Annotated in this window: 55 protein-coding genes and 2 pseudogenes (1 of these 57 only partly in view); 26 read left to right on the top strand and 31 right to left on the bottom strand. The window is 62.0% G+C overall.

Annotated features, from left to right (window positions below):
* Together ACX80E_RS03195 and ACX80E_RS03190 are read left to right on the top strand one after the other, a co-directional pair.
* Positions 1-1,085, top strand: partial view of an aminotransferase class III-fold pyridoxal phosphate-dependent enzyme gene (locus tag ACX80E_RS03195; RefSeq protein ID WP_459300462.1) — the 3' portion only. It extends 286 nt beyond the left edge of the window; 1,085 of the gene's 1,371 nt are visible here — the last part of the coding sequence; the start codon falls outside the window, past its left edge; the stop codon is at positions 1,083-1,085.
* 401 nt (positions 1,086-1,486) lie between these two features.
* Positions 1,487-2,632 carry an NADH:flavin oxidoreductase gene (locus ACX80E_RS03190; RefSeq protein WP_459300461.1) on the top strand — a complete coding sequence of 382 codons (1,146 nt, stop codon included), beginning with the start codon at positions 1,487-1,489 and terminating at the stop codon, positions 2,630-2,632.
* A gap of 274 nt (positions 2,633-2,906) precedes the next feature.
* Here ACX80E_RS03190 and ACX80E_RS03185 read toward each other — a convergent pair whose 3' ends face one another.
* A complete protein-coding gene (locus tag ACX80E_RS03185) occupies positions 2,907-3,416 on the bottom strand; it encodes a hypothetical protein (protein ID WP_459300460.1) in 510 nt (169 codons plus the stop codon).
* A gap of 79 nt (positions 3,417-3,495) precedes the next feature.
* Between ACX80E_RS03185 and ACX80E_RS03180 the strand changes: the two genes are divergently transcribed.
* The 7 genes from ACX80E_RS03180 (at position 3,496) to ACX80E_RS03150 (ending at position 12,070) form a co-directional block, all read left to right on the top strand.
* Positions 3,496-4,596 (top strand): LacI family DNA-binding transcriptional regulator, encoded by a 1,101-nt coding sequence (locus ACX80E_RS03180; RefSeq protein WP_459300459.1) that lies wholly within the window; start codon positions 3,496-3,498, stop codon positions 4,594-4,596.
* 150 nt (positions 4,597-4,746) lie between these two features.
* Entirely contained in the window at positions 4,747-6,408 is a 1,662-nt protein-coding gene (locus tag ACX80E_RS03175) for an ABC transporter substrate-binding protein (protein WP_459300458.1), read from the top strand.
* 3 nt (positions 6,409-6,411) lie between these two features.
* Positions 6,412-7,392 carry an ABC transporter permease gene (locus tag ACX80E_RS03170; RefSeq protein ID WP_459300457.1) on the top strand — a complete coding sequence of 327 codons (981 nt, stop codon included), beginning with the start codon at positions 6,412-6,414 and terminating at the stop codon, positions 7,390-7,392.
* Entirely contained in the window at positions 7,389-8,306 is a 918-nt protein-coding gene (locus ACX80E_RS03165; RefSeq protein WP_459300456.1) for an ABC transporter permease, read from the top strand. The genes ACX80E_RS03170 and ACX80E_RS03165 overlap by 4 nt, the downstream gene beginning before the upstream one ends.
* The gene (locus ACX80E_RS03160) at positions 8,303-9,985 is read left to right on the top strand and encodes an ABC transporter ATP-binding protein (protein ID WP_459300455.1); all 1,683 of its coding nucleotides are present in this window, start codon (positions 8,303-8,305) and stop codon (positions 9,983-9,985) included. Before ACX80E_RS03165 ends, ACX80E_RS03160 begins: the two co-directional genes overlap by 4 nt.
* A complete protein-coding gene (locus tag ACX80E_RS03155; protein ID WP_459300454.1) occupies positions 9,982-10,887 on the top strand; it encodes an alpha/beta fold hydrolase in 906 nt (301 codons plus the stop codon). The genes ACX80E_RS03160 and ACX80E_RS03155 overlap by 4 nt, the downstream gene beginning before the upstream one ends.
* A gap of 1 nt (position 10,888) precedes the next feature.
* The gene (locus ACX80E_RS03150) at positions 10,889-12,070 is read left to right on the top strand and encodes a glycoside hydrolase family 1 protein (RefSeq protein WP_459300453.1); all 1,182 of its coding nucleotides are present in this window, start codon (positions 10,889-10,891) and stop codon (positions 12,068-12,070) included.
* Positions 12,071-12,094: 24 nt separating this feature from the next.
* Here the strand turns inward: ACX80E_RS03150 and ACX80E_RS03145 are convergent, their stop codons facing one another.
* Together ACX80E_RS03145 and ACX80E_RS03140 are read right to left on the bottom strand one after the other, a co-directional pair.
* On the bottom strand, positions 12,095-12,817 hold the full coding sequence (locus ACX80E_RS03145; protein WP_459300452.1) for a VIT1/CCC1 transporter family protein: 723 nt from the start codon (positions 12,815-12,817) through the stop codon (positions 12,095-12,097).
* A 32-nt stretch (positions 12,818-12,849) separates the two neighbouring features.
* Positions 12,850-13,005 (bottom strand): recombinase family protein, encoded by a 156-nt coding sequence (locus ACX80E_RS03140; protein WP_459300520.1) that lies wholly within the window; start codon positions 13,003-13,005, stop codon positions 12,850-12,852.
* A 398-nt stretch (positions 13,006-13,403) separates the two neighbouring features.
* Between ACX80E_RS03140 and ACX80E_RS03135 the strand changes: the two genes are divergently transcribed.
* Together ACX80E_RS03135 and ACX80E_RS03130 are read left to right on the top strand one after the other, a co-directional pair.
* Positions 13,404-13,736, top strand: coding sequence for a hypothetical protein (locus ACX80E_RS03135; RefSeq protein ID WP_459300451.1), 333 nt, complete (start codon positions 13,404-13,406; stop codon positions 13,734-13,736).
* 307 nt (positions 13,737-14,043) lie between these two features.
* Entirely contained in the window at positions 14,044-14,235 is a 192-nt protein-coding gene (locus ACX80E_RS03130) for an antitoxin VbhA family protein (protein WP_459300450.1), read from the top strand.
* A gap of 157 nt (positions 14,236-14,392) precedes the next feature.
* Here the strand turns inward: ACX80E_RS03130 and ACX80E_RS03125 are convergent, their stop codons facing one another.
* From ACX80E_RS03125 to ACX80E_RS03115, 3 genes are all read right to left on the bottom strand, one after another.
* Complete coding sequence (locus ACX80E_RS03125; protein ID WP_459300449.1) at positions 14,393-14,815, bottom strand: hypothetical protein; 423 nt, start codon at positions 14,813-14,815, stop codon at positions 14,393-14,395.
* Positions 14,816-15,280: 465 nt separating this feature from the next.
* Entirely contained in the window at positions 15,281-15,487 is a 207-nt protein-coding gene (locus ACX80E_RS03120; protein ID WP_459300448.1) for a hypothetical protein, read from the bottom strand.
* A gap of 236 nt (positions 15,488-15,723) precedes the next feature.
* Positions 15,724-16,350 (bottom strand): MarR family winged helix-turn-helix transcriptional regulator, encoded by a 627-nt coding sequence (locus ACX80E_RS03115; protein WP_459300447.1) that lies wholly within the window; start codon positions 16,348-16,350, stop codon positions 15,724-15,726.
* A 282-nt stretch (positions 16,351-16,632) separates the two neighbouring features.
* On the opposite strand from ACX80E_RS03115, the gene ACX80E_RS03110 reads away from it, so the two are divergent.
* The 3 genes from ACX80E_RS03110 (at position 16,633) to ACX80E_RS03100 (ending at position 19,164) form a co-directional block, all read left to right on the top strand.
* A complete protein-coding gene (locus tag ACX80E_RS03110; protein ID WP_459300446.1) occupies positions 16,633-17,292 on the top strand; it encodes a hypothetical protein in 660 nt (219 codons plus the stop codon).
* Positions 17,293-17,365: 73 nt separating this feature from the next.
* Positions 17,366-18,286 carry a signal peptidase I gene (locus ACX80E_RS03105; protein WP_459300445.1) on the top strand — a complete coding sequence of 307 codons (921 nt, stop codon included), beginning with the start codon at positions 17,366-17,368 and terminating at the stop codon, positions 18,284-18,286.
* Positions 18,283-19,164 (top strand): LamG domain-containing protein, encoded by an 882-nt coding sequence (locus ACX80E_RS03100; RefSeq protein ID WP_459300444.1) that lies wholly within the window; start codon positions 18,283-18,285, stop codon positions 19,162-19,164. Before ACX80E_RS03105 ends, ACX80E_RS03100 begins: the two co-directional genes overlap by 4 nt.
* A gap of 154 nt (positions 19,165-19,318) precedes the next feature.
* Here ACX80E_RS03100 and ACX80E_RS03095 read toward each other — a convergent pair.
* The 3 genes and pseudogenes from ACX80E_RS03095 to ACX80E_RS03085 all read right to left on the bottom strand — a co-directional run.
* Positions 19,319-19,727 (bottom strand): annotated as a pseudogene (locus tag ACX80E_RS03095) (Tn3 family transposase); the annotation flags it as partial.
* Positions 19,728-19,877: 150 nt separating this feature from the next.
* Positions 19,878-20,318, bottom strand: coding sequence for a universal stress protein (locus ACX80E_RS03090; protein ID WP_459300443.1), 441 nt, complete (start codon positions 20,316-20,318; stop codon positions 19,878-19,880).
* A gap of 9 nt (positions 20,319-20,327) precedes the next feature.
* Positions 20,328-22,826, bottom strand: coding sequence for a phosphoketolase family protein (locus ACX80E_RS03085; RefSeq protein WP_459300442.1), 2,499 nt, complete (start codon positions 22,824-22,826; stop codon positions 20,328-20,330).
* 206 nt (positions 22,827-23,032) lie between these two features.
* Here ACX80E_RS03085 and ACX80E_RS03080 point away from each other — a divergent pair, with 206 nt between their 5' ends.
* The 3 genes from ACX80E_RS03080 to ACX80E_RS03070 all read left to right on the top strand — a co-directional run bounded on the left by ACX80E_RS03080 (position 23,033) and on the right by ACX80E_RS03070 (position 25,181).
* Positions 23,033-23,485, top strand: coding sequence for a universal stress protein (locus ACX80E_RS03080; protein ID WP_459300441.1), 453 nt, complete (start codon positions 23,033-23,035; stop codon positions 23,483-23,485).
* A gap of 76 nt (positions 23,486-23,561) precedes the next feature.
* Positions 23,562-24,494, top strand: coding sequence for a universal stress protein (locus ACX80E_RS03075; RefSeq protein ID WP_459300440.1), 933 nt, complete (start codon positions 23,562-23,564; stop codon positions 24,492-24,494).
* Between the two features lie 3 nt (positions 24,495-24,497).
* Positions 24,498-25,181 carry an amino acid kinase family protein gene (locus ACX80E_RS03070; RefSeq protein ID WP_459300439.1) on the top strand — a complete coding sequence of 228 codons (684 nt, stop codon included), beginning with the start codon at positions 24,498-24,500 and terminating at the stop codon, positions 25,179-25,181.
* 30 nt (positions 25,182-25,211) lie between these two features.
* Here ACX80E_RS03070 and ACX80E_RS03065 read toward each other — a convergent pair whose 3' ends face one another.
* Positions 25,212-25,703, bottom strand: a complete 492-nt coding sequence (locus ACX80E_RS03065; RefSeq protein ID WP_459300438.1) for a pyridoxamine 5'-phosphate oxidase family protein — start codon at positions 25,701-25,703, stop codon at positions 25,212-25,214.
* Positions 25,704-25,859: 156 nt separating this feature from the next.
* Between ACX80E_RS03065 and ACX80E_RS03060 the strand changes: the two genes are divergently transcribed.
* On the top strand, positions 25,860-27,611 hold the full coding sequence (locus ACX80E_RS03060; RefSeq protein ID WP_459300437.1) for a GAF domain-containing sensor histidine kinase: 1,752 nt from the start codon (positions 25,860-25,862) through the stop codon (positions 27,609-27,611).
* On the opposite strand, the gene ACX80E_RS03055 is transcribed toward ACX80E_RS03060, so the two are convergent.
* The 6 genes from ACX80E_RS03055 to ACX80E_RS03030 form a co-directional block, all read right to left on the bottom strand.
* Complete coding sequence (locus ACX80E_RS03055) at positions 27,605-28,303, bottom strand: response regulator (RefSeq protein ID WP_459300436.1); 699 nt, start codon at positions 28,301-28,303, stop codon at positions 27,605-27,607. The two genes, ACX80E_RS03060 and ACX80E_RS03055, sit on opposite strands and share 7 nt — an antisense overlap.
* Positions 28,304-28,582: 279 nt before the next feature.
* Complete coding sequence (locus ACX80E_RS03050; protein ID WP_459300435.1) at positions 28,583-30,028, bottom strand: heavy metal translocating P-type ATPase; 1,446 nt, start codon at positions 30,026-30,028, stop codon at positions 28,583-28,585.
* A complete protein-coding gene (locus tag ACX80E_RS03045) occupies positions 30,025-30,273 on the bottom strand; it encodes a hypothetical protein (RefSeq protein ID WP_459300434.1) in 249 nt (82 codons plus the stop codon). The genes ACX80E_RS03050 and ACX80E_RS03045 overlap by 4 nt, the downstream gene beginning before the upstream one ends.
* Before the next feature lie 219 nt (positions 30,274-30,492).
* A complete protein-coding gene (locus ACX80E_RS03040; RefSeq protein ID WP_459300433.1) occupies positions 30,493-30,963 on the bottom strand; it encodes a pyridoxamine 5'-phosphate oxidase family protein in 471 nt (156 codons plus the stop codon).
* 256 nt (positions 30,964-31,219) lie between these two features.
* Complete coding sequence (locus tag ACX80E_RS03035; RefSeq protein WP_459300432.1) at positions 31,220-32,725, bottom strand: DUF4389 domain-containing protein; 1,506 nt, start codon at positions 32,723-32,725, stop codon at positions 31,220-31,222.
* Between the two features lie 4 nt (positions 32,726-32,729).
* Positions 32,730-32,930, bottom strand: a complete 201-nt coding sequence (locus tag ACX80E_RS03030; protein WP_459300431.1) for a hypothetical protein — start codon at positions 32,928-32,930, stop codon at positions 32,730-32,732.
* 237 nt (positions 32,931-33,167) lie between these two features.
* On the opposite strand from ACX80E_RS03030, the gene ACX80E_RS03025 reads away from it, so the two are divergent.
* Positions 33,168-34,226, top strand: coding sequence for an FUSC family protein (locus ACX80E_RS03025; RefSeq protein ID WP_459300430.1), 1,059 nt, complete (start codon positions 33,168-33,170; stop codon positions 34,224-34,226).
* 213 nt (positions 34,227-34,439) lie between these two features.
* Here the strand turns inward: ACX80E_RS03025 and ACX80E_RS03020 are convergent, their stop codons facing one another.
* The 12 genes from ACX80E_RS03020 to ACX80E_RS02965 form a co-directional block, all read right to left on the bottom strand.
* The gene (locus ACX80E_RS03020; protein WP_459300428.1) at positions 34,440-34,571 is read right to left on the bottom strand and encodes a hypothetical protein; all 132 of its coding nucleotides are present in this window, start codon (positions 34,569-34,571) and stop codon (positions 34,440-34,442) included.
* Between the two features lie 677 nt (positions 34,572-35,248).
* Entirely contained in the window at positions 35,249-37,717 is a 2,469-nt protein-coding gene (locus ACX80E_RS03015) for an excinuclease ABC subunit UvrA (protein WP_459300426.1), read from the bottom strand.
* A 52-nt stretch (positions 37,718-37,769) separates the two neighbouring features.
* Entirely contained in the window at positions 37,770-37,922 is a 153-nt protein-coding gene (locus ACX80E_RS03010; protein ID WP_459300424.1) for a hypothetical protein, read from the bottom strand.
* A 129-nt stretch (positions 37,923-38,051) separates the two neighbouring features.
* Entirely contained in the window at positions 38,052-38,390 is a 339-nt protein-coding gene (locus tag ACX80E_RS03005) for an FAD-dependent oxidoreductase (protein ID WP_459300422.1), read from the bottom strand.
* Positions 38,387-38,644, bottom strand: a complete 258-nt coding sequence (locus ACX80E_RS03000; protein WP_459300420.1) for an FAD-dependent oxidoreductase — start codon at positions 38,642-38,644, stop codon at positions 38,387-38,389. The genes ACX80E_RS03005 and ACX80E_RS03000 overlap by 4 nt, the downstream gene beginning before the upstream one ends.
* A gap of 126 nt (positions 38,645-38,770) precedes the next feature.
* Positions 38,771-39,430, bottom strand: coding sequence for a hypothetical protein (locus tag ACX80E_RS02995; RefSeq protein ID WP_459300418.1), 660 nt, complete (start codon positions 39,428-39,430; stop codon positions 38,771-38,773).
* A gap of 79 nt (positions 39,431-39,509) precedes the next feature.
* The gene (locus ACX80E_RS02990; protein WP_459300416.1) at positions 39,510-41,177 is read right to left on the bottom strand and encodes a dipeptide ABC transporter ATP-binding protein; all 1,668 of its coding nucleotides are present in this window, start codon (positions 41,175-41,177) and stop codon (positions 39,510-39,512) included.
* Complete coding sequence (locus ACX80E_RS02985; RefSeq protein WP_459300414.1) at positions 41,174-42,067, bottom strand: ABC transporter permease; 894 nt, start codon at positions 42,065-42,067, stop codon at positions 41,174-41,176. Before ACX80E_RS02985 ends, ACX80E_RS02990 begins: the two co-directional genes overlap by 4 nt.
* Positions 42,064-43,035 carry an ABC transporter permease gene (locus ACX80E_RS02980; RefSeq protein ID WP_459300412.1) on the bottom strand — a complete coding sequence of 324 codons (972 nt, stop codon included), beginning with the start codon at positions 43,033-43,035 and terminating at the stop codon, positions 42,064-42,066. The genes ACX80E_RS02985 and ACX80E_RS02980 overlap by 4 nt, the downstream gene beginning before the upstream one ends.
* A gap of 25 nt (positions 43,036-43,060) precedes the next feature.
* Positions 43,061-44,713 carry an ABC transporter substrate-binding protein gene (locus ACX80E_RS02975; RefSeq protein WP_459300410.1) on the bottom strand — a complete coding sequence of 551 codons (1,653 nt, stop codon included), beginning with the start codon at positions 44,711-44,713 and terminating at the stop codon, positions 43,061-43,063.
* A 243-nt stretch (positions 44,714-44,956) separates the two neighbouring features.
* The gene (locus tag ACX80E_RS02970; RefSeq protein ID WP_459300408.1) at positions 44,957-45,892 is read right to left on the bottom strand and encodes a diacylglycerol/lipid kinase family protein; all 936 of its coding nucleotides are present in this window, start codon (positions 45,890-45,892) and stop codon (positions 44,957-44,959) included.
* Between the two features lie 48 nt (positions 45,893-45,940).
* Complete coding sequence (locus ACX80E_RS02965) at positions 45,941-47,017, bottom strand: App1 family protein (RefSeq protein ID WP_459300405.1); 1,077 nt, start codon at positions 47,015-47,017, stop codon at positions 45,941-45,943.
* Between the two features lie 308 nt (positions 47,018-47,325).
* Between ACX80E_RS02965 and ACX80E_RS02960 the strand changes: the two genes are divergently transcribed.
* From ACX80E_RS02960 to ACX80E_RS02950, 3 genes are read left to right on the top strand one after another with little or no spacing between them, the layout of a single operon-like run.
* Complete coding sequence (locus ACX80E_RS02960; protein WP_459300403.1) at positions 47,326-48,288, top strand: pyridoxal-phosphate dependent enzyme; 963 nt, start codon at positions 47,326-47,328, stop codon at positions 48,286-48,288.
* Positions 48,285-49,940 (top strand): FAD/NAD(P)-binding protein, encoded by a 1,656-nt coding sequence (locus ACX80E_RS02955; RefSeq protein WP_459300401.1) that lies wholly within the window; start codon positions 48,285-48,287, stop codon positions 49,938-49,940. The genes ACX80E_RS02960 and ACX80E_RS02955 overlap by 4 nt, the downstream gene beginning before the upstream one ends.
* Positions 49,933-51,339, top strand: a complete 1,407-nt coding sequence (locus ACX80E_RS02950) for an alanine racemase (protein ID WP_459300399.1) — start codon at positions 49,933-49,935, stop codon at positions 51,337-51,339. The genes ACX80E_RS02955 and ACX80E_RS02950 overlap by 8 nt, the downstream gene beginning before the upstream one ends.
* Positions 51,340-51,392: 53 nt before the next feature.
* On the opposite strand, the gene ACX80E_RS02945 is transcribed toward ACX80E_RS02950, so the two are convergent.
* Entirely contained in the window at positions 51,393-51,869 is a 477-nt protein-coding gene (locus ACX80E_RS02945) for a hypothetical protein (protein ID WP_459300397.1), read from the bottom strand.
* A 321-nt stretch (positions 51,870-52,190) separates the two neighbouring features.
* Between ACX80E_RS02945 and ACX80E_RS02940 the strand changes: the two genes are divergently transcribed.
* Complete coding sequence (locus tag ACX80E_RS02940) at positions 52,191-53,339, top strand: carboxylate-amine ligase (protein WP_459300395.1); 1,149 nt, start codon at positions 52,191-52,193, stop codon at positions 53,337-53,339.
* Here the strand turns inward: ACX80E_RS02940 and ACX80E_RS02935 are convergent.
* Complete coding sequence (locus tag ACX80E_RS02935) at positions 53,310-53,846, bottom strand: DUF6328 family protein (RefSeq protein ID WP_459300393.1); 537 nt, start codon at positions 53,844-53,846, stop codon at positions 53,310-53,312. The genes ACX80E_RS02940 and ACX80E_RS02935 overlap by 30 nt on opposite strands.
* 39 nt (positions 53,847-53,885) lie before the next feature.
* Positions 53,886-54,152, bottom strand: coding sequence for an SAP domain-containing protein (locus ACX80E_RS02930; protein WP_459300388.1), 267 nt, complete (start codon positions 54,150-54,152; stop codon positions 53,886-53,888).
* Between the two features lie 232 nt (positions 54,153-54,384).
* Between ACX80E_RS02930 and ACX80E_RS02925 the strand changes: the two genes are divergently transcribed.
* The 3 genes and pseudogenes from ACX80E_RS02925 to ACX80E_RS02915 form a co-directional block, all read left to right on the top strand.
* Positions 54,385-54,846 carry a hypothetical protein gene (locus ACX80E_RS02925; RefSeq protein WP_459300386.1) on the top strand — a complete coding sequence of 154 codons (462 nt, stop codon included), beginning with the start codon at positions 54,385-54,387 and terminating at the stop codon, positions 54,844-54,846.
* 188 nt (positions 54,847-55,034) lie between these two features.
* Complete coding sequence (locus ACX80E_RS02920) at positions 55,035-55,664, top strand: dihydrofolate reductase family protein (protein WP_459300384.1); 630 nt, start codon at positions 55,035-55,037, stop codon at positions 55,662-55,664.
* Between the two features lie 132 nt (positions 55,665-55,796).
* A pseudogene (locus ACX80E_RS02915) lies at positions 55,797-56,009 on the top strand (DUF4158 domain-containing protein); the annotation flags it as partial.
* Positions 56,010-56,148 lie beyond the last annotated feature (139 nt).

The following is a 56,148-nucleotide window of genomic DNA, read 5'->3' as shown; positions in this document are numbered from 1 at the left end:
GCTATGCCAATGCGGCCCGCTCCGAAGCGGCCCGGATGATAGCCGAGCGCACCCCGGGGGAGCTAGACCGAATCTTCTTCACCAACGGCGGTGCCGATGCCAACGAGCACGCAGTCCGGATGGCCCGGCTGCACACCGGCCGGCACAAGGTCCTTTCGGCCTACCGCTCCTACCACGGCGGCACGCAACTGGCCATCAACATGACCGGGGATCCGCGCCGCTGGCCCAGTGACACTGCCAGCGCCGGCACTGTCCATTTCTTTCCCCCGTACCTCTACCGCACGGCATTCCATGCCGCTACTGAGCAGGAGGAATGCCAGCGTGCGCTAGAACACCTGGAACAGCTGATCGCCTATGAGGGGCCGGCCACCATTGCCGCGCTGATCCTGGAGAGCATTCCTGGCACGGCGGGCATCCAAGTTCCACCCGCGGGCTATCTGAAAGGGGTCCGGGAACTGTGCACCAGACACGGGATCATCTTCATCGCCGATGAAGTGATGGCCGGGTTTGGCCGCACCGGCAAATGGTTCGCCGTGGAGCATTTCAATGTGGTTCCTGACCTGTTGACGTTCGCCAAGGGCGTCAACTCCGGTTACGTCCCGCTGGGCGGGGTGGCGATCAGCCCGGCCATCGCAGCAACCTTCGGCAAGCGGGCCTACCCCGGCGGGCTGACCTATTCCGGTCACCCGCTGGCAACCGCAGCCGCCGTGGCCACCATCGCCGCGATGGAGGACGAGGGCATGGTGGATCATGCGGCGCGGCTAGGAGAAACCGTCATCGGCCCAGCTCTGGCCGGTTTCGCTGCGCGCCACCGCTCCGTGGGCGAGGTGCGCGGCACGGGTGTCTTCTGGGCCATAGAACTGGTGCGCGACAGGGAGACGCGTGAGCCCTTGGCGCCGTACGGTGCCTCCAGCCCGGAGATGAACCAGCTGGTGGCGGCCTGCAAGGACCGCGGCTTGATTCCCTTCGCGAACTTCAACCGGATCCATGTGGTTCCCCCGTGCAACATCAGTGAGACGGACGCCGCTGCAGGCTTGGCGATCCTCGATGAAGTGCTGGACATCGCCGATTCAGTTGTTGCATAAAGACGACTACGTCAGTGGGACCCGGCTGGCCGTCTTTTAGTGATGCGCTGGGCGGGCGTCGAGCCGGTTCTCGTCCAGCCTTGAGAACGCTAAACCCCCTGCTCGCAGGGGTTTAGCGTTCCCAAGGTGTTGACCGGCTGTTCCCCTGAAAGGGGTCTTTTTAGCCAGCGCACTGAGTCTCCGGCGCGCTACCGCAGCTGTTTCCTGCTTGCAGTCTTCGTGAATCTGCTGGCTACTGATCCGGCGAGCGCGTCTGGAAGCTCGACTACTGGTTGCGTACAGGTTGTCCGCGCCTTGCCGCGGATTTATGGCGGGGTGAGGGCCACACGCGCCCACTGTGACAAGGTTCATATCACGGTCAAGTCAGGAATAGGGGGTATCCGGGGAAGGTTCCATTTCACATGACGGAATATGCACTAAAGAACCCAGACCTTGAGGTATCCGGACTCTTCACACCGATTGAGGTGAAGTCCCTAAAACTACGCAATCGTTTCGCTATGGCGCCGATGACGCGTGCGTTTTCCCCTGGTGGAGTTCCCCAAGATGATGTTGCCGAGTACTACCGCAAGCGCGCGGCAGGAGGTACTTCACTGATCATCACCGAAGGTACCTTGATTCCCCATCCTGCAGCAGGTCCGGACACACGCGTTCCCCGAATCTATGGCGAGGAGAGCCTGGCGGGTTGGAAGAGCGTTGTTGACGCGGTCCATGCAGAAGGAAGCTCCATCATTCCCCAGCTGTGGCACTTGGGCGTACAACGGGGGAATGAGCCCAGTCTTAACCCCGATATTGTCACTGTCAGCCCGTCGGGGCGAGGTCTTGACGGTTCACCGCTTGGTCGCGCATTAACCGGCTCTGACCTTGATGAACTCAAGCAATTCTGGGTCGACGCTGCGGTGAATGCCCAGATGACCGGTTTCGACGGCGTCGAACTCCATGGTGCCCACGGTTATCTCCTCGATGAGTTCCTGTGGGCACAGACCAACGTCCGGGAGGACGGGTACGGCGGTTCGCTCGAGGCGCGAATCAAATTCCCAGCGGAGGTCGTCGCCGCGATTCGTGCTGCCGTGGGGCCTGACTTCGCGATCGTCTACCGGTTCTCGCAGTGGAAAGAAGGCCACTACAACGCACGCATCGCCCAGACACCGCAGCAGCTTGAGAACATCCTTGCGCCGCTCGTCAACGCCGGCGTCGATGTGCTGCATCCGTCGACACGCCGGCACTGGGAGCCAGCTTTTCCGGAGCTGCAAGGCTTCGAAGGGGAGCGTGGACTTGCCGGGTGGGTGAAGGCGATCACCGCCCTGCCGACCATCACTGTTGGCTCGGTTGGATTGGACGCGGTCTTCACCGACGCATGGAACAAGGATGCCACGGCCGCCAACACCGATCTAAACCCGCTGCTGGCACAATTTGAGCGCGAAGAATTCGACATTGTGGCAGTTGGCCGTGCGCTCCTCTCCGATCCCGAATGGGTGAACAAGGTGTCCAAGGGCCGACTCGGAGAACGGATCCCGTACTCCCGCAAGCACCTCACTTCGTTGAACTGAGGGCACTAGGCTGACCTGGCACGTGAGAAGTCTCGAGTCAAGACTCTCGCGTCACGCGGGGCAAAATTGAATCGCCCTGGTCTGCGGACCGGGGCGTTTCAATGTGTCATCAGGAACCTTGGACGACGCCGTCAGCTGTCAATCCTGACCTGCGGCACTGACGCCGGATTCGCCCTGCAACCCCAGACAGATTGCCAAGCCTCTAGTCAGGGGCAGCGTCTCCACCTGTTAGCCCGGCCGGGTCTAGTTCGCTGTCCGAACATTTGCAGTCACCCTAGGTCAGACCAACCTTCCGAGCGATGATTGTGTAGGTGCAAGGAATCAACTCGCGCTCAGATTCTGGCCATGCGAAGCCCTCCGAGACTTCCACCATCCGCGGCGCGAACTTCCACGGGATAGTCTTGCCCTCCTCGACACGAAGAATCTGCAGCCCGGCACCGATGAGGGAGTTGATGCTGCTGGAGAGGGGATGGGCCCACTCATAAGTCCGGGAGTGAGCCACCGTGCCGTCTCCAACATAAGTGGATTCTTCATCCCATTGCTGCGCATGGCCGTCGTCAAAGTCCGGGTAGCAGAGCTGCAGGGCTTCGGCATTTTCATCAACGGAGTAGAGGGTAGGGTGCCCGTCGCGGATGTAGAAAGTTCCGCCGGAGCGCAGGAGACCTGCAACCTGGTTCTCCCAGCGGTCCAGATGATTGTGGCAATGCGCGGGGCGCCCCTCCGGAGCCCAGCGATCACCCAGGGGGGGCAACGCCCACCCACACACCGCACCGGAATCACTCATCTAGTATTGAAGCTGGCGCTCTCCGCATCCGTGGCGCACGGATCGGAAGGGGGGCCAGGACCAATCGAGGGGAGTACCAGTGACTAAGGCCCCAACGGTCTACGACGTCGCCGCTGACGCCGGGGTTTCGATAGCGACGGTTTCGCGGGTGCTCAGACGCCCGACGGACGTCCGTGCATCGACTCGCGAACGAGTCATGGACTCGGTCCGGGAACTCGGCTACGTCCCCAGCGGCTCGGCCAGAGGTCTCGCGGCACGTCGCACCGGCGCCCTCGGGCTCTACTTTCCCGGCTTTGACGCCATGGACGACCTGGGCGAACTCAACGACCTCCTCATCGACGCGTCGCCAAGCTACTCACTGGTCGACGACGTGGGCAACGCCCCCGAGTCGCACCAGTTCAATCTCTATTTCGATGAGGTGCTGCGCGGCGCGGAACTTGAGGCGTGGCGCCGCGGATTCGCGCTCACGGTCGCCGTCGGACGAGGTGGCCTGGCAGCCGATGCGGTTCGTGACATGGCTGGCCGCGTCGATGGTCTGCTGGTGCTTGCCCAAAGCGTCCCTGACGCCGCGCTTGAGCAACTCGCCCGGCGCATCCCCATCGTGGTGCTCGCAAGTAAGGCGCACGGCGCGCCCTTCGACACCGTGACGGTGAGTAACCATGAAGGCATGCACGCTCTCACCGCGCACGTGATCGATGACCTGGGCATCCGCAACATCGCCTATGTGGCCGGTCCGCTCGATTCGCCAGACGATACCGACCGCTGGTCCGGTTTCGAGTCAGCGCTGCGAGAGAGCGGCATGGACCCCGGCGAGACGCGGCTGCTTCGCGGTGAATTCACCCGGGTGTCTGGTCGCCGTGCCGGCGCCGAGCTACTCGCCTCTGATGACATCCCCAAGGCTGTCATCTGCGCCAACGACCAGATGGGGCTCGGGGTGCTTGATGCTCTGAGCAGTGCCGGAATCCGCGTGCCGGAGGACGTAGTTGTCACGGGATTTGACGGCATCGAAGCCGCCAACCTCTCGTCACCTCGCCTGACCACCGTGCACCAGCCAATGGAGCTTGTTGGCCGTGCTGCAATCCAGCTCATGCAGCGCAGGCTTGACGATCCAGACGCAAAGCCGGCAAGCGTTCGGCTGCCCGTCAAGGTGCTTTTACGTGAGAGTTCTGAGCGCTCGTAGTTGTCCATGCAAGTGTAAGAGGGTCTTGCGGGAACGCAATGTATGCGCATACACTCTGGAGTGACCGGATGATGCTGCAGGCATCCCGGGGCAGCGCAGCCCGCACGGGCTGCCTCGTGACAGTGAAGACATGAGGAAGTAAGAGTGTCAATGACGAACTCGAAAACGCGCACGAAACGAATGTCGGTGATCGCCGGAATCTCTGTTGTAGTCATGCTCATCTCGGCGTGCAGCATTCAGATACAGAGCGAGCCGGACCCCTCGATCCCCGATGACACCATGCTCATTGCCGCGGACAAGGGTTCGCCCATGTTCGAGAAGATCTTCAACCCGTATCTCTTCAACAAGCGGGTTGCGGCGAGCTACATCTACGAGCCGCTCACAGCAGTCAACGTCCTTGACGGGACGCAAACGCCCTGGCTGGCCGAAAAGGTGACGCTGCCGGATGCGCGCACCATTGACTACACGATTCGCCAAGGCGTCACCTGGTCTGACGGTGCGACGTTCACGCCAAAAGACGTCGTGTTCACCTTCAACCTCATCAAGAAATACCCGACGCTCGACATCAAGGGCGCCTGGCAGCATATCGAGAACATTGAGATCGACGGCGACCACGTCATCGTGCATCTCAAGGACGACGACGCCCCGGCTGCGGACGTCATCTCGCTGACGCTTATTGTGCCGGAGCACATTTGGAAAGACGTGAAGAATCCAGACACCTGGCGCGACGAGGACCCGGTGGGCACGGGGCCGTTCACGCTCGGCAACTTCTCCTCCCAGCAATACACGATGGATAAGAACCAGGACTACTGGCAGGCACGCAAGGTGGAGATTGAGCACCTCGTGCTGCCGGCTGCCACCAGTGAGCTCGACATTGTGACCAAGGGCTTCGATTGGGCGTACTCGTTCATGAGCAACGTCGAGGGAACGTGGGGTGCTGCCAATCCAGACAACAAGAATTGGTTCCCGCCGGGCGGCGTGATCAGCCTGGTGCCCAATCTGGACAAAGCCCCGTGGGACAACGTCGATCTGCGGCGGGGGATCGCCCTGGCTCTCGACCGGGACAAGATCGCCGACGCCGCCACTGAGGAGTACATGAGCAAAGCCGGTCAGACCGGCCTAATGCTGCCCAACCAGGAGTCGGAGCTCAACCCCAACATTCCCAACTACGGCGTCATCGAGCAGGACACCGATGCGGCGCTCGCCTCGCTGGCCAAGGCTGGCTACACCCTGGTCGACGGCACCATGGTCGACGCCAAAGGCACCCCGTTTACTTTTTCGGTGATGACGGCCAATGGATACACCGACTGGCTGCGCGCCATTCAAGAGGTGCGCAAGCAGCTCAGCGCGATCGGCATTGACATGACCATCAAGCAACCCCAGCCGGCTGGCTACCAGCAGTCGATCCAAAACGGCGACTACGAGGTGGCGATGGGAGGCATGGGTGGTGGCGACATCTTCCAGGCCTACAACAGCCTGCTTTCGAGCGAGTTCCATGTTAAGATCGGCGAACTGGCGCCTAGCAACTTCCAGCGCTACAGCGACCCGAAGACCGACGCTCTGCTCGCCCAGTACAAGGAAACCATCGACCCGGCAAAGCAGTTGGAGATCAGCCACCAGCTGCAGCAGATCGTGTACGACCAGCTGCCAGTCATCGGCCTCTACTACGGCGGGCTTTGGGGACTGTACAACACCTCCAAGTTCACTGGCTGGCCCACAGAGGAAGATCCATACGCTCCTCCGCAAACCTATGATTCGAGCCCGCTGCTCATCTTCACCCAGCTCAAGCTCTCCAACAAGGACGGTGAATAGTCCATGGTCTTTGTACTTCGGCGAATTGGCTTCTTCCTGCTCACCCTGTGGGCGGCCATCACCTTGAACTTCCTGCTGCCGCGCATGATGCCGGGCTCACCCACCGATGCGGCGATTGCCAAACTCGCTCAGAACGGGCCGGTCACAGACGCGACCCGGAAAGCCATCGAGGCCCAGCTCGGTGTGCCGGATGGCAACATCTTCGAGCAGTACCTTGGATATTTGCACCAGGTCATCACCCTGGACTTTGGTGTCTCCTACACCTTCTATCCGCAGTCGGTCTCCGAGATGATTTGGCAGGCTTTCCCCTACACGGTCATTCTTGTCGGGCTCGTGACCATCATCGCGTTCGTGCTCGGAACCCTTATGGGTGTTCTGACTGCGTGGAAACGCAACACCTGGCTTGACGCCCTTCCCACACTGACCGGCAGTTTCGCCAGCACGTTTCCGTACTTCTGGACGGCGCTGTTGCTGTTGTTCTTCCTGGGCTATGTCCTGCACCTGTTCCCCACCTCCGGAGCGTTCGGACCGACAGCCACCCCGGCGCTGACGTGGGAATTCTTCATGGACGTGCTGTACCACGCGGCGCTGCCGGCACTCACGATCCTTATTACCTCGCTCGGCGGGTGGATCATCGGAATGCGCAACGCGATGATCAACACGCTTGGCGATGACTACGTGACGTTCGCCGAGGCCAACGGCTTGAAGGGACGCACCGTAGCCATTCGCTATGCGGCCCGCAACGCGATTCTTCCAAACCTCACCGGCTTCGGCTTGGCCCTTGGCGGTGTGGTCGGCGGCTCGGTGCTCGTTGAGCAGGTGTTCGGCTACCCGGGCATCGGCTATCTCCTCTTCAACGCCGTTATCGGCCAGGACTACCCGCTGATGCAGGCACTGTTTCTGATGATCACCGTCAGCGTGCTCATCGCAAACTTCCTCGTCGACATCATGTACGGGGTACTCGACCCAAGGACACGACGATGACAACCACACAGAACGTCACGACAGCCACTGCACAAACGAGGAACGCACCGCGCAAGTTCGCTTTCATCACCCGATCGGCCGCAACCCTGTGGGCCAACTGGAAGTCACGGCTCGGGCTGATCATTCTCGCCTGCTTCATCTTCGTTGCCATCTTCGCGCCTCTTCTGGCCCCCTACGGTGCCGCACAGGATGGTTTCGAACGCAACGCTGACGCCAGCCCGGAGCATTGGTTTGGTACGACGGCGGCGGGCGAGGACGTGCTCAGCCAGCTGATCTTCGGATCGCAGATCAGCGTTTCAGTAGGCTTTATCGCCGGGCTGCTGTCCACGATCGTTGCAATAGTCATCGGGCTGAGCTGGGGATACATTCGCGGATTCGGCGCCGATATCATCAACTTCATCGTCAACTTGTTCCTCGTCATCCCCGGGCTGCCGCTCATGATCGTGATCGCAGCGTACTTGCAAAACGGTGGACTCATCATGATTGTCGCCGTCATCGTCATCACCGGCTGGGCGTGGGGGGCACGAGTGCTGCGCGCCCAAACGCAGACGCTGCGTTCCCGCGACTTCGTCACGGCTGCCCGTTTCTCGGGGGAGCCTGCCGGGCGCATCGTGTTCAAGGAGATCCTGCCCAACATGACCTCGATCATTGCCGGCGGATTCTTCGGTGCGGCAACGAGCGCAATCTTGGCAGAGGCCGGGCTTGAATTTCTTGGCCTGGGCGACTCGAGCATCGTCAGCTGGGGCACCATCCTCTATTGGGCGCAAAACTCCAACGCACTCCTGACCGGGCAATGGATACTGCTGTTTGCTCCAGGTCTTTGCATCGCACTGCTCGCTTTGAGCCTCACGCTCATCAACTTCGGTGTCGACGCGATCAGCAACCCACGCTTACGTGAAGGGAAGTCACGATGAACCCCATTCTTGAGGTCAAGGATCTCTCAGTGGTCTATGAGTCAAGCGGTTTCACCGCCTTGCAGGCCGTCGACCACGTGTCGTTTGCGCTTCAGGCCGGCGAGTTCGTCGGCCTAGTCGGCGAGTCCGGCTCCGGCAAATCAACGCTCGGGCTGGCGATCACCCGGCTGCAAAAGCCACCGGCCCGCACCAACGGCGGACAGATCTTCTTTCGCGGAAAGGACATTCGCGAGCTCGACGCCGAGACGCTGCGTCAACAGCGCCAAGGTGGTTTCGCGATGGTGCTGCAGTCGGGCATGAACGCGCTGAACCCGGTGCGCACCATCCGCAACCATTTCATCGACATCTTCCGAGCCCACGGGCATGTCGAAAAGGCCAGCTGGGACGCCCGCCAGATCGAACTGATCGAGAAGGTCGGACTCGCCAAGGAGACACTTGCACGGTTCCCGGGCGAACTGTCCGGCGGCATGCGCCAGCGTGTGTCCATAGCCCTGGCACTGTCGCTTGAACCGCAACTGATGGTCTTTGACGAGCCGACCACCGCCCTTGATGTGCTGGTGCAACAGGCCATCATGGACACCATCAAGTCGTTGCAGAAGTCGGAGGGATTCACCGCCGTTCTTATCAGCCATGACCTCGGAGTCGTGCTTGAGTCGACGCAGCGGGTGCTTGTCATGCACGAGGGGCGCATCGTTGAAGACGCATCCAGCCGTGACATACTTGCGAACCCGCAAGATGACTACACGCGGATGCTGCTGAGCCACTATGCCGATCCGCGCGCCGAGGTCGTTGAGCTTCCTGGCTTCACGGACCGGGCAAGCCGTACCGCGAACGACGGCGTCAAGGGGGCGGCCGGCGCGCGCGATGGCCGGTCGTCCGACTCGGCGATCGTCGTCGACCATGTCTCAAAGGTGTACCCGCCACCGCGCAGGGGCGAACAACCCGTCACGGCCGTCGACGATGTGTCCTTCACGCTCAAGCCGGGCCAGTCGCTCGCTCTTGTGGGCGCCTCAGGAAGCGGAAAATCAACCATCGCCAAGCTGATCACCGGCGTCGAGAAGCCAACTTCTGGCACCGTGAAGTTTGGCGACCTCGACGTTGCCCAACTCGGCAGACGCCAGATTCGTGAGTTGCACAGAAACGTGCAGATGATCTTTCAGGATCCCTACTCCGCGCTCAATCCGCTGCACACCGTTGAGTACACGCTGACCCGTCCGGTGGTGAACTTTGGCGGGCTTCGCGGCCGGGACGCCAGAAAGCGGGTTTTCGAGTTGCTCGAGACCGTCGGGTTGTCGCCCGTGGAACAGTTTGCCGCGAAGCTGCCACACCAGCTCTCCGGAGGGCAGCGCCAGCGGGTGGTGATTGCCCGTGCACTCGCCAGCAACCCGCAGGTGCTCATCGCCGACGAGCCGGTATCAATGCTTGACGTGTCACTGCGCGCCGGCGTGCTGGCACTGCTGGAGGAGCTTCGCGAACAGTGGGGCGTCAGCATGCTCTACATCACCCACGATCTGCTCAGCGCCCGGCTCGTGACGGACAACATCATGGTGCTCAACGGCGGAAAGGTGGTGGAGCGCGGCAACACCGCCGAGGTGCTGCAGCATCCTGTCGATGAGTACACCATCCGCTTGTTGGACGCCGTACCCAACCCTGCCCGGGCCAGGGACGCTGCCGTATGAGCCTTACGACGATCGATGCCTTCGGGGCAGGCGCCGTACCCGCTGGCGTCTCGGTGATCGGCATCCCGGTCGGCATCGGCCAGCTCACCGCGTACCACGCCGAACCGGTGGGGGAGCCGCGAGGCACCGTTCTCCTGGTTCCCGGCTATACCGGGTCGAAGGAGGACTTCGGCGAGTTCTTGCCGCTGCTGTCCGCACTGGGATGGGACGTGTGGGCGTACAGTCAGCGCGGCCAGGGCGACTCTGTGGGGCCTGACGGAATAGGGAACTATGCTCTCGAGATGTTCGCCTCCGATGTGCTCGAGGTGGCAGCGCTGGTTGGTCACGGCGAACCGGTGCACCTGCTGGGCCACAGCTTCGGCGGCATCGTGGCACCGGAGGCCGCGATCGCCCGCCCGGAGGCATTTCTGAGTCTCACGCTGCTCTGTTCCGGTCCGCACGGTTGGCCCGGGCGGCTCTCCGACGCGAGCGAGACGCTCGCTGAAGGCGGCAGCATCGGGCTCTGGAACCGGGACAACCCGCACACGGTTGGGCTGGCCGACGATCTGTTGACAGCAGAGGAATCATTCTTGCGTCTGCGGGCGGCGCGCACATCAACCGACAATCTGCTGGCGGGGGCCGCGATACTTCGCACCCACGCCGACAGGAGCGCCGCGATTGCAGCGACGGGCCTTCCCGTGCTCATCGCGCACGGTGAGCATGATGACAAGTGGCCCATCGAGTGGCAACAGGCCATGGCACAGCACATCGGAGCGGACTATCAGGTGATCCCTGCCGGGGCGCACTCGCCGCAGCTGGAAGCGCCGGGCGCCACGGCCGCCGTGCTCGAACAATTCTGGGCCCGGCACCAGCCCGCCATGAGCAATTCACCACAACACACCACACAGCAACACAAGGAGTAACGTGCTCACCTTTCCAGATGGTTTTTTGTGGGGTGCCGCAACGGCGGCCCACCAGATCGAAGGCAACAACGTCAACAGCAATTGGTGGATGATGGAGCACGCTGCGGGCTCGAACATTGTGGAGCCAAGCGGCGACGCGATGGACAGCTACCACCGCTACCGGGAAGACATGCGGCTATTAGCCGACGCCGGGCTCAACTCCTACCGATTCAGTATTGAGTGGGCGCGCATCGAACCGGAACGCGGATTTGTGTCGCGTGCGGAGATCGACCATTATCGCCGCATGGTCGACGCCGCCCACGAGTTTGGGCTCGACCCGACAGTGACGCTGATGCACTTCACCGTGCCGCGGTGGATGTACAACGACGGTTTCTGGCGCGCCGACGACGCCGCCGATCTCTTTGCCCGATACACGGAATCTGTGCTTCCCATCGTTTCTGACGGTGTCGACTACGTCTGCACCATCAACGAACCAAATATTGCGGCGATGCTGGCTGGGGGAGAGGATGCGGCAAACCTTGTCGCCTTTGGGTTGCCGAACCCCGACTTGGGTGTCGCGGAGGCACTGCTCGAGTCGCACCAGCGTTCGCGCGAGGTACTGGCGAGCGTTTCGGGCCTCAAAACAGGGTGGACGGTTGCGACCCAGGCATTCCATTCCAATGGCGCGCCGGGAGCGGAGGAGAAGCTGCACGAGTACGGATACCAGCGCGATGACTGGTACCTGGAACAGTCAGCCGGTGACGATTTTGTCGGGGTGCAGGCCTACACACGAACCTTCATCGGCCCGAACGGCCCGCTGCCCGTCGCCGACGACGTCGAAACCACTCTTACCGGTTGGGAGTTCTTTCCGCAGGCGCTGGAGCTCGGCGTGCGCAGCGCGTGGGAACTGAGCGGGGGTGTTCCGGTGATCGTGACGGAGAACGGTATCGCGACAGCCGACGACACTCGGCGCATCGCCTACACGGATGGCGCCCTGCGCGGCCTGCACGCCGCGATGTCCGACGGGGTCCAGGTGTTCGGCTACCAGCACTGGAGCGCACTGGACAACTACGAGTGGGCCAGCGGATTCCGTCCAACCTTCGGGCTCATCGCCGTCGACCGAGAGACCTTCGTGCGCTCACCCAAGCCCAGCCTGGGCTGGTTGGGGGGCGTGGCCAAGGCGAACGGACTGCCGAGCACCTAGCCTGGGTGGAACCCACGGGTGTGGCTAAATGACGCCACTGGCCCCGAGGGCGCTGCCGATTCCATAGGTCGCCGCGAGGGCCAGGGCGCCGCCGATGACCAGGCGTGTTGCCGCGGTGGTTTTGGAGCTGCCACCGATTGCGGCACTCAAGGTACCTGTGAGCGCAAGTGCCAGCAGGACTGCCAGGAACGTCACGGGCACTCGCCACTCGGCGGGCGGCAACAAAATGGCCAACAAGGGAAGGATTGCTCCGACGGCAAACGACGCCGCGGAGGCGTAGGCGGCTTGCCACGGATTGGCTTCCTCGTGCTGGCTAATGTTCAGTTCGGCGGACAGGTGCGCGGACAAGGCATCATGCGCGGTGAGCTCGATGGCCACCTGCTCGGCCGTGGCGGGGGTGAGCCCCTGGGCCCGGTAGAGGCCTGCAAGTTCGGCCAATTCAGCGTCCGGGTCCTCCGCCAGTTCGCGGCGTTCCTTCTCAATGAGCGCCCGTTGGCTGTCGCGTTGGCTGCTCACAGACACGTACTCACCCAACGCCATGGACACGGCGCCGCCAACAACCGCCGCGACCCCTGCCACCAGAATCGGGGTGGGTGAGTTTGTCACACCCGCGACGCCAACCACCGTTGCTGCGACCGAGACGATCCCGTCGTTGGCGCCGAGCACGCCCGCCCGAAGCCAATTCAGGCGCCCGGCGATGTTGGCCGTGTGCGGTTCATTGTCGTGGAATATTGATGGGTTGCTCATGGAACCAAACTAGCAGGGCAGCTGACATGTGCTCACGCTGCCTGGATGGCAAGCAGGTTTAATATCAGCCACCCTGTCGTGATCGCCGGATCGATACCGTCAGGGATCGATCGGAGCTGTACTCCCCACTCTCGCAGCAGGTTCAACGTGTACAAAACATCAACCAAGGATTGGCCCAAGCGATCCACCCGCCAGGCAATCACGGTGTCTCCCGCTTGGGAATATCAAGGTGTTTCTTCATCCCCGGATGCCCGGCCGCGGCCTTGCTCCCGGAGGTGACGTCCGCGAGCACATCACGCTTTTGCACTACCGCGGACAGCTGGGAAATCTAGCTTGCAGCACTCACCGCGGGCACTTGATGCCGCAATTTGCTAAACCGACATTGGGGACCAGCTGTACAGCGGTTGGCGCTAAGCCGGTGGTTGTGATCGGTGCGTGCGGGGGTCCAGGCACAGTTGGGCTTGATATTGCCCGAAGTCCGTATGACCGTGGCTGCTGAGGCGGCGCGTGCATGGAATGAGCGCGAGGCCCAGGCGGAAGCTGTGCCCGATCCTCCTGCCGCCGTGGAGACCCGATTTGTGGCGCTGTGGCGCGAAGCCGTGACTGTTTCTCGTGGCGAGTTCGTGGCGGCCCGGACCGGCTGGCAGGCAAGGCGGAGCAGGCACAGAGCAAACGTGACGCCGCAGTGGAGGATGCAGAGAGGGCTGAATCTGAACGTGACGCCCTGGTTGAACGTGTGGAGGACGCGGAGGGCATGCATGCTAGCGCGTACGATGCCCTCACCGCTGCGCGGGATGAGGCACGGGCGGAGACCACGGCAGCCAGAGAACAGGCAGTAGCCGCCGAGGCGAAGGGGCGGGAAGCGGTCGCCGAGCAGCGTTCACGCGCAGACAAGGCGAAGCCCGTGCCGAGACCATAGCGGGAGAACGTGACCGTGTCCTGGCTGAGCGCGACGAGCTGCGCAAAACGAACCGTCCGTCGAAGGGATGACTGCCTTGGGGAAAAGAAGCAAATCCTCTTTGCAATCTCGTTGAAAATAGCGAAAGCATAGTGAACAGGGAGCCGCCATCGGACGTTCCTGACGGTGCGCCAGGGCCCGGCGAAACCCCTCAAATTTTGGGGTAAAGATTCACCGAAATCCCTGCCCGATTACCGAAAATCCCTAAAACGTTTTCTCTAAAGTTGATAGAATTGAACTAGGTAACACCGTACCGAGAGGCTCCATCATGATGAAGCAAAAACTCACGCCTGCCCAGGTTGTTGAACGACAGTCCGCGTTGGCCGATATTCGCCATTCAACGGAGATGGAAGGCGGACGATCTTCTGATCAGGCCCGCGCGTTACAGGGCCGCTGGGCCCGTGGCGAAATCGACGCTGACGAGATGGTGGAGTTGACGAAAGAAATTCATCAGCTGTGAGTGATTCCCGCCCATGGGAAACGGGTGATGAGCGGGCACGTGGGAGCAGCTTCGGGTCCTTGAAGATGATTTTGTGGAAGCCAGGGCGCACCAACTCCTTGAAAGGCCGATAGAGGGAAGTTACGATCTCGCCCATGTCCAGGCAATTCATCACCAGCTATTCCAGGATGTGTACCCGTGGGCGGGGGAGAACCACACAGTGAATATCGTCAAAGGTCAGCCGTTCGCCCAGCTGGAGAACATCGAACCATTCACCCAACACTTGGCCGCGGAGATAAGCCGCGCCAATCGGCTGCATGGAAACTCCAATGAACAGTTCGCCCACCAGCTCGCGAGCTTCTAAAACCAGCTCAACGACATTAATCCATTCCGGGAAGGAAACGGGCGAACCCAGCGAACCTTCTGGGACCAGTTGGCAGCCGACGTGGGAAAATTCATCAACAGGCGTGAGGTCCACGGCCAAGAAAATGACTTGGCCTCCAAAGAAGGGCGAGCCGGCAACCTGGCACCGCTGCACTCGATGTTTCAAAAGATTGTCACCGACAAGCGGACACCAGAGACCATTGCCGTTCCCAGCCAAGAACCAACAAAACAGTTAACGCTGGAGGAAAGGTTGCGGGCCAAGGGAGTACCAGAAGAGGCAATTAGAGCCAGAATCCAGGCAGAGAGACAGCACGCCTACACCGGCAAACCGTCATTGACGGCACAAACTAAAAGCGCGGATTCAAGGCGACCAGAGATAGGCCAAAACCCCAAACAGGGACGAAGTAGAGGCCTTTAGTATGTGGTTTGCTTTGAGGTATTTTCTGGTGACCCGGGAAAGAGTGGGCCGTTGCTTGTGTTGTTGCAAATGTTGCTTTGCCCCGCGCCCACGGATGCACGGCAAAACACTAATCCTTCGGTGTTTTCCCGCCCACAGGTGGACGCCGGGACCCAGTTGACCGCCTGCACGCATTCACCAGGTCACCGACACAATAAGGCTCACCCCCGGTTACCGGTGAACATGCACAGCCTCGATTGTTGAGGGCCGAGGGATGAAGCGGGGCTAGCTTGCCCGGCCGCCAGTGGCCACACGAATCTTGTTCACTTCCGATTGGGTCATACCGGGATTGCGATGGTGCATGATTGCGGAGCAGCGGGCAAGGATGGCATCGAATTCAGGGCCCCGGCCGAGGGTCATGAGGTCATCAGGTGTCACCCCTAAGTGTCGCAAGGCTTTGCTGGGTAGTGGATAGAGTTTGGCGTCATACATGGGGGCTCCATCGTCCCATGTGACATATCCAAGTGCGGCACCGGTTTGCCTTGTTGATGCATTGATTCCGTCGGTATCGACGGCGACTATCCGGGCCGATCGGCAGCGGAAAGAAACACCGGCAGGGTAGTCCTTGACATTGGACGGTTTCCCTTTTGGGGCCGTAAACAACTCCAAGACACCGCATCTACATTCCCCCCACACGATGCACGGCAGGCCGAACCAAATGGTCGGCCCTACATGTTCGGCAAGCGTGCCGACGCCGGGGCCTCGGAGTGGCTTGCTTCAGCCGGTTGCGTCGCGGTGGAGACGTCAATGTGACCGGACATCTCCGTCATTGCTTCCGCCGCGTGGTTCAGGAACGCGGCAAGCGCGGGCCGTGACGGGGCGTCTTGGTAGGACATTGACAGGGCGACTGCCATGTGGAAGTAGTCGGACACCCATCCCAGTGCGTGGTCTCCTGCTGGGGTGAGGCCCAGGAGTAGGCTGCGTCGGTCCAGGGGGTTAGGTCGGCGGACCATGAACCCGGTCTTCTCCAGCCGGTCGATCATGGATGTGACGGAGCCGGTGGTGATGCCCACTTCGCCGGCCAGCTGTTTGGGGGTCACATCCCCATTGGTGCCAACGTAGGCCATGGCGTTGAGTTCGGGCACGCTAATGCCAAGCTTGGTGGCCAGCCGGGACCTGAGTCGGCCGTTGCTGATGTCTAGCCGGCGCATGGCCTGGTCAAGGTCTTTGACCTCGGCGTACAGGTCCCCTATGTCTCCGGAGGGCAGGGCGCCGGCCATGGATGGGGTATTGGCCCGGCGGTGATTGGCGGATGCTGACTGTTCCACGAGGGTGGCTCCTTCGGTGGATGACATGGCTAGCAAGTAATCATAGTATCCGAATCAACTCCTGTCACCGCTGGCTTCTAGCGGAATAATCCAGTACGGGACGGAGAAGCGCGGATTGTTCGCTCGATCACAATGTAGCTTGATGGGCAAGCTATATGTGATATCGTTCTGGTTGGACGGATTGTTCCCTCCAGCGGTACTTTGTCGGTCTGGGTTCGTCAGGGTTTCGGTGCTTTTGTTTGTTTGTTTGTTCTGTTGCTGTCGCCTGGATCATCCTGGCTGCTGCGCCGTCCTTGGAAAGGTCTCACCATGTCTGACAATGCTGCCCGCCCGCGCCTCCGGCGTCGCCGCTTCACCCCGATCGCCCTGATCGCCGGGCTCGCTGGTACGGTGCTGCTCTCGCTGTCGCTGACCGGAACCCTGTCGGGTTTCGCCGCCAGCATCACCAACAACACCAACACGGCCGGCTCCGGTGCCCTGGTAATGCAGGAACAAAGCACGGGCGGCCCCGTAGTGACCTGTTTGAGCACCGACGGTGGAACCGTCTCCACGAACTCCGCCTCCTGTTCCACGATCAACAAGTTCGGCGGCAGCATGACCATGGTCCCCGGCGGCCCGGCCGTGAACACCGCGATCACGATCAAGAACATCGGATCTCTGGCCGCGAAAACTTTCACCCTGACCCCGGGGGCCACTTGCACCCAGTCCCTGAACGGCGCGCAGAACGGTACAGCCACAGACCTGTGCGCCAAGCTGAACATCGTGATCACCTCCGGCGCCACTACCGTCTTTTCCGGTACGGCCGCCTCGTTGGCGGGAGCCCTGCCAGCCGCATTTACCATGCCTGCGGCCCCGGCTGCTGGTGTCAGCATCCCGTTCAACTTCGCCGTCACCCTTGATGCCTCCGCGGGTAACACCTACCAGGGACTGGCAGCCTCGCTGCCGCTGACCTGGGCCTTCGCAAGCTAAACCGGTCTCCCGGTGGTAGCGGAGACAGATCCGCCGTCACCGGGATCACCGGCGTGAAAGGAGCGGCATCGCCGTGACTGATCTACTGACGGCCCCGGCCCCGACCACCCCCGCCGCCCCGGCCAGCAGCCCTCAACGAGGGGTGCGTGCCGTACGACGGCGCCTCTTTCGGTCCGCCGGTCTGTGGCAGGGCGCAGCAGCCGTGGTCATTGGCGCCCTGGTGCTTGCCGCCGTCGTATTTCTGCTGGCCGGTGGACGCTGGTTTATCGTCTCCAGCCCCTCCATGGGGCAGGCAGCCCCGGTGGGCACCCTGGTCCTGACCACCCCGACCACCGTCGCAGATCTGCATCCGGGGGACATTGTCACCTTCCACCCGCCCACGGCCCCGGATGAGGTGTACACCCACCGGGTCCAGACCGTCACCGGTGCCGGGTCCGTAGCCACCCGAGGGGACATTAATGACATCAATGACCCCTGGACATTGCACAGGCAGGACCTGATCGGCAAGGCCGTTGGTGTCCTGCCCGCGGCAGGCTGGGCTGTCAGGGCGTTCCCGCTCCTGACCCTCGGCTCGGTCGCGCTCTGGGTGCTGACCGCCCGGTTTGCGTCAACACGGTGGCGCGTACCCCTGCGCGTCGTCGGCCTATCTGTGGTGGTCTCCTGTGCTGCGTTCATTCTGCGGCCCTTCGTCGGACTCATCATCCTGAGCACCAGCATGGCCCCCGATGGTGCCCGTGCTGTCGTCGTCTCCACCGGGCTGCTGCCCATCCGGGCCCAGGCAGCCGGGGGATCCCATGCCGATCTGGACAGCGGCATGGTCGGACGCCTGGACATCCCGAGCTTGGCCGATTCCGGCTACTACCAGATCTCCTCGGCCCTGCACCTTTCACCGTTCGGCTGGGTCATGCTCGGGTTTGTCTGCGCCATCCCGCTGCTGTGGTGCCTGATCATTGGGTTGCCCCCGGCGCCCCAACCCGCTAAGAGTCGGTCATGAGCGGGCCCACCGGCCCGGCCCGGCCAGCGTCAGGTGCTCGCCGCACCCGGCGGGTGCTGTTAGCCGCCCTCATAGCCCTGGCCCTGCTGTGCTTGGCAGCCCAGCTCGCGCCCTCCACCTCTGCCGGCTACCTAGCCAAAATTGCGAACACAGTCAACAAAGCTGGCACTGCGCCGTTCTTCACCTGCACCGGGGCGGTAACCGCCGACAGCGCCACCGCCTCCTTCGCCTACAAACTGGGCGAAACCTCCGGAAGCATCACCGCGGTGGACTACTCCGGCCGAGGGGCTAACGGCACCTACCGCGGCTCCATGGCCAGCACCAGCGCCACGCCGCGAGCCTGCCCACGCGATCCGGCCGGCGCTTACACCCTGGACGGGACCACCAGCTACCTGACCACCCCAGGACAACGGATGTCAACGAACACATTCACTCTGGAAGTCTGGTTCAAGACCACCACCGGCGGCGGCAAACTCATGGGTTTCGGTGACAGCCCCACGGGGGCCTCCGGCATCTATGACCGGCACCTGTACCTGACCAACGCTGGCCAAGTGGTCTTCGGCGTCTACCCCAACCAGGTCAAAACAATCGCCAGCCCGCTGGCCTACACCGACGGGGCCTGGCACCACGCCGTCGCCACCCTCTCCTCCGCAGGGATGAAGCTCTACCTGGACGGTCAAAACGTCGCCACGGACCCGGCCACCACCACTGGCCAAAGCTACAGCGGCTACTGGCGCATCGGCTACGGCAACCTCGCCGGCTGGGGCGCCACCCAACCGAGCACGTTCTTCTTCAAGGGCAGCCTGCGCTACGCCGCTGTCTACACGATGGCGCTCACACCCGCCCAAATCGCCGTCCACTACCGCGCCGGAACCTAACACCAGCAGCTTAGAGGATCCGCCCATAGACGGCCAACATCGTTCAGCGACCCGTAATCGGAGTCGGTCGTGCCACGAAGTGTGGCGCGGCGGAGGTGCGGCTCGGGCAGGTTTGAGATCCATGGCGAGACCGTTAGCCGATGAGTGTAGAGTTCCCGAGGACCATGTCAGAGCAGGAAGCCGTGACTGGGGTGATCATTTCCGGTCCGGGATCACCGTATCGGTCCAGTATCGTGTCCGGCAGGTAAGCTGATTCACGCACTGTGCCGGGCACCACGGTGGCGCCGGTGCCGACTACCTGATCGTTGACCGCGGCGAACCACGGCTGCCCGCGTCCTCGGCCGAAGTACTTCGGTTTCGCGGCGGCCAGGGTCTCGCTGCGCAGGGTACCCTTCGACAATTATTGGTGTCGGGCAGACATTGCAGCCTTCTGCTACCAGGATCGCCGCAATCGAGCGCGGAAGGTCATCCATGGGCGCGTTAAACTGGCCGATGTGGGTGGAGGCGTCCAGGAACCCGGTCCAGTAGCGAACCTCTTGCAGCAGCTCGGGAAGATCCACCCTGGAACCGCCCCAACGCCGCCGCTTGCTCATCACTTAGAAGCTCAACTGGCATGAACCACTCCTACCCAACAGCACAGCATCGGGCGGCCTATCGTGTAATTCCGTTCCAATGCTGCCAAGCCCGTAAATATCAGGGCAGTTGGCATGTGCTCACGCCGTAGCTGCGTGCACAATCATGACCGGGCAGTGAGCATGTGCAGAGCAGGCTGTGCTGACTGACCCCAGCAACAGCCCCTTGAAGCCGCCAAAGCCGCGACGGCCCAGAACCAGCAGCGCTGCGTCACGACTGGCCTCAATCAACGTGGGGCGGGCCGGTCCCTGCACAAGGTCGGTGGTGAGATTCTCCGGCCAGTCCAGCCCAAACGCGCGCTCAATGGCGTTGTCGAGGACTTCTTGTGCTGCGCCCATAAAATCGATGCTCCCGAGCGAATAAGGAACTTGGTAGGCGGTGGGGATGCTCCAACAGGTCATGGCCTTCACCCGGGCGCCCAACGCCACGGCGAACTTCTCGCCCTGGCGCAGGGCCTCGATGGACGCCTCAGATCCGTCGACTCCCACGATGATGGTTGCTGGTTCTTGTGCAGTGCTCATGATGCGTCCCTAGCTGTCCGTGGGTGGCGTCCACACCCAGTCGCGAATTTCCGGCAGATCTTCTAGATGCTTGTGAATGTACGTGTCGTGTTTGGCCAGCATCGCCCGGCAGTGGTCGGCCAACCCCTCTGCGCCATCAAAGTCTCCAACCACCCGGCGCAGAGCCTCCAAGACCAGGTGATAACGGCTCATCTTGTTCAACACCACCATGTCAAACGGGGTGGTGGTGGTGCCTTGTTCGCTGTAGCCACGAACATGGAATCTGCCCGGATGCGCGCGGCCATGCAGGAGCTGATGGAACGCTCGGGCGTATCCGTGCCACGCTACTATCACTTCACCCTGTGTGGTGAACAGCTTCTCAAAGTCGACGTCGGACAGGCCATGCGGGTGGACGTCGTGAGGCGGGAGCACCAACACGTCCATCACGTTGATCACGCGCACTCGCAGCCCGGGGACGTGGTGCTGGAGCAACCAGGCGGCGGCCAAAGTCTCCTCGGTGGGGACGTCCCCGGCGCAGGCCAGGACAATGTCCGGCTCGCCCGACGGCGACGGCTCATCCGGGGTGGTGATGGCGGACTCGGTGCCACCCAACGGCACGTTGTGGGTGATTCCCGCGCTCGGGGCGTGCTCGTTCCCGGCCCAGCGCCAGATCGAGGCGCCCGCAGCGGCGTGCCGGCGGGCGTCAACCAGGCTCAGATACTGGGGATGGGCTTGTTTGTCCACCACCACAAGATTGACGTAGTCCTTGCTGAGCAGGACATGTTCGGCCGCGGCCAGCAAGGTATTCGAATCTGGTGGAAGGTAGACGCGGATCACGGAACCAGAGAGGGAGAGCACAGTATCGATCAGGCCCGGTCCCTGGTGGCTGAAACCATTGTGATCGTTACGCCAACAGGTTGAGGTGAGCAGGATGTTCAGACTCGGCACCGGCCGCCGCCACGGTAGTTCGCGGGCATGCTGGAGCCATTTCGCGTGCTGGATGGTCATGGAGGCGCTCACCATGGCGAAGGCCTCATAGGTGGCGAAGAGACCGTGCCGCCCCGTAAGGAGGTACCCTTCAAGCCAGCCCTGGCAAAGGTGCTCGGAAAGGACCTCCATGACCCGACCGTCTGCGGACAGCCGGTCATCGCCGTCCCGGACCGGCTCCATCAGGCACCTGTCGGTGACTTCAAAGACGGCTCCCAGACGGTTGCTGTTCGTCTCGTCTGGGCTGAACAGCCTGAAACGGGGATCGTGTGCGGTATCCGTGTAGATGTCCCTGAGCATCTCACCCAAGGGTCGTGTGGTCTCGTGTTTCATGGACCCGGGAGTTCCTACCTCCAGGGCGTAGTTTTCTAGCGAACGCAACGGCAGTGGCGCCACATCCGGGCCGCCGTTGGCCCAAACGTTGGTGCCCATGCGCAGTTCCGTCTCGGGGGCGAGGGCCGCCAGTTCCGGCACCAGCTGGCCCCTATTGTCAAAGAGAGTTTCGGGTTTGTAACTGCGCAGCCACGCTTCCAGTTGGGCCAGGTGTGCGCGATTCTCACGAACACCTGCCAACGGCACCTGATGGGCGCGGAAGGTGCCTTCAACAGCGACATCGTCGACGACGGCGGGGCCCGTCCACCCTTTCGGCGTGCGCAGGATAATGGCGGGCCACCGTGGCGGCCCGCTGGCACCATGCAACCGCGCGTGCTGCTGGATCTGGCGAATCCGGGCGTGTGCGTTGTCCAGGGCACGGGCCAGTTGCGGGTGGACATCTGCAGGATCGTCGCCGGAGACCACTACAGGGTCCCAGCCGTGTGCACGCAGCAGCGCCATGACCTGTTCGTCGCTCTGGCGCCCCAGCACCGTGGGGCCGGAAATCTTGTAGCCGTTGAGGTGAAGTAGGGGCAGCACTGCCCCGTCCCGGCTGGGGTTCAGGAAGGCCGGAGCTTTCCAGGCACCTTCCAAGGGGCCGGTTTCAGCTTCCCCGTCGCCAACAACGCAGGCCACTATCAGTTCCGGGTTGTCCATGACCGCTCCCGTGGCATGCGCCAGTGAATAGCCCAGCTCCCCGCCCTCATGGATGGATCCGGGTGTGGGGGGACCCACATGACTTGGTATGCCCCCCGGTGTGGAGAATTGGCGGATCAGGCGGCGGAGTCCCTCATGGTCCCGGCTGATGCGGGGATAGATTTCGGAGTAGCTGCCCTCCAGATACAGATTTGCAATCACTGCCGGGCCACCGTGTCCGGGGCCGGCCACAAACAAGATCTTGGCTCCCGTGATGTTGATGAGCCGGTTTAGGTGGACATAGATCAGCGACAACCCGGGACTGGTTCCCCAGTGCCCGAGCAGCCGTGGCTTGATGTGTTCCGCCGCCAAGGGGGACCTTAAGAGGGCGTTCTCTTGTAGGTAGATTTGGGCAGCCGTCAGATAGTTGGCGGCATCCCAGTAGCGGTTCAGGAGTTCAAACTCGGCCGAGACTTGTGCGGGGTTGTCCCCACGGTGCGGCGTGGGGTTGCTTTGATCGAGCTGGCTGTTCAAGGCTGTCTCCGTGTCCTCATGGGGTGGAACTGAGCCCGTCAGTGGGACTCACCGACGCGGGAAGGTACGCGCCTGTCACCTTAAAGAGTGGCACCATCCCGGCTTGAGGGTTAGGGACCTTCGGCCCTGTTCAGCAGCCTTCGCCGTCGTCGATCATTGAGACGGAAAGTTTTGGATTGTGAGCGTTGCGAAGGATGGATCAAGCTATGGAAGAAACAACAATCCGCGAGGGTTCGCGCATAGTGGTGGGCGTGGACGGATCTCTCGAGTCCGTGCTGGCTCTGAAATGGGCCCAGACGTTGGCGCAGCCACTGAATGCAACCATCACAGCTGTCACAGCGTGGCACATGGAGACGGTTTTTGGCTCGTACATAGTCCCTGACTGGGACCCTAACGACGGTGCGCACCAGATTCTCAAGGATGCCGTTGAAGAGGCGTTTGGCGGCAACCCGCCGGAGGGATTTAACGGAATTTGTGTCCGTGGCAGGCCTGCCCAAGTGTTGATGGAGCAAAGCAAGTCAGCGCAAATGCTCATAGTCGGCTCCCGTGGGCACGGTGGGTTCGCGGGGATGTTGTTGGGTTCTGTGAGTGCAGCCTGTGCAGAACATGCAAGCTGTCCGGTGTTGGTGGTCCACGGCGCAGACGGTGCTGGCCAGTAGCTGGCGCTTTCGCCCCGTGGCGGTCGTGGAATCGACACCCGACGGCTCTGAATGAAGGTAGAAAGGGTGCAGGCCAATGGTTCGGCAGGCGCAGATAGTGGTGGGGGTGGATGGTTCACCTCCTAGCAGGGCTGCCCTGGAGTGGGCAGCACACCGGGTCCAGCGAGGGGGCTCATCGCTGCTCCTGGTTCACTCCGTCCCGGACTTCCTGGTTTCGCCGGGGCACGATGAATATGAGAGTGTTCGGGCCGCCCTCGAGGGCATGCTGACCAGTGAAGCTGCCAGCGCGCGCGAGTTTGCCCCGGGCGTGGAGGTGCAGACCATCCTCCAGTTTGGGGAGCCTGCCCTGGTGCTGGCTGAACTGTCCGCCAGTTCCGCCATGGTTGTGGTGGGGAATGACAGGAGCGCCGATGTGCATGGCGAGGGATTCGGTGCCATCAATCTGCAGCTGGCCACGATCGGGCGATGCCCCGTGGCGGTCATTCCGGCGCGCCGGGGACAGGCCAACGACGGCGTCGTGGTTGGTATTGACGGTTCTCCCCAATCTATGGCCGCGGCATCTTTTGCCGCAGCCGAGGCTGTCGACATTGAGCAGGAACTCACCGTCGTCTATGTGTCGCCCGCGGCTGCGCTACCGGCCCAGGCGGCTGCTGCCGGTCCCGCGATTGGCCAGCTGGATGACACGCGGGGGCGCATGATCTTGGAAACTGTGGTGGCAGCAGTGCGTGCCCGCCACATACACCTCACCGTTTGCGAGCGGTTCGTGCACCACGATGTGCCGGCGCGGGCCCTGATCGATGCCGGGCGGGGTGCGGCGATGCTCGTGGTGGGAAACCGTGGCAGGGGAGCCACACACCAGGCGATCAGGGGATCGGCCATCCACGAGCTGCTGCAACATGTTCCGTGCCCCGTTGTCTTGACCCCGCAGGACTATGCGGACGCCGCAGCGGGCCATCACCAAGACCATGACACCTTGTCCCCCTCACCCACTCCCTTAGAGGGTTCCTAAGATATGCGGATTGTTTCGGCGGTCGGCGGCAACGCGCTCCTCCATCGGGGAGAAACCCCTGATGCGAAGACGCAAGTCGCTCGGCTCGGTGTGGCAGCGCCGGCGCTGGCAGCACTTGCCGGTGAACATGAGGTGGTTATTGTGCACGGCAACGGCCCGCAGGTTGGTCTGCTGGCGATGGAGAACAGCGATGATACTTCGTTGAGCGCGCCCTATCCGCTGTCGGATCTGGTTGCCGAAAACCAAGGGTTAATCGGTTTCTGGTTTCAGCGGGCACTGGGGCACGCGGGTTTGGACAAGGATGTAGTGGTGCTGGTCTCGCGGACCCTGGTCGACCCCAGCGATCCTCGACTACCGGTTCCCACGAAGTTCGTCGGCTCCCTCTACGACGAACCGGCCGCGCACGCTCTTGCGCAAAATCACCAGTGGACCGACGCTGCCGACGGATCGGTGATCCTTGCCGGTGGCGGCGGTGTCCCGGTTATTCCCGATGGGCCGGGCTTCCGCGGCATCGAGGGGATTGTGGACAAGGACTATGCTGCGGCCAGGGCCGCAGCGGACTTCGTCACCGCCAGTGGTGGGCGGGCCGTGATCGGCTCCCTCGACAATCTTGAGGCGATTATGAACGGAAACGACGCGACCGAAATCCTGGGACCGGCCCGGACCCAGTCCCGCCCCGGGCGGTAGCTGCGCGAGCTGCGCAGCTCCAGGCGGGGACTATTCGAAGGAGGCGCGCCGCGGGTCCGTCAACGGTGTGCGCCACACATCAGGTCTTGTGACCTGGAACCGTCGGCCGCTGAGGTTCAGTGGCAGGATGCGCATCAGGTGGTTCTTGATCCCGCCCTGCCACGGCTGCAGGGTGAGATCGTTTGCTTCCTCAAATCCGGCGCCATCCTCGATGGCCGCAACACGTCCCCGCAGCACAACACTCCACGCCTGCTCCGTGTGAGGATCATAGCCATCAATTTCGAAGGCAACAGGTGTATTGCTCGTTGAGCCGTACAGTTTGGTCCCTTCGGCAGTTCGAAAAATGATCGATTCACCGTCCACGGCATAGTTGATGGGAAAAATCTCCGGGTGATCCTCCGCCACAACTGCCAAGCGGCCAACGACCTGGCCATGCAAGAATTCCCAACATTGGGCCCCTGACAGTGTCTCGATGTTCGCAGCATCCGGCCTGGCCCCTGAGGGTGGTGTCTTGATCGTCATGGGATCACTCTAGGCAATCAGATCCCCGGAGCCTAGGGTACAAAGTCCCAGCCGCGTCGCCTGGGCACCGTTGCCGCGGCTGCCGTTTGCGGCCCACCACCCAAGAACGCGGGTAGCCTGTGACTACGGGCCGGGTTCCGGGGGGCGTTTGACACAATGGCTGATGGTCGATTGAAGGTGGATCTGTTGAAGGACTCTGATGAGGAAAAGGCTGCGCCACTGTTGCCGCCCGCTGCAGGTACCCGGATTGAGGACTTGCTCAGGGAGTTTGTAGACAGGGCGGGCGAGCTACTCACCACTCAGGAAAGGATGCGCGGCTTGCTGGATGCCGTGGTGTCCGTAGCGGAAAACCTCAGCCTGGATGCAGTTCTGGAAAGAGTGGTGAACTCCGCTTGTTCGTTGCTGGATGCCCGCTACGCTGCGCTGGGAGTCTTGGGTGAGGACCAATCGCTGAGTCATTTCATCACCGTTGGCATAGACCAGGAACTCAGCCACCGGATAGGCCCGTTGCCCACCGGGCACGGTGTCCTGGGCCTTTTGATTCGTGACCCGCACCCGTTGCGGCTCCATGATTTGCACCAGCATCCGGCCTCCTCCGGTTTCCCCGAACACCATCCGCCCATGGTGTCGTTTCTTGGTGTTCCCATACGAGTGCGGGGAAATGTCTTTGGCAACCTCTATCTGACCGAAAAGGCAGGCGGAGAAGATTTCACGGCGGAGGACCAGGAGCTGGCAGTCGCCTTGGCCGCTGCGGCAGGGGTCGCCATTGAGAATGCTCGCTTGTTTGAGGATGCCAGGCGCCGCACGAGTTGGCTGGAAGCGTGCATGTACGTCACAGGCCGCATGATGGATGATGACCGCAACATCACCGAAAGCAGCCTTGACATGATTGCGGCCACCGCTTTGGCGGAGTCGGAATCTGCCCTGACCATGATAGGGGTGTCCTCCGATCATGGACCTGAACTGTACGTGGCGGCGGCCGCTGGGGAGCAGGGGCCGCTCATGGTGGGCCGCTCCCTGGCTTTGGACTCCCCGGCGATCGTGGAGGTCCTAAGAACTGGCATCCCCACCGTCTTCGATGACGCCACTGATCTGCTCGGCCACGAGGACGGGGCGGCGCTGGGGCCCATCATTGTCATTGCGTTGGGGCCCCAGGGCCCGAACCAGGGCTTGCTGATCCTTGCCCGCAACCAAGGATCCGGGCGCTATTCCAAGATCGTGGTGGAGATGAGTGCCGTGTTTGGATCCCATGTGGCCCTGGCCCTGGAATTGGCGAGGACGCACAGATTGCGTGAACAGATCATGGTGTTCACGGACCGGGATCGTATTGCCCGGGACTTGCACGACGTCGTCATTCAGCGGCTCTTTGCGGCCGGGCTGAGCATCCATAGCGTGCAGCGGTTCATCACCGACAAGACGGCCTCTGACCGGCTCCGGGCCGTCACCACAGAACTTGATGAGACGATTCGGGACCTGCGCAACACCATATATTCTTTACGGGTCAGCTCAGGGGAAACTGAGCTGCTCAGCGACCTGATCCTGAGAACTGTTCGCACCGCCGCCAAAACACTTGCCTTCGCTCCCCGGTTGAATCTGGCCGGGCCCATTGACTCCGCGATTTCCGAGGAAACGGCCAAGCACCTACTCGCCGTGGTGTCCGAGGGGTTAAGTAACGCGGTGCGGCATTCCGACGCAGGGTCCATTGAGGTATCCATTGACGTGACGGCGGAGCACGTGAGTGTCATTATTGACGACGACGGCATTGGTGTGGGGGATCTGGATCACCGCAGTGGTCTGCGCAATATGGAACAGCGGGCCGAGATTCTCCATGGCACGTTCCTCTTGGTCAGCGGCGACAACACCGGAACCCGGCTGACTTGGCGCGTTCCTGCGGTGGCTGCTCATTGACGGTTGTCAGTGGCCCGGGATCGCGTGTCGGTAATGAAAATGGCGGCCTGCGTGCGACGCTCAAAACCCAGTTTGGCCAGAAGCGAGGAAACATAGTTCTTAACTGTTTTCTCGGCCAGAAACATTTCACTCCCAATTTCTCGATTGGTCAGTCCACGGCCAATGAGTTTAAGGACGCGGCCTTCCTGCGGGGTCAGGGCTGAGATCCTCGGATCCACCCGTTCCGGTTCGGCCAGGCCCTGAACCACTTTCGCCAAGACCTCGGGGTTGAAAAGCGATTCACCCTTGGCCGTGCGGCGCAGGGACGTCAGCAAGTCTGTGCCGTCGATTTCCTTCAACACATAACCGGAGGCGCCGGCGAGGACAGCGCCGCGTAAGGCTTGCTCGTCGTCGTAACTGGTGAGAATCAGGCATCGCAGGGATGGATCCACAGACCGCACATCACGGCAGACCTCTATGCCCGTGCCATCTGGCAACCGGGCATCCAACACCGAAACGTCCGGACGCAGGGCCGGAATGTGCCTGGTCGCTTCCAATGCGGAACCGGTAGAGCCGATGACGGTGAACCCCTCGCCTTCAAGGAGCTCCTTCAGTCCCCGCCTGACAAGTTCGTGGTCGTCGAGGATGAAAACGGTGATCGCCGCCGTAGGGGTCGCAGTGTCTTCCGAACTGGCGGTGACTACTCGATCCATGATCTTTGCCTCCCTCCGGGGATGTGGTTCCCGCTGAGGGGATTGTTTGCTGGTTGATCGTGGCGGTGCATAATTCTGTTGTATCGGTTCTGCCAGTCTGGCCTATGCGCCGTTGGCCAGCTAGGGCACAAAGTCCCCTCGTTCACGAGCGTAATTTTTGAACCAAGGGGTTCGGGGGACTCAGCCGCAATCGAATGCTACCGGTTGAAGAGGAGCGCTCCTTCCATTTGAGCGCTCGTAGGGCGTTGAAAATTGTGGCCAGGTCCACCAGTTCTTGGCTTAACGCTCCAGCGACGGCGGGATCAGCCCTGCGGCGGCGAACATCATCAGGCTAAGACTGAGTACTATTCCTATCCAGATGCTTTGGACGGCGATCCTGGTCGTGTCCTTGCCGATGCGGACTGCGCTGTACACCTTGGACAGGTCGTCCACCATGATCACCACGTCGGCGGATTCACTTGCCGCAGTGGACCCTTTGGCGCCCATGGCCACACCCACGTCAGCGGCGGCCAACACGGGAGCGTCATTGATTCCGTCGCCGACCATCATGACAGGTCGTGGGGCCAGGGTCTGTACGATCGAGACTTTGTCTGTGGGGCGGCAGCCGGCCCGCACCTCAGCGATTCCGGCGAGGCGGGCGATGTGCTCCGCCGTCGTCTGGGCATCGCCGGTGACCATCAAGGTGTGGACAACACCCAGCCGGCGCAGTCCGGCAAGCGTGTCGACGGCATTCTCCCGCAACGGATCACTCATGATCAGTGCGCCCACGTAGTGAGAATCGGCTCCCACATAGACCGCGAGTTGGCCACCGGACAGGTCCTCCTCCGGGACCAGCCCCGTCCTTTGTGACACAAAAGAGTGCTTACCCACCACCACCTGGTGATCCCCAACCGTGGCCGAAACGCCGTCGGTGGCATGTTCAGCAGCCTCCGTGGGCCGGGATAGTTTTAGCCCGTGATGCAGCGCGGAGCTAATCACCGATGACGCCAAGACATGTGATGAATACTGTTCGGCGGACGCTGCCAGGGCCAAGAGCTCCTCGGCGGTGGGGAATCCCTGATGCGCGGAGGCAACTCTCACTTCTTCAAGCCTTGGCCGGCCCTGGGTGAGGGTGCCCGTCTTGTCAAAAACAACAGTGGCCACCCTGGCCAGCTGTTCAAGCGTGCCGCCATTTTTGACGATGACCCCGTTCCTCGCAGACCGGCTCATGCCGCCTAAAAAGGCCACGGGAGCGGCAATAAGCAGTGGGCACGGTGTAGCGACAACCAATACCTCGGCGAAGCGCAGGGCATCGCCACTCAAGAACCAGGCAGCACCTGCTAGTGCGAAGGCAAGCAGCGTAAACGGCACCGCATAGCGGTCCGCCAGGCGGACCACGGGCGCCCGGCTCTTGGCGGCGCCCTGTACCAATGCAATGATGCGGCTGTATTGAGAATCACTGACAGAAGCGGTGGCGGCCATCCGGACAGCCACCGGCCCGTTCACCGATCCGCTGAGGATACCGGCACCTTTCTCCACGTCGACGGGCAGGCTTTCTCCGGTGATGGCCGATTCATCAAATGACGCCGCAGAAGACAACAGCCGGGCATCCACGGGGACCACTTCGGAGGGGCGCACCAGCAAGATGTCCCCCGCCACCACCTCGGTGACAGCAACGTCGCTGAAGAGCCCGCCCACACCCTCTCGATGCGCCGTCTGAAGGGCCCGGTCCAGCAGCGCGGTCAACTCCGCTTGGGCTCTCCCACCACAATGGTGCTGACAATGGCTGTGACGGCCAGCAAGTCAACACCCCAACGCCCATGCACCATGTCACCGATCATGGCCGCACCACGCACCAGTGCGGCGCTGCCTGCGAAAACACTTGCCAGTAACTGTGCGGCACCGGCCTGGCCCACAGCCAGCAAGAGCAGGACGATGCACCCCACCGCCAGGGTGGCCGTGATCATGAGGTGTGTGCGAATAAGTGTCATGGTCACGTTCCGGTCTTCAGGGGGCCAAGAATAGCGGCCGTTTAGGGGAGGAGCATCATGGCTTCCAACGCGCGTGCCCGGCGCAGTGGTCCCACATCAATGGGGTGCAACCCGTCCGGCCTGCGCCTCGCCGGCGAACAGCACTGAATTGTTCGCCTCCGCAAAGGGGATAGCCAAGAAAACAATGCCGCCCTGGACGGCTGCGCTTTCCCCGGAATTTCACTCGGGGGAAGCGTGCGGGGAACCGGATTGGTTAGTCCACCACTGCGCCGGCGCGACAACAGTGAACTTGCGGCCCGTGATCGAGGTCGGAGTGATCCTGATGAACGAGTCTTTGTGTCCGGATTGCCACGGGAAGAGCATCAACGAAAAGCTGTCCAGGACATCCTCGGTTGACCGGATCAGGGTGGCACTGCCCTTTACGACAACACTCCATGCCACGCCGCTGCTGGCATCGACGCCGTCGGCTTCCATCGCCACAGGGGTCTCACCCAGCGCAGCGGCAAGTTTGGTTCCCTCGCCGGTGCGAAAGACGAGCGTGCTGTGGTCGACCGTGTAGTTGACGGGGAAGATGTCGGGATGGTCTGTGACCCAAAGGGCCAGCCGACCGACGGATACTCCACGAAGCAGTGCCCAACACTCGTGGACGGCTAGTTCGTCCGCGGGGGCTTTGGCTGGTTTGTTCATCATGGGATCGAGCATAGGATGGCGCGGCCGGTAGCAATAGAGTCCAAGGTCCTGCCGTGGCGGCTCCTAACCCGTGGTGGACTCAGAACCTACTCCGGGTTCGCTCGGCCACACGCCTAGCGACACCGAACGTCCGTGCCGGGAGCGCGGATCGGCGGTTCGCCAAGGGTAGCTGAGGTCACGCGGGAGGTGCCGCCGCGAACCACAAAGAGCCCGTTTGCGGGGGGAGCGCAGGATGAGCAATCCGGACGTGCTGTACTTAGCGCCCGTGACCTTGTGGACTGTATCCCGATTCGTCTGGCCCTTGATCCAGCCGGAACGGCGGATACTCGTCCCGTAGGAGGAAAACATAAGTGCCAACACGGTAGACCCACCGGTTGATCCCCATGATCAGGTCAAAGAGAGTGTGTTGGTAGCGGCCGGTGAACAGCAGCATGATGGCGACAATGAGCACCAGAATGCCGAGCAAGGAGAACCTGGTTCCGTGGCCGTAGTCCATCGAGCCGTCAGCTGAGTAACTCCACGCCTGCCATGCTGCCCCCGTGAATATGGCAACTATCAGCAGGTGCGGGAGGGCCAGCAGCCACCCTTTGACTAGGACCAACCCGTGCGAGAGATGCTCGGGGTAGTCGACCTCGAAGTCGGCAGGATAGTCGGTTGATGCCAGAGTAAAGGGCGGGTACTTGTCCGTGGCTAGGGCAGAATAGGCATAGAACGTCACCCGCCAGTTCCAGCGCAAGACGCCGACGGCGAAGTTGAAAAGCGCCCGCGGGTAACGTCCGGTAAAAAGGATGGCGAATCCGGCAATGATCGTGGTGAAAAAGACGGCGAACCACAGGAAGAACAAGATGAACACGTGGGGTACGGCCAGTAGCCATTTGACCAGCCACAGCCAGCGGGACAGGTGAGCGTCCATCTGCCCGGAGAGCCTCGCCGGATAGCGTCCCCGCTCCACAACTCCGGCGGGGGAGCCGCCGTCGACCTTGCCAAGCCCGTGGGCGTGCTCATCGGGGCCGGTAGCATCCGGAGGTCGCTGGCTCGACGACGGGACGTTTCGGCCCAGGCCGACGGCACCTATGACCGTCAATCCCACCCCGAAGATCAGGAAGACAAGCCCGCCGATCAACAGGGCCGCAGTGAGGGTGCCAAACAAGTCCGAGTGGAAGCCGGCCCGCATGGCCACATTGACTCCCGCGGTGGCATCGGCATTCATGATCACCACAACCCAATTGCCACTGCGGACGTCCATGGTGACTTGCTGGGCACCGGCCCCGGACGACTGCACGGCCCAAAATCTTTGCGCTGCAGGCGGCGTGGGGACAGCAGATCCAGGCACGTCGGAATAGCTCACCCTGAACGGCGAAGACCTGATGCCGGTGATTTCCGTTGTGTGGACGCCCTGGAGGTAGTGCTCCACCTCAGCCCGCGGGCCTATACCAATGAATACCTGGCCGCCGGGCGTCGTGGCTGCGGCGTTAATCCGGATGGTGCCCAGGTCAAAGGGGATCGTGTTGACCCCGATCTGGGCAGGTGGGGAGGTGAGCGCATGGGAACTGGTGGAGAACCCACGCGTGGGCGAATTGAAGTAGCCGTCAGCCCCTTGCAGGGACGTCACTACCGCTGAGGCGACCCCGCCAAAGATCCCGCCCACACCCAGCATCGCAAGGAACGTCCCCAAGACCAGGGCGACGATGGCGCCAGCTACTCCGGGACGACCACTACTTGAGCGCGGGTTCTTACTGCCAACAGCCGGATTACTGGTCATGGGCTTACACCGCCTTCGTTGCATACCACTGTGTGGCTTCCGGAGCGGCCGCGGTAGAGGCAAAGGTCCCCGCAGTCCAGCTAAAAATCGCAGCGGCCAGCTGGCCGCTGGCATTGTTGGTCCTGAGGCGGCGCAGGGCTCGCTTAGCGATTCGTTGGGTGTGCGGGGCTGGTACTTCGATCCGGTTTGCGAATGAATTCTGCACGGGCCGAGCGGGGTCTCTGCGCAGAGTGTTCGAACCGGTTGTTAGCCCGTTGGCTTCGGTCAAGTACACCAAAGTCACATATTGCGCCCGTATCGTGAGCTGAGACAGATTCTCCTAATCTCTGTCTCAGCTCACGATACGGGCGCAGTCAGTGCGGCGTCACACCGCTAGGGTGGGAGTTCGGATATTGCTGGACATCTGGAAGGCAGGAACCTTGTGGGAACGTTCAGGACTGGAATGAGATCCACCGTGACGGGGCGACGCGTGTTGCTCGCCGCCAAGACCGCCCTAGCGGTGGGGATTGCCTGGTGGTTGGCTCCCCTGATGCCTGGTGTGGTGGACGACTACCCCTACTACGCCCCTTTCGGTGTTCTGGTCAGCATGTACCCCACGTTCATGGGATCCGTGCGGACGGGATTGCAAACGCTGTATGGCCTGATACTGGGAATCATCCTCGGCGTCGGGGTGTTGGTACTGGGAACCCCCAACGTTGTGTCTATTTCTCTTGCCGTGGGGGCAGGGATACTGCTGGCCGGCTTACCTCGCCTCGGTGCCGGGCGAGACTATATCCCGGTGGCGACTCTGCTGGTTCTTATCATCGGCAGAAGTGAGGGGCAGGCATTCTCTCTGGGCTATGGCGCCCAAATGCTACTGGGCATACTGGTCGGCTTAGTTGTCAACGTGACGGTCTTCCCCCCACTAGCCCTAGACGCAGCACAAGCGCAGAGCCGCCGGGCACGAGGCATACTAATCGAACAACTCGACGACGCCGCGGCTGCCCTTGGTGAGCCGTGGCCGCCCAGTCATGAGGACTGGGCCAGCCGCGGGCGCCTGTTGGAGGACGCTGTTGGAGAAGTCCGTGGCGCCGTCCACGAGGCAGCAGAAAGTCATCGAGCCAACCCGCGAGCCCGGCTCCGCTCGCGTCACCGCATACTTTCTAACAGTTATGCGGATTTGGCAGTCCTGGAGGACGTCACATTCCATGTTCGGGACCTTTCCGAAGTCTTAGCGGGGGCAATATGGGAAGGGCCCCTAGATGTCCGGCTCAGGGACGGGCTGCGGGAGCCACTGGCAAGTTGTTTGTCCGCGACGGCGGACGTGCTCCGAGCGTGGGATGACGGCAGCGCCGGGTCAGAAGTTTTCGACAAGGCCGCCAAGTGTTTGGTCAACCTCACCCATACGGTCGCCACCACCCCTGCGTTTGAGGGTGCATTGCTGGGGCCAGGGGCGACAGTGGCCCTTGATGTCAGACGCATACTCACCGCCCTCCGGCGTCGGCTCTTGCGGGAAAGCTGATGAGGGCGCCTTGGTGATTTCCAGCGTGTTCTGGAGCTGGGGCCGAAACCAAAACAGCCCGTGCTGGTCAGCACGGGCTGTTCACGGTGTCCGGTAGGTGCGCGGTGCACCGTACCTGATGTGGGAGTGAGGTGCGTGAAATGTGTAATGGCCATTTCGTGTCCTCCTTTCAGTGGTGTGCCGTCTCCGGCACGACTTGGCTGACCGAATGACTTAGCGGATGGTGAACAGATCCACTCGTACGATCTCGCGATAGTGGCGATCGCGAAGCTCATTGAACTTTTGCTGGTCCACGGGAGTGAAGAAGATCCTCTTGATCGATGACTTGCTGGGTTTGGGGTTCATGGTGACACCTCCTTTCGATGCTGGCAGTGAATTGCTGGACATATTGTGGCGCGGCAAATAAAGCCCTTCTTTTCATTTCGGAATGAACGAAAACGGCATTATGAGAACACAAAAGAGCGCGAGTTGTTTTGTGCGTGTTATCAGGCCGGCAAACAATGATCTTCCGCAGCGGCCGGCAAGGATTCCGCTATCACATTGAGTGCTGTGATTGCGGAGCTGTGCCAGCTAGGGGCGCGGCGAATGACCAAGAATGATCGGTCGGAGAGTGGCTGCTCAAGCGCAGCCTGGTCCGGGCAGCCTTGCTGCGGCGGCCCTACGCGGTAACGGTGCTAGCCGTGACGGCGATTGACGGGCGTGCCGGGCAAGGCATGACGGGAGCCGATAACTCCGGACTTGATAACTGTAAACATCATTGCCTCCCTTCAATTGCACGCGGACATCCCGGACAGATTCGTCGGGGACTAATAGATAAGCTACAGCACAATGACCGTGTAAATCCAGTCACTTGCGAAATAATCTTGAATATTAACTAATTCTCACCATTTCACCATTGTTGCCCGTTCGTGTTCTGCCCGTTCGTCCCGGGCTCACCGCCGACAGTGAAGTGACCGGGACGCAGGAATCGAGGGCGCGCCCCAGATCAGAGGGTCCTACTACTTACACGCCGACGTGGCGCGTCAGCGTCGCGCCAATGCCAGCGAAAGGTAGGCGGCGGTGCGGCCCGTCCCTGCTGCAGCCACATCTTCCGGCGTACCGGAGGCCATGATGCGTCCGCCATCCGCTCCACCGGAGGGGCCAAGATCGATCACCCAGTCTGCTGCCGCAACAACGTCCATATCGTGTTCGACCACCACCACAGTATTTCCGGCCGCTACGAGACGGTTAAGCTGATGCACCAGCAATCTCACATCGGCCGGGTGCAGCCCTGTGGTGGGTTCATCGAGCAGATACAGGCTGTGACCCCGGCCAGGACGTTGGAGTTCGGTGGCCAATTTGATGCGTTGAGCTTCTCCGCCGGAGAGCTCAGTGGCGGGCTGCCCCAGCCGGAGGTAGCCCAGACCGACCTCGCGCAGGGTCGCCAAGCTTCGTGCAACGGAGGGGATGGTGCCGAGCAGGTCCGCTGCCGCGTCCACGCTGAGCTCGAGAATTTGAGCAATGTTACGCCCCTGGTACTCAACAGCGAGGGTTTCGTCGTTGAAACGGGTACCGCGGCAATCCGGGCAAGGGCCATAGCTACCGGGCAGAAACAACAGCTCCACAGCTACCGCGCCCTCACCGAGACACGTTTCGCAGCGTCCACCCGGGACATTGAACGAGAAGCGCCCGGCCGTGAAACCCCGTGCCCGTGCTCCCTTGGTGGCGGCGAACTCGCGCCGGACGGCGTCGAACAGTCCCGTGTAGGTCGCAAGATTGGATCGCGGTGTCCGGCCGATGGGCCGTTGGTCTACCTGGATCACCCGCTCCCCGGGCTCAAACCCGGATGTTTGGCGTGCGCCTTGGACGCCGTGCCCACCTGCGGCGCCGTTGAGCATCTCCAAGAGGGTCGACTTGCCTGAACCAGACACCCCGGTGACAGCGGAGAGGACTGCCCGCGGTACCTGCACGGTGACGTCCTGCAGGTTGTGCTTGGTGATCCCGGCAAGGCGCATCCAGCCTTGGTGGGCTCGCCTGGGAGCCGTTTGAACAGGGGAGGCCAGCGGGGACGACGGCGAGGCGTTGCCCAACAGATATGGACGGGTGAGGGACTCCGGCACGTCGGCCAGGCCGGCGATGGGTCCGCTATAGAGCACCTGTCCACCTTGGCCCCCGGCCCGGGGCCCCACATCTACAAGCCAGTCCGCTCGGCGCACCATGTCCATGTTGTGTTCAACAATGAAAACGGTATTGCCCGCGTCTTTCAGTTGCCCCAAGACTTCCAGCAGCGGTTCGGCGTCGGCCGGGTGCAACCCTGCGGACGGCTCATCTAAAACGTAGATGACCCCGAAGAGCCCGGAGCGCAGCTGAGTGGCTATCCGCAGCCGTTGCATCTCGCCCGGGGAGAGTGTTGGGGTGCTTCGGCCAAGGCTCAGATAGCCTAGGCCCAAATCCAAGAGGACAGTGATGCGCTGCAGCAGGTCCTGGCAAATCGCCGCGGCAACCGCCTCCCTACTGCCATCATCCCCATGGTGCTCAGCGACAAAGGCACGAAGGACCGTGGCGAGATTGGTCAAGGGCAGGGCGTTCATGGTGAAGATGTTCCGACCATCCACCGTCACCGCCAGAGCGTCAGGTTTCAGGCCGCTGCCCTCACATTCCAGGCAGGGTCCGGACTGCATAAACGCTAAGGCCCGGTCACGCATGGGCGCACTCTTGGAATCGGCAAGAGTGTGAAGCACATGGCTGCGTGCACTCCAGAACTTGCCCTTGTAGGGTTTTGCTACCCTGTCCCGCTGCGGCGTCACTTCCACTACCGGCTGCTGGTCGGTAAAGAGAATCCAATCGCGTTCCTTCTGCGGCAGCTTCTGCCAGGGAAGGTCGACGTCGTAGCCCAGGTGGGTGAGAATGTCCCGAAGGTTCTTGCCCTGCCATGCTCCTGGCCACGCGGCAACGGCACCTTCTCTGATAGTGAGGCGGGGATCAGGGACCAGCAACTGTTCTGTGACGGTGTGGGCTGTGCCCAAGCCGTGGCACACCGGGCACGCCCCCGCCACCGTGTTGGGGGAGAACGAATCTGAGTACAAGATGCCTGCGCCCTCGGGGTAGTCGCCCGCGCGCGAGAAAAGCATGCGCAGCGAGTTGGACAGGGTCGTAACGGTTCCCACCGAGGAGCGGGTGCTCGGTGTGCCGCGCCGCTGCGCCATGGCCACCGCCGGCGGAAGTCCTGAGATCGATTCCACCCGCGGATTGTTGCCCTGCTGGATGAGACGGCGTGCGTAGGGTGCCACAGACTCAAAGTAGCGGCGCTGGGCTTCGGCGAAGATGGTGCCGAACGCCAACGAGGATTTTCCGCTCCCGGAGATCCCGGTGAACGCCACAATCGCATCGCGGGGGACATCCACATCAACGTTTTTCAGGTTGTTCTCCCGGGCGCCGCGCACTTGGACGAACCCCTGGTTCTGACTGCCGAATGCGGGAATTTGCGCGGTGGTGCCAAGAACAGTTGCCATCATTCGACACTAGAGCATGAGTTCCAGGGAACGGGAATCTCTACGCCGTTGGCTAATACGGGCTTGGTTGGGCTCGTGGCGCACGGAACAGTGACGGGGCCGGGATTCCGGTGGCAAGATCGGCCAGCACGCGGCCAATGGCGGGCGTGAACGTGAAACCGTGGCCGGGAAACCAGTCGCGGACGCAGCGGTGAAGAGCGTTCATCTGCCGTGGCTCGGCTGCGAAGTCACGGGTATCGGGATCCACCCCAGGGCCCCCACGCCGTGCCAACCAATCTTGTCGCCCTCGCCAGGGGTGAGCATGCCATACGTGGTGCTGTACCAGTAGTCGTCATCAGTAAAACGGGGATCTGGGTTGTGGTTGTAGCTGGGCCATTCCACCGCGTGCCTGACCGGCTGGAAGTGTGCCGGCTGTGACGATGAAGCGGGCGGCAAGGTACTCGGCGTCGTCCGTGGCGACAGCCACTAGGTTCTCGCCGAGAACAGTAACCGCCCGAACCGCCGTTTCATAGCGAAACTGTGCACCATGGGCTTGTGCCGCCGTCCGCAGCGCGATCAGCGCGTCCGCAGCCCGGACGCGCCCCGCATCCGGGACGTAGAGCACACTGCTGCGGAACCGCATTCCCGCCCACCGTTCCATGGCATCGTCAGGAGCAATGAAGGTGCTTATCACCGAACGCTTCTTGGGCTCGTTTCGTCTGCCAGGCCATCCCACAACTGCCGAGCTTCGCTGACCAAGCTCAGATATTCAGCTTGCTGGTAGGCGCTGTTAAAGTTCCGTGCGGCACCGTGGGACGCACCCAGGCTGTGGCCTGGCGTGTACTGTTCCAACAACACCACGGACTTGCCACTGCGAGCCACACTCAAGGCCGCGGCGCTGCCCATGGCGCCGCCGCCAATGACCACGACATCAACTTTCGCAACCATAAATTCAGGCTTTTCTCTGACGTGGCATCGTGCCGCAACGTCACCATATTGCCGTGGCTGAACCGGAATGCACGCTCGGGACGGCCCCGCCCGGTGGCGGGGCCGTCCTACGGACGTGCCGCCGAACTACTTGCGGGGCTTGGCAGCCTTGTCCGGGCCGTCCATGAGCCCGGACAGCCCGGACTTAGGGTCATGGTCAGGCGCCGCGGGGCCCTCGTCGATGGTGTGGGGGGCTGCCTTTGCAGCGACCTCTGCCTCATCGTGAACAACTTCCGCGGCCGCTGCGTCAGCTCCGTTGATCTCCAATACTGAGCTGCGATGACGGCGGGCATCAGCCAACTTGAACAACCGTCCGGCCGCCGCGGCATCACCTTCCTTTTCCAGCAGGGAGCCCGCGACCATCAGGGCTTCGGCCGCCACAGCGTTCTCGCGGTAGTCCAAATATGCCCTGGCGGTCGGATCAACAATGATTTCGTTGATCTGGGCGCTGACCCGGCTGGCGTCGGCCAGGGAATAACCATGACCGAGCTTGTAGACCTGGTGATAGAGGAAGCCATAGTTTTCTTCCCGGAAGTCCATGGACTGATCCAGGCGGGCCTTCAATACGGCCTGCTCGGCGGGTGAGAGATCGTCAACTTCCAAACCGAGCCGATGGGCAAACTCGCGCAAGTAGACGGCGCTGGCCAACGGCATTCCACCCTGTGTGAGGTGATTCTCAGGCGATTCTCGGTACCCCTGCTCGGCGGAGGAGAAAAGGGCAAGGAACTTTTGGATCAAGGTATTCAAGGGGGTCCTCCATTGGTCATAGCTACTCTTCAATCTTCCCAGCCTCGAGCGAACTTTCTGCCATACTTTCCAGTGATCCTCACCGCAGTGGCCGCTGTGGCAGCAACTGTGGCGCGGCGGCCAACAAGGTGCGCGTGTAGTGGTGCTGCGGGTCGGTGAACACCTGCTCAGTAGCTCCGGACTCAACAACTTCCCCCGCGCGCATCACTAGCACCGCATCACTCATGTGCCTGATCACCGAGAGATCGTGGGAGATGAACAAGTAGCCCAGCCCAAGCCTGCGCTGCAGCTCATCGAGCAGGTCAAGGATCTGGGCCTGGATGGAGACGTCCAGGGATGAGACCGGCTCGTCGCAGATCAGCACCTGCGGGTTCGGTGCTAGGGCGCGGGCAATGGCCAGGCGTTGACGTTGCCCGCCCGAGAGCGTGGCAGGGTTGCGAGTTGCCGTCTCGGGCGCCAAACCCACCTGCTGAAGCAATTCGGTGATCCTGCTGGCGTGGGTGCGTGGATTGCGCGTGGCGCCAAAACTCACCGCATCGGCCAGGAGCGCACCGGCAGAATGGCGAGGGTCAAAGGATGAGAGCGGATCTTGATAAATGGCGCCCAGCGACGAGCGGCGGCTCCGGCGTTCGGATTCGGACACCGAGCTCCACGGTTCACCGAAGAGTTCGACGGTTCCGGTGCTGGGGGTCAGCAGTCCCAGGGCCATGCGGGCGGTGGTTGTCTTGCCAGATCCGGATTCGCCCACCACACCCAGGGTGCGGCCGGGCAACAGCTCGAAGCTGACGTTGCGCACGGCTCCGAAATCGGCGGACGAGGCCATGGGGAAGTTCTTGGAGAGTCCACGTGCGCGCAGTAGAGGCTGTACGACGTCGGACTGCCCACCGTTGGGTGCCGGCGTCCCGGGCGGTTCGCTCGCTGACGTTGCCGTGGCACCGGCGGCGGGGGAGAGCCGCGTGAAGCGTGGCTTGCCGGCGGGAACCGCAGCCAGCAGCGCACGGGTGTACGGGTGTTGCGGGTCCTGGAAGATCTGTTCGCGCGAGCCCCGTTCCACGATCTTCCCGGCCGCCATGACGGCGATCGAATCGGCAACACTTGCCACCGCCGCGAGGTCATGGCTGATCAGGAGCATTCCCGAACCCGTCTGGCGCAAGTCACCGAGCAGGCGCATCACTGATGCGGCGATCGTGGCGTCCAGTGCCGTGGTGGGCTCATCGGCAATGATCAGCGCCGGGTCCAAGGCAATTGCGGCGGCTATCAGCGCACGCTGGCGCATGCCGCCGGAGAGTTCCCCGGAGCGTTGGGATACCCTGCGAACCGGGTCGTCAAGACCCACGGCCTCAAGCAGTTCAATCACCCGTGCGGCGCGTTGTGCCCCGGAGCCGCTCGAGTGAAGGCGCAGCGCGTCGTCGATTTCCTTGCCGAGGGTTCGCAGCGGATCCAGCGAGGTCAGAGCATCCTGCAGGATGAAACCCACCTGCTTCCCGCGGAGGCCGCGCCAGCTTCGCGGTGAAAGCGTCCTGGCGTCGCGGCCGGCAAGCTCAAGGGTCTTGGCCTGTACCAGTGAGCCGGGTCCGGCCAGACCGATCAGGGACCTGGCCGTCACCGATTTACCTGACCCCGATTCGCCCACCAGCGCCAGACATTCCCCGGGGGCCACCGTGAAGGAAACGCCACTCACAACACTGCTCCCGCCGAAGGAGACGTTCAGATCCGCGACCCGCAGCAGGGGTTCGGCGGCGCTCACCGGGTGCCCCCGAACTTCAATGCTCGGGAGAGCACCGTGGAGGCTGCTGCCACCAGCACGATGGCCAGCCCGGGGAAGAACGTCATCCACCAAGCCAGGGCGAGGTACGTGCGTCCGGCCGAAAGCATGGTGCCCCATTCGGGGGCAGGCGGAGGCGAACCGAGACCCAGAAAGCTTAGTGATGCAGCCCAGAGAATGGCCTGACCCAGCCCCAGCGTTGCCAGTACAGCAATCGGGGCAAGAGCGTTGGGCAGGATGTGCACAGTGAGGATACGGAACCGGTTGCGTCCGAGCACCGTGGCAGCTTCCACCATGGGGGAGGTGCGCAAGGCGATGATCTGGGCACGGATCATCCGCGCGTATCCGGGGGCGCTGGTCAGGCCCACTGCTACGACTGTTGTAGCCACGCCGGGCCCGGCAATGGCGATGAACACCAGGGCCAGCAGCAGCCCGGGCAAGGCGAAGAGCACCTCCAGAAGGCGGCCCACACCAACGTCCAGCCACCGTCCACCGAAGCCGGCCAGGGTGCCCAATATCAAGGCCAGGCCGAGTCCTATCGCCGTTGCCGCGGCCCCAATGAACAGCGACGGCCGTGATCCGTGGATGATGCGCGAATAGATGTCCCGCCCCGATTCGTCGGTGCCCAGCAGATGCTCGGCGCCGGGGGCGCAGAATGCCTCGGCGGGGTTGATGGCCAGCGGGTCAACCGGAGCCAAGAGATTCGGGGCCACGGCTGCCACAACAAAAAAGAGCAGCACTGCACCGGAGACGAGCAACGGGATGTGCGCGGTACGTCTCCTCGCCCAGGCGGCGTCTGGGCGAGATCTGCGGGTTGCGCGCGGGGCCAACAGCGGATCTCTCGTTGGCACACGAGTGTCCGGGATACTCATGGTGCGCCAATTCGCGGGTCCACGATGCGTTCGGCAATGTCGGACAGTGCCATGATCACCACGTAGGCGGCGGCTGAAAGCAGTGCGACGCCGGTGACCAAGGGGATGTCACGGGCAGTGACTGCCGAGAGGAGGGATCGGCCCAGGCCAGGCCGGGCAAAGATTGACTCAACCACCACCGCACCGGAGAGCAGCGAGCCCAAGGCCCATCCCGAGAGGGCAATGCCTGGAAGCGCGGAGTGCCGCAGAGAATGGCGCAGCAGCACGCCGAGTTCCGATTCTCCGCGGGCCCGGGCCGACAGGGCATAGGCTGAGCGCTGCGCTTCGACCATGGTGTCCCGCATGACCTGACCTAAAAAACCTGCCAGCGGCAGGGCCAAGGTGATGACCGGCAAGATCAGGCCGGCCGGTGTCGTGGTGCTCACCGGCGGAAGCCAACCCAGCAGGGTGGAAAAGACCATGATCAGCACGCTGGCCAGCCAAAAGTGCGGGACGGCGGCCGACACAATTTCCAGTCCCGAAGCCAATGCCGAACCGAGGGCGCCGCTGCGGGTGGAAAGCACCGCCAGGACCAAGGCCATGGCCCAGGCCACCAGCAGCGCGAGCACGGCAAGGATCAGAGTGGGCGGAATCAGCTCGCCCAGCACCTCGGAGACGGGGCTCTTCAGCGAATAGGAGGTACCCCAGTCGCCGGTGGCCAGTCGCCCCAATTGGCCAAAGTACTGAACGTACAGCGGCTGGTCAAGACCGTACTGGGCGCGGGCTGCTGCAAGGGCTTCGGCCGACGCTTGAGAGCCCGGACCGCCCATGATGGCCGCTGCCGGGTCTCCGGGAATCATCCTGATTCCAAAGAAAATGGCTGTGGCAACCGCCCAGAGCGCAAAGACGCCCCCGCCGAGCTTGCCCAGCAGCCAGCGCACGGAGGACCCGAAAATTTCGGGTGACCGGATGGCCGCGGAGATTCTCATGGGTGGGGGCGTCTTCTGGTGGTAACTAGTTGGCCAGCCACGCGTCAAAGAACGTGGGGGTTGCCACCGAGGTGGTGGCACCGACGTTTTTGAGCTTCTCCGAGTACAGGAAGTGGTTTTGCTGGTTGTAGAGCGGGAGGAGGTAGTAACCCTCGAGGACCTTTTTCTGCGCCTGCGTGTAGAGGTCCTTGCGTTCTGCGTCGTCCTTGGTGGCTCCGGCAGTGTCAAGCAACGCATCCAGACCCGAATCCTTGACCTGGGAGAGGTTGGCGAAGTAGCCCGACGGTGCGGGAATGGTCGAATCAGAGTGGAAGAGGATGGATAGGACGCTCGGACCAACCTTGGTGTACGGGGCGGAGACCAGGTTGTAGTTGTTCTTGAACAATTCTCCGTACCAGCTGGACAGATCCAACAAGTTGATTTTGATCTCGATGCCCGATTCCTTGGCCGTGGCCTGCATCTGTTCAAAGAGTGATTGTTCAGCAGGGATTGACTGGCTGGTGCTCACCGGGAACGTGAGGGAGAGCCGGGTGCCGTCCTTGACGCGGTATCCCTGCGCATCACGAGCACTCCAGCCCGCGGCATCTAGCAGCTTGCCTGCCTTGGCCGGGTCGTAGCCGAAGAGAGGCTCGGCAGAGACGGCAAGCGGTTCGACGCTGGACAGAGGCGAGTAAGAACGCGGCGCTGTGTCGAAGAACAAGGAATCGATGCTGGCGTTGATGTTCACCGCATGGATGAAGGCCTCCCGGACCTTGAGGTCATTGAACGGTGCCTTTGAGGAGTTCAGCTCAATGCGGTTCGCGGCCCCCGGGCGCGGTGCGTCCAAATGCTTGATGGTGGAGGTCTTCTCGGCCGCGGCAATGGCATCTGGCTGGGCGTTATCAATGACCTGTGCCTCGCCAGCTTGTAGTGCCGCGTATCGAGTTGCTGCCTCGGGGATGAATCGCCAAGTGATGGCGTCCAGGTAGGAGGTGCCCGCATGACCGGCTGCCGGGTCCGGAAGTACGTAGTTGGCGTTGCGGACCAGGTTCACGGAGTCCTGCTTCTTCCAGGAGGCAACCTTGAAAGGTCCGGTGCCCACAGGCGATGCGCAGTTCTCTTCCTGGCTGCGCTTGAGCGCCGTGGGGGATTCGATCGCCACCCACGGCATGGAGAAGGATTCGAGCAGGGAGTTGTCCGGGGCCGTGAGCTTCAGCTCCAAAGTGGTGGCATTGACGGCTTTCATGGAATCGATCTTGCCCAGAGCGAGGTAGCCGGTGGATGAGGCGGTATCGGGATCTAGCAGATGCTCAAAGTTGGCCTTGACTGCTGCAGCGTCCAGGGCGGTGCCGTCGGTGAAGCTGATGCCGTCGCGGATGGTCACGGTGCGGGTCAGGCCGTCGTCGGACACGGTGGAGTCCTTGGCGAGCCAGGGGATCAACGTGCCGTCAGTGTCCTTGGTGTACAGCGTCTCTAAGTATTGCGAGGCAACAAGTGCCTGCGGGTAGTTTCCGCCGACGTGCGGATCAAGGCAGCTGGGTTCGGCGTCGCCGGAGGCGTAGACCAGAGTTCCGCCGGTGACTGGTGTGCCGGTGTCGGAAATGGTGGAGGCTGGCGTGCAGCCGGCGAGAACCAGTGCTGCGGCCAAGGCCGTCGCGGCCGGAAATAGTCTGTTGGCCAAAGGGCGTGCGAGAGTCATGAAATTCTTCCTGCGAACCAGCTAGGTGGACCGGTGTAGTGGAGCGATGAGTGGGCAATCGCCGTCCGTTCGGCTGGGCCATGGGCCACAAGGCACGCGTCGACGGGCACCGCCATCAACCATAGCGGCTGCGGCGGGCCCGTCCCAGTGGACTTTGGGGTAGATCACAGTCTGCTGGTTGCCGCCGGCCGTGGAACCCACGAAATCAGCGGATACGAGGAAACCGTAAAATTCGTGCCGTTTTCACTGACCTGCTGCCAGTGAGCCCATCATTCTGATGGTCAGTGCCAGCGGTTCAACGGTGACCTGCAGATGTGTTGCCATGCCCAGATGATCACCGTCGACCTGGAATTCCTGTGGACGGTCCAGTGCTATTTCGGCCTTCTTGCCGGCGTGGCTTTGCACCGATTTGTTACTTCCTTTGCCAAAGACGGCAGCAACCACGCCAAGCCAACCAAACCGGCCGCGGGGGGCCAGAATCAGGAGATCCAAGATGCCGTCGGTGACCGACGCGTCCGGGAAAATTTGGAGACCGCCCATCAGCTTTCCACAATTGCCCACCATCACGCTGCGGACCCTACGGTGGATGGTGGAATGCCCGTCCACCGTAACCGTGGCCGTGACAGATTTCCCTGGCAGGTTCCGGATGCCGGATTCAACGTAGGCTAGCCAACCCACCCTGTCCTTGAGCCCGTCGATGGTGTCGCCCATGATGGATGCGTCGTAACCCAGACCGGCGGCGACCAGGAACAGTTGTTCATGCTTCCCGTGATCAACGACAGCCCTGACCACGTCCATTGCAGTCTCGGATCCGTTCAAAACACCCTTGCCGGCGTTCAGTGGATCTGTGACATCAATGCCGAGGTTGCGGGCCAGCAAATTGCCTGTCCCCAAGGGCACCAAACCCATCGGGGTGTCCGTGCCTGCGAGGATTTCTGCGACACAGCGGACAGTGCCGTCGCCGCCGGCGGCTATGACGACGTCGACCCCCGCCTCAAGCGCTTCCCTGGCTTGGCCACTTCCGGGGTCTTCCTTCGAGGTTTCCAGCCACAGGGGTTCAGCCCAGCCGGCATCAGCGCACAGTTTGAAGAAGTTTGCTTTGAAGTCGTCGTCGGGAGACTTCATTGGGTTGATGACCACAGCGGCACGGTTGTCCGCCCGGCGATGATTCTCTGTCATGACGACCTTCGCGTTTGAGTGAATGAAGAACGGGGAATGAAACCGATTCTAGAGAAAGCCGTGGACTTTAAGTTGCGTTGCCAGTCCGGCCCCATCTGGCGCGGAAAGCCACGTCACTGCACCGTGCTCTGTCTCAACCGTGTCCTCGGACGTGCGTCCACCGGCGAGCAGCGCTTCACCTGCCGACAGCTGGCGGATGGCAATCGCCGCCGTCTGCGCAGCATGAGTGCGGGCAAAATCGGCGTATATTTGCGGATCGTGCTGGCCGTCGTCACCGACCAGGAGCCACCTGACGCCGGGGAATTCCCGGGCCAGCCGCTCCAAGTTTCGCCGCTTATGCTCTGGTCCACTGCGGAACCAGCGCTGACGTGTTGGGCCCCAATCGGTGAGCAGCAGTACGCCGTCGGGATATAGATTCCGGGCAAGGAACCGGGCCAGGGCAGGTGCCACGTTCCATGGGCCGGTCGACAGGTAGATCATGGGCGCGTTGACGTGCGCGGCCACAATCCGGTCATAGAGAACCGCCATGCCTGGGGTGGGTGTCCGGGCCCGCTCGCTGACCACGAGTGTGTTCCACAGGGCCAGCAGCGGCCGGGGAAGTGCTGTCACCATCACGGTGTCGTCGATATCGGAGACGATGCCGAAGGTGGCTTCCGGCGCCAGAATCAGGATTCGCCCTTCGGTCTGGGGCGCAGTCGGGCTGCGCAGGGAGAACTGGTGCCACCCAGGGGACAAGGCAGCGTCCAGAACCACGTCCACCAGTCCACCGGAGTCGGCGCGGACCGTATGGTTCACGCCACCGATTTCCACTTCCACTTCGCTGTCCCGGAGCGGTACGCTCGTGAAGGCCCGCCAACCCCGCAATGTGCCGCTGGTGGCGCCGGGCCTTCTCATGAGGACTACTCGGGCGAGGACGCGCACCCAGCTGGTGCTGCCATAGCCTGGATAGGCGACGATGGTGGGGGTGGCACCGGTGGCAGTGGCTATCCTGGTGCGAATTTCATGGACGGCGTCGGCCATGTGCATGACCGAGGACAAGAGAGTCGGCGCCGGGGGGTCAGCCCTGGGACCGCTGTCTTTCCGTTCTGAACTGTCCAGCTGGACTTTGTGCGTTGGCGGAGTCATGACTTCACTGTCCCACAAAACTTCCCGCCTAGCGTTGTTCGAGCTGCGCCGCAACAAATGTGCCGGGGGCGGTTTCGGAAACATTCTGTGCCGGGAGCGGTGAAACACGCCCGTAATGACTCGCCGCAATGATCCGACTGCCACCTAGACTAGCCAGACGCCAACAACATGGTGGTTCGACCAGTCCGTCGTAACAACGCATAACGTCTGCCGGGCGGCTCCGGGGCAGGAAAACTCAGGGTGTGAACGTGCGCATAGTAGAAATGGGACAACCAGTTTTGAATAGTCTGGGAACGCTACATCCATTCGTGACTCCGACGGTGCAGATCAGCCGACTCTTCGAATCTCGCGACGTTGCCGTGTATGCCAAGCTTGACTTGCTGCAACTTGCTGGCAGCACCAAGGAGCGGACGGCGAACGAATTAGTCGAGGAACTGCTGGGGTCAGGTCAACTCAAGACCGGAGGCATGATTGTCGAGTCAACCTCGGGAAATCTAGGTATAGCTTTAGCGCGGCAGTGTGTGGTTCGTGGCATCAAATTCACGGCAGTGGTCGATGAGAATGCCAATCCTTTAGCGTTGGAGCTGATGGAGGCGTACGGGGCTACGGTGAATCGTGTGGAGACCCCCGCTGATGGCAACAAGCTCGCCGCGCGCCGTCGTCGAGTAGGGGAACTCCTGGATAAGAACCCAGGTGCGGTGACCAGCAATCAGTATGGTTCCATGGCCAACCCGCGCGCACACTTCACCACGACTATGCCGGAAATCATCGCCGGATCCGGCGGGAACCTTGACTTCTTGTTTGTTGCCACCAGCACCACCGGGACGCTCCTTGGCTGCCAGCAGTACATTCGGGCGCACAACCTTGACACAAAAATTGTTGCCGTGGACTCCGTGGGCTCGGTGCTGTTCGGCGGAAAGTCCGGTACGCGCCGGTTGCCGGGACTTGGTGCTGGCATAGTGCCGGAGTTGGCAGCCAGCGCAGAACCGGACATGGTCATGGCGATCGAAGAAATCGACATGGTGCGTGGCTGCAGGCTACTTGCTCGGAGGGAAGGCATTCTGGCCGGCGCTTCCACGGGGGCCATAGTTGCCGCCATGGAAAAGCTGGTACCTACCCTGACCTCAGGGGCGCGCATTGCGTTCATGGTTCATGACACAGGGGTGCCCTACCTGCAGACGGTTTACAACGATGATTGGGTTCGTTCCACCTACAATGTGGATCCAGAGCAGGGGAGCACCGCAGAACCCGAGGAACTTGGGGAGCAATGATCCGCCTGGCCGTGATCGGCGGCGGGCCAAAGAGCCTCTTTGCCCTGCTGGCGCTTCACGAGCGGCTCACCGTGGCGGCCGCCAAGCACATCACCGTTGAGGTGTTTGACCCTCTCCCTCCGGGCTCCGGCAGTGTGTGGCGACGCGAGCAAGCTGAGGTGCTGCGCTTGAACGTGAATATGGGCATTGTGGACGCCTCCTCCTCGCTGAGCAGTGAGAATTTCTCCGCTTGGGTGACACGGGTGGCACCGGAATGGTCTGGCGAAAAGTACCCGCCCCGCGTTTTGGTGGGCCAGTATCTGCGGGAACAGTTTCGGCTGTTAGCCCGGCACGGGAACATGAAAGTAGTCCACGCCCCCTTTGCGGTGACGGGTGTGGAACGAAGAGGCTCACAGTGGCAGGTCAGGGGTTCCTTCGGGGAGCGTCACTATGACGAGGTTCTGCTCGCGACAGGGCACGGACTGGCCGACGCCGTTCCTGCCGAGCCGCTTCCCGGAACGGTCAACCAGCACGCTCTCATCGGAGACTACTCTGCCCTCACCCAAGAGGACATCCCCGCGGAGTCCACCGTCTGGATTCGTGGTGCCGCCTTGACCGCCTACGATGTGGCGCTGCTGCTGACCGAAGGCCGTGGCGGCTCATGGCAGCCGCCCGGCGGTGACTGCCGCGGGGGAGCAGGGCTGCACTACGTCGCCAGTGGACGCGAACCCCGGAGAATGATCTTCTCATCTCGAAGCGGGTCCCTCATGTACCCCAAGAGCGAGGCCGTGCCTGAGCAGATTTCCGCTTGCGTGGAACAACACAAACTACGGCTGCGCGAGTGGGGCAGGCAGGTTCGCGAGGTGGTGCCCGACGGTGGTGTTGGCCTGGCCGGGATGTGGACGGTTCTCCTTCAGTGCGCTCTTCAGTGCGCCCAACTCATGGGGTCAACGGAGACTGCGCTCTCACTGTGGCGCACAGCGACGACGGGGCGCGCCACAGACCCCCGAATCGATGCTGGGACATTGCCGCGTCCAGTGACAGCGTCCGACCACTTGCGCCACAGCCTCGCCGTGAATCGGATGGCGTCACCTGTCACCACGGCGTGGCTTTGGGCCCGGGTCTGGTCAGGACTCTATGCAGAGGTGGTGTTGGTGATGGACCGGCTGCCAAGGAGCACCCGTGCGTGGACCCAGTTTGTCCGGATCGCGGGAAACCTGGAACGGTTCGCTTTCGGCCCGCCGGAGCTGACAGCACGCAAGCTGGTGGCGTTATTCGACACTGGAATGCTCCACCTTGCGACACCGGGAGAGAGCCCGCCACGGGAAGCTGTCTTGGTGGACGCCGTGACGCCGGGACCAGGTTCGCTCCACCGTGCCGCACCTGGTGGCCACCCCAACAGTGATGTGGTCAGTGCGCTCTTGCAGGACGGGCAAGTATCGATCAGAGCCGGCGACCGAGGCTTGCTGACCGAGCCGGACGGCACCGCTCTGGCATCCGACGGATCCAGGAATGAGTCGTTGGCGGCATTGGGCCGACCAACCGAGGACCCGACTCTGGGCCACGACACGCTGAATCGGGCCTTGCATGGGGAATATACTCTGTGGGCACGGCGCGTCGCGGACCTTGCTATCGATCAATCGACTCGGCTCATAGGGAGTACTGATGAATGAAAAAATGTACGGGACAGCCCCGTTGACTGCCCGGCTCGAACCGTGGATGGATGAGCTGCTCACCAGTCCCTCCCGCTGCCGTGAGCTGATCGACGCCTACGGTTCCCCGGTCAACCTGCACGAGTTCACGGCACTAGCTCGCAATGCTCAAGAGCTGCGCACGGCGGCCGGTGCCCACTCCATAGACTTTCAAATCTACTTCGCCCGCAAGGCAAATAAAACTATGGGGGCGATCGACCACGCAATCAGTGCGGACTGCGGCGTCGACGTGGCAAGTCTGAACGAGTTGCGCCAGTGCCTTGACCGCGGTGTGCCGGCCGAGCGGATCATCGTCACGGCGGCCGTGAAGTCCCAGGCGCTGCTACAGCTGGCCATCGCGTCGCGGGTGACTATCAGCGTGGACAACGACGATGAGCTGCGAGACCTCATTGAGTTGGCGGACGATCGCGGTGCGACTCTCAAGGTGGCTTTGCGGCTGGCAGTTGCCCACCCGGCGATCCCGCCCACCCGCTTTGGACTCCTCGCTTCCAACTGGCTAGAAGTCTTGGCAGACGCTGAGCCGGCCTCCCGGGTCAGGGTGGCCGGGATTCACTTCCACCTCAATGGCTACGATGCGCGCGCACGCTCCCTTGGAATCAGCGAGTCACTGAGCCTTATTCGCCAGTTGCGCACCATGGGGCACCAACCAGCGTTCGTGGACATGGGCGGCGGCATACCCATGTCGTATCTGGACAGTTCCTCGCAATGGGAGGATTTTTGGAACGCGCTGGAGCACTTGCCCGAGGGGGATGAGACGCTCACGTGGAAGTCAGACAGATTCGGCGCTTCCGGGGGCGCTCCCGTCGCCGGGGTCTACCCGTACCACCAAGAACTCATACGGGGTGGCTGGCTGAACCAGGTACTCGCTTGTGTGCCAGAACCTGGAGCCGTGTCCATCGCCACCGCACTGCGTGCTGCAAAGATCCAACTGCGCTGCGAACCTGGCAGATCACTGCTGGATGGTTGCGGAATCACCCTTGCCGAGGTGGCCTTCACCAAGAATCGCAGCGACGGTGTGCCGCTGGTGGGTTTGCATATGAATAGGACACAATGCCGGTCAACGTCAGCTGATTTCCTGGTTGATCCTGTCCTTATCCATGCGGCGCAGCCCCGACAGAAAAGAACCCCGGGCAGCGCGTTCCTCGTGGGCGCCTATTGCATCGAAGAAGAGCTTTTGTTGCGCCGCCGCTTCGAATTTCCGGCGGGAGTTGCCGCTGGCGATCTTGTGGCGTTTCCCAACACCGCCGGATACCTTATGCACATTGTGGAGAGCGCCTCACACCAATTGCCACTTGCAGCCAACGTGCTGTGGAATGGCCAGGCGTGGGTGGCTGACGACATCGATCGGGTGCACCTGTAGTCCGCACCAGATTCGATGTCGCCCTAGGCATTCAGCTTCTTGTCGGGGTGGTTTCACTGGTCCTTGGGGGGTGTGGCGTCTTCAACGTAGGTCTTTCCATCGTCATCGGTGTAGATGGTGACGTCGGGAACGGGACCATTCTCTGCTGCTTTCATTGCCCGGGGAGTGGGCGGGGCGTCTATGGCGGACCATTCCGCGTCGCCGAGGACTGCGCCGAGGCCTTGTGAGTCAGCAGTTGCTTCATCGGCGGGGATAGACTCTCCATCCCCCCGTGAATTCTCAGATTCCGGCGGTATGCCCTGCCCTAGATCAGCAAACGTCCGCCCGCCGCGGCGGTCCCAGCTCACCCGGACACTGGCTGAACCATCATCTGGCTGCTGCAGCTCGGTTCTGATCTCACTCTCTGGTGCACCCATCGCCAGCAGCTTGTGCTGGTATGAGGCAACTAGCTCGGCCAAACCTTCAGGGGTCCATTCACCTGGCCGGATCCGCGTTGAGATTTCTACTGGTTCGCCCTTGATCTCTGCCATGACAACCTCCTGTTTGATGTGGCCCTTCCCTCCACGCTAGGTCACTAGGCCGGGTTGTCAACCACCTTTGGTCCTCAAAGCAAAAGGACGCCGAGGGATTCGGATTCCTGCGCGTGAATTCATGGACAGTCCATGGAATCGGGACTAGCATTCTCCTCATCATCATCATCAGGCCGATTTTTTAGGCTCATGGGAACGAGACGTTCAGCCCGGGCGCCTCCTCCTGTTCCCGTGGTTTTTCCGGTCAGGTCTTGTCTGGATTTCAGGGCGGCGGCACCCATCGATGAGCAAGGCAGGGCAGAGAGGGAGGCGGGACAGAAGATGTTGACTTTTGGGATCGAGGAAGAGTTTGTTTTGCTGGACCGCCCATCTTTGACGCCGGTGCCCCTCGCGGCGGATGTTCAAATGGCTCTTGCAGAGCGCAATTTTGGCAGCAATGTTGTTCATGGCGAGTTTTTGCGCTCGCAGGTGGAATTTGTCTCCCCTGTGTTCACAACGTTCGAAGAGGCAGCCCACGCGCTGTGGAGCTTCCGGACGGCGCTTGTCGACTGCGCCGAGGACCAAGGAGTGCTGGCGGCTGGCGTCGGCACGCCGTTCAACAACCCCGCAGGGCCCATGGTGGCAGAGGATAGGCGGTACCAGGATATTGCCACCAGCATAGGCACACTGGCCCTTGAGCACCATATCAACGGCCTTCATATCCACGTGGGGGTCCCGGATCGGGAGGAAGCCATAATTGCTCTGAACTATTTGCGGCCCTGGCTTCCTACCTTGCTGGCGATCTCTGCAAACTCTCCTTTTTGGTGCGGGAAGGACACCACCTTCTCCAGTTGGCGTGCCATCGAGTATCGGCGGTGGACTACGTCCGGATGTCCACCGACTTTTATCGACGCTGCCGACTACGACAAGAGGACTAAAGCGCTGATCGGCATTGGCGTTACCCCGGATATGGGCTCTGTTTCGTGGTCCGCCAGGCTGTCAGATCAACAAGCTACGCTGGAAATACGCGTTGCCGATGCCCAGCTGGAACCGTCCACGACTCTATTGTTGGCATTGTTGGGACGCGCCTTGGTGGCCACATCAGTGGCCCGGCAGCCGTCCCCGGCTCCGGTGACTGGGCCTGAAATGTTGGATGCGGCGTTGTGGCATTCGGCGCGTCACGGACTCAGTGCCCAATTGGTGCATCCCCTTAACAATGTACTGGCGCCAGCTTCGGAGGTGGTTAGGGCCTTGTTGAAGGAAACCCACCAGTCACTGGAGCAGTCCGGGGACCTTGCCATTGTCACAGCCTTGGCCGAGCAGCTTCTTTTGCTTGGCACAGGGGCCGACCGCCAGCGTCAGGCATTTACCATGGCGGGCACGGAAGGACTGGCCGCATTTCTGAGCAACGCCATCAAGAATGTGTCATCTGTCCATCAACCAGCGGCTGGGCATCAGGGCCTAGGTGCCCCGCCGCTGCTGGCCGGGTGAGGAGCGGCCGCGGGACCGGACCCGCCGTGGATAGAGGACCAGAGCTCCCAACAAGATGCAGGTGAACAGCGCCGAAACTACCGCCGCTTCGATTCTTCCCAGCACCGTGTCAAAGACCAGGGCGACGGTGCCGACCACCAACAGGGCAATAAGCCACAATGCGATCCGGACCACACGGTGGCCGGAGGAAACCAGGCGGCCCTTCATCCGCAGGGCAAAGAGCTCGCGGTGCATCGCCACTGGAATCAGCATCAAGCACGTTGTCAGGGCGGCCAAAACCACGTTGCCCAAGTAGAGTCCGGTGGCCGTGGCATCCAATTGGGTGAATCGAGCCTGAAAGGGAAGAGTCAGCAGGAAGCCGGCAATTATTTGGGTGCCCGTCTGCATGACTCTCAGTTCCTGCAGCAGATCAATCCATTGGCGATCACGCTGTTCGTCGAGAGTCTCGTTCCGCCCACTGGCAGAATCTTGGCCGCCAGGGTTGGCGGCCGCCGAATCGGTGTCCATGACTTGCTTGAGCTCCTCGCTGGGATCGGTGTTGACGGGTTAGGAATTCCGCAGCGACTCAATCAGCGCTGCTTTGCGTTGCGTGGAGTATCCGTTGAGTCCTATGTCCTTGGCTTTGGCGCGCAGCTCGGCCACAGTCCACTCCTCATAGGCGGGGGACTTTCCCCCTTTGCGGCCCAGGGCAGACCTTCCTTCCTTGGCCGCGGCATTGGAGATTCTGGCCGCTTTCTGTTTCGAAGCGCCGTCATCACGCAATTCCGCATACAGCTGCGGATCCTTCAGGCTCGGATTCTTTATGGTGGCCAAAATCGAGTCCTTTCTGGCCAAGTGAACGGGTTCAGGCGGCCCAACTGCCATGGCCCCGGAAGTTTTGCGGAGTTGATGGTGAGCCTACGCCTTCAGGCACGCGGCCGACAGGCCCACCGCCCACGTGCGCGAATGATCCAAACAATTGCTTGCGCGTCGGGTACCTCCCCGGGCAGCTAGGAGGGGCCGACGTCGACTTCCTCGCGGGTGTAGGAGGCATAGGCTATCCACCATGGAGATCTCAATGCGGGACGACGGAACGGATGCCAGTCACCAACGGGGAGCCGGGGTGAGCGATGCAACAGTACAGGCCCTGGGGAAACTCTCTGAAGCATTGGAGGTGGTTGAGCATGCCCGCGGATATCTCTACGGATTCCATCGACTGACTGGAAAGGCCGATCTGGCGCTGGGGGAGGCGGTTGACCTTCTCCGAGAGGCTGGACACCACGCACTGGCACAGTCCTTGGACCAACAGATAGTGGGCAGGAATGTCATCAACGGTCGCTGGACCTTCCAAATCGTAGAAGACTACGACGACGGCTACTACGCGGCGTTCAAGGAGGCAGAAAAACAAGCCCGCCTTGAACTGGTGGAGGGGAAACGTCACCTGTTCGAGGCTGAGATGAAAGAAGACAGACGTTCCCATGGACGGGCTCATCATCAGGCGCTGCCGACCGAACCAGATGACCAATAGGAAGGTGGATCTCTGTAGACCGGTGACCTGTTCGGTGAGCTCACCGAGTTCCACCCATTCGGTACCGAGGTCTCATGTCTGCCACCAGGGCTGGGTACTGGCGCACCATTGATTTGCCGTGGGCAGTGTGCCAGCCTTGAAGGAATCCCGCCGTCGGGGCGATGGCGGGTCACGGGACGGAGCACGGCATGGGACTCATTCACATTGACCTGTTTACGACGTTGGACGGTGTGGCGCAGGCGCCCGGCGGACTGGATGAAGATACCGAGAACGGGTTCGCCTTTGGCGGCTGGCAGGCGCCCCTCTTGGATGAGGCCGTTGGCGAGCAGATCGACGCCGGGATGGTGGGGATGGACGCGCTGTTGCTGGGACGCCGGACCTACGACATCTTCGCCTCATATTGGCCCTACCAGGAGGAAGGTGTTGACTGGAGCATTGCGCGACTGTTCAACCACCTCCCCAAATACGTGGCTTCTCGCCAAGAGCTGACACTGGAGTGGGCCAACTCCACATTGCTTGGCCCTGATACTGCCGCAGCCATCCGCGAACTGCGCGAGCGGCACCAGAATATCCACGTCATCGGCAGCCTCGACCTCATCCAGACCCTGTTTGCCGAACGGCTCTTCGACAGGCTCACGCTCTGGGTGTACCCCGTCCTCCTCGGCAGTGGGAAGAAGGTCTTCGCCGACGGGGTGGTTCCCACGAACCTCAAACTGGTGGAGCCGGCACTCACCTCACCAACGGGCACGGTGAAGCAGTGCTACGCGCTCGCCGACGGAACGCCCGGCGTGGGGGACATGTCCACGGGAAGCCGGTAGGACCACGCTCCGCCGGAGGGTCCAGATCCAATATCAACGACACTGCGCCCCTACTTGGGGGTTGAGTAGGATTCGTGTCGCCGTTGGCGCTAAGGGTGATCCTGGGTGTTGTGAGTGGGTACGATCGCTTGTATGGCTCTGGAATTCTTGACTGACGCCCAGGTTTCTGGGTATGGCCGCTTTCAAGGCGTGCCGGTGCGATCTGACCTGGAGCGGTTCTTCCTACTGGATGACGCAGATCGGGAGTTGGTGGCTCGGCGCCGTGGGGACCATAACAGGCTGGGCTTTGCCCTCCAAGTCACTACTGTGCGGTTCCTCGGGGGTCAAGTCCCGTGGAGTGGTGTAATCGTTTTGTGATGCTTCGAGGTTGTTGAGGGTTAGAAGTTGTAATTCTCCGACGGGTTTGCGGGTTCGGGTTCCTCCGTTGGGTTGTGGCTGTTGGGCTGCCAGTCGGGGTTGATGGTGCCGTCAGCTTGCCAGAAGT

It is taken from the genome of Arthrobacter sp. TMN-49, from assembly GCF_054511095.1.
This window is presented reverse-complemented; position numbering and strand designations above follow the sequence as displayed.

What these genes read in the sequence shown, in the direction of transcription:
- ACX80E_RS03165 (WP_459300456.1), top strand. Translation starts at nt 7,389, where the DNA reads ATGACAACCACACAGAACGTCACGACAGCCACTGCACAAACGAGGAAC.
- ACX80E_RS03065 (WP_459300438.1), bottom strand. Translation starts at nt 25,703, where the DNA reads ATGACGATCAAGACACCACCCTCAGGGGCCAGGCCGGATGCTGCGAAC.
- ACX80E_RS03060 (WP_459300437.1), top strand. Translation starts at nt 25,860, where the DNA reads ATGGCTGATGGTCGATTGAAGGTGGATCTGTTGAAGGACTCTGATGAG.
- ACX80E_RS03100 (WP_459300444.1), top strand. Translation starts at nt 18,283, where the DNA reads ATGAGCGGGCCCACCGGCCCGGCCCGGCCAGCGTCAGGTGCTCGCCGC.
- ACX80E_RS02985 (WP_459300414.1), bottom strand. Translation starts at nt 42,067, where the DNA reads ATGAGTATCCCGGACACTCGTGTGCCAACGAGAGATCCGCTGTTGGCC.
- ACX80E_RS02965 (WP_459300405.1), bottom strand. Translation starts at nt 47,017, where the DNA reads ATGACTCCGCCAACGCACAAAGTCCAGCTGGACAGTTCAGAACGGAAA.
- ACX80E_RS03035 (WP_459300432.1), bottom strand. Translation starts at nt 32,725, where the DNA reads ATGACCAGTAATCCGGCTGTTGGCAGTAAGAACCCGCGCTCAAGTAGT.
- ACX80E_RS02940 (WP_459300395.1), top strand. Translation starts at nt 52,191, where the DNA reads ATGTTGACTTTTGGGATCGAGGAAGAGTTTGTTTTGCTGGACCGCCCA.
- ACX80E_RS03110 (WP_459300446.1), top strand. Translation starts at nt 16,633, where the DNA reads ATGTCTGACAATGCTGCCCGCCCGCGCCTCCGGCGTCGCCGCTTCACC.
- ACX80E_RS03055 (WP_459300436.1), bottom strand. Translation starts at nt 28,303, where the DNA reads ATGGATCGAGTAGTCACCGCCAGTTCGGAAGACACTGCGACCCCTACG.
- ACX80E_RS03045 (WP_459300434.1), bottom strand. Translation starts at nt 30,273, where the DNA reads ATGACACTTATTCGCACACACCTCATGATCACGGCCACCCTGGCGGTG.
- ACX80E_RS03160 (WP_459300455.1), top strand. Translation starts at nt 8,303, where the DNA reads ATGAACCCCATTCTTGAGGTCAAGGATCTCTCAGTGGTCTATGAGTCA.
- ACX80E_RS03120 (WP_459300448.1), bottom strand. Translation starts at nt 15,487, where the DNA reads ATGTATGACGCCAAACTCTATCCACTACCCAGCAAAGCCTTGCGACAC.
- ACX80E_RS03000 (WP_459300420.1), bottom strand. Translation starts at nt 38,644, where the DNA reads ATGGTTGCGAAAGTTGATGTCGTGGTCATTGGCGGCGGCGCCATGGGC.
- ACX80E_RS03130 (WP_459300450.1), top strand. Translation starts at nt 14,044, where the DNA reads ATGATGAAGCAAAAACTCACGCCTGCCCAGGTTGTTGAACGACAGTCC.
- ACX80E_RS02950 (WP_459300399.1), top strand. Translation starts at nt 49,933, where the DNA reads ATGAATGAAAAAATGTACGGGACAGCCCCGTTGACTGCCCGGCTCGAA.
- ACX80E_RS03070 (WP_459300439.1), top strand. Translation starts at nt 24,498, where the DNA reads ATGCGGATTGTTTCGGCGGTCGGCGGCAACGCGCTCCTCCATCGGGGA.
- ACX80E_RS02975 (WP_459300410.1), bottom strand. Translation starts at nt 44,713, where the DNA reads ATGACTCTCGCACGCCCTTTGGCCAACAGACTATTTCCGGCCGCGACG.
- ACX80E_RS03175 (WP_459300458.1), top strand. Translation starts at nt 4,747, where the DNA reads ATGACGAACTCGAAAACGCGCACGAAACGAATGTCGGTGATCGCCGGA.
- ACX80E_RS03115 (WP_459300447.1), bottom strand. Translation starts at nt 16,350, where the DNA reads ATGTCATCCACCGAAGGAGCCACCCTCGTGGAACAGTCAGCATCCGCC.
- ACX80E_RS02925 (WP_459300386.1), top strand. Translation starts at nt 54,385, where the DNA reads ATGGAGATCTCAATGCGGGACGACGGAACGGATGCCAGTCACCAACGG.
- ACX80E_RS03090 (WP_459300443.1), bottom strand. Translation starts at nt 20,318, where the DNA reads ATGAGCACTGCACAAGAACCAGCAACCATCATCGTGGGAGTCGACGGA.
- ACX80E_RS02980 (WP_459300412.1), bottom strand. Translation starts at nt 43,035, where the DNA reads ATGAGAATCTCCGCGGCCATCCGGTCACCCGAAATTTTCGGGTCCTCC.
- ACX80E_RS02945 (WP_459300397.1), bottom strand. Translation starts at nt 51,869, where the DNA reads ATGGCAGAGATCAAGGGCGAACCAGTAGAAATCTCAACGCGGATCCGG.
- ACX80E_RS03190 (WP_459300461.1), top strand. Translation starts at nt 1,487, where the DNA reads ATGACGGAATATGCACTAAAGAACCCAGACCTTGAGGTATCCGGACTC.
- ACX80E_RS03145 (WP_459300452.1), bottom strand. Translation starts at nt 12,817, where the DNA reads ATGAGCAACCCATCAATATTCCACGACAATGAACCGCACACGGCCAAC.
- ACX80E_RS03020 (WP_459300428.1), bottom strand. Translation starts at nt 34,571, where the DNA reads ATGAACCCCAAACCCAGCAAGTCATCGATCAAGAGGATCTTCTTCACT.
- ACX80E_RS03170 (WP_459300457.1), top strand. Translation starts at nt 6,412, where the DNA reads ATGGTCTTTGTACTTCGGCGAATTGGCTTCTTCCTGCTCACCCTGTGG.
- ACX80E_RS03185 (WP_459300460.1), bottom strand. Translation starts at nt 3,416, where the DNA reads ATGAGTGATTCCGGTGCGGTGTGTGGGTGGGCGTTGCCCCCCCTGGGT.
- ACX80E_RS03025 (WP_459300430.1), top strand. Translation starts at nt 33,168, where the DNA reads ATGAGATCCACCGTGACGGGGCGACGCGTGTTGCTCGCCGCCAAGACC.
- ACX80E_RS03155 (WP_459300454.1), top strand. Translation starts at nt 9,982, where the DNA reads ATGAGCCTTACGACGATCGATGCCTTCGGGGCAGGCGCCGTACCCGCT.
- ACX80E_RS02970 (WP_459300408.1), bottom strand. Translation starts at nt 45,892, where the DNA reads ATGACAGAGAATCATCGCCGGGCGGACAACCGTGCCGCTGTGGTCATC.
- ACX80E_RS02920 (WP_459300384.1), top strand. Translation starts at nt 55,035, where the DNA reads ATGGGACTCATTCACATTGACCTGTTTACGACGTTGGACGGTGTGGCG.
- ACX80E_RS02955 (WP_459300401.1), top strand. Translation starts at nt 48,285, where the DNA reads ATGATCCGCCTGGCCGTGATCGGCGGCGGGCCAAAGAGCCTCTTTGCC.
- ACX80E_RS03010 (WP_459300424.1), bottom strand. Translation starts at nt 37,922, where the DNA reads ATGAACGCTCTTCACCGCTGCGTCCGCGACTGGTTTCCCGGCCACGGT.
- ACX80E_RS03015 (WP_459300426.1), bottom strand. Translation starts at nt 37,717, where the DNA reads ATGGCAACTGTTCTTGGCACCACCGCGCAAATTCCCGCATTCGGCAGT.
- ACX80E_RS02935 (WP_459300393.1), bottom strand. Translation starts at nt 53,846, where the DNA reads ATGGACACCGATTCGGCGGCCGCCAACCCTGGCGGCCAAGATTCTGCC.
- ACX80E_RS03040 (WP_459300433.1), bottom strand. Translation starts at nt 30,963, where the DNA reads ATGATGAACAAACCAGCCAAAGCCCCCGCGGACGAACTAGCCGTCCAC.
- ACX80E_RS03075 (WP_459300440.1), top strand. Translation starts at nt 23,562, where the DNA reads ATGGTTCGGCAGGCGCAGATAGTGGTGGGGGTGGATGGTTCACCTCCT.
- ACX80E_RS03080 (WP_459300441.1), top strand. Translation starts at nt 23,033, where the DNA reads ATGGAAGAAACAACAATCCGCGAGGGTTCGCGCATAGTGGTGGGCGTG.